The organism is Polynucleobacter meluiroseus (assembly GCF_900205755.1).
Lineage (GTDB): Bacteria > Pseudomonadota > Gammaproteobacteria > Burkholderiales > Burkholderiaceae > Polynucleobacter > Polynucleobacter meluiroseus.
Genome location: NZ_OANS01000003.1, coordinates 167252 through 224922 on the forward strand (window position 1 = coordinate 167252; position 57671 = coordinate 224922).

General features: G+C 47.0%; 58 protein-coding genes and 1 tRNA gene (2 of these 59 running past the window's edge). 35 read left to right on the plus strand and 24 right to left on the minus strand.

Annotation, left to right across the window (positions count from 1 at the left end; translation table 11 throughout):
* On the plus strand, positions 1-619 hold the 3' portion of the coding sequence (locus CP950_RS06265) for an O-linked N-acetylglucosamine transferase, SPINDLY family protein (protein WP_096673423.1). It extends 1370 nt beyond the left edge of the window; the window shows 619 of its 1989 coding nt (coding positions 1371-1989); the start codon falls outside the window, past its left edge; its stop codon occupies positions 617-619.
* A 4-nt stretch (positions 620-623) separates the two neighbouring features.
* Here CP950_RS06265 and CP950_RS06270 read toward each other — a convergent pair whose 3' ends face one another.
* Together CP950_RS06270 and mscL are read right to left on the minus strand one after the other, a co-directional pair.
* Positions 624-1796 carry a Do family serine endopeptidase gene (locus tag CP950_RS06270; RefSeq protein ID WP_096673424.1) on the minus strand — a complete coding sequence of 391 codons (1173 nt, stop codon included), beginning with the start codon at positions 1794-1796 and terminating at the stop codon, positions 624-626.
* Between the two features lie 33 nt (positions 1797-1829).
* Positions 1830-2252, minus strand: coding sequence for a large conductance mechanosensitive channel protein MscL (gene mscL, locus CP950_RS06275; protein WP_096673425.1), 423 nt, complete (start codon positions 2250-2252; stop codon positions 1830-1832).
* Between the two features lie 135 nt (positions 2253-2387).
* On the opposite strand from mscL, the gene petA reads away from it, so the two are divergent.
* The 8 genes from petA (at position 2388) to CP950_RS06315 (ending at position 7904) form a co-directional block, all read left to right on the plus strand.
* Positions 2388-2990, plus strand: coding sequence for a ubiquinol-cytochrome c reductase iron-sulfur subunit (gene petA, locus CP950_RS06280; protein WP_096673427.1), 603 nt, complete (start codon positions 2388-2390; stop codon positions 2988-2990).
* 10 nt (positions 2991-3000) lie between these two features.
* Positions 3001-4401 carry a cytochrome b gene (locus tag CP950_RS06285; RefSeq protein ID WP_096673429.1) on the plus strand — a complete coding sequence of 467 codons (1401 nt, stop codon included), beginning with the start codon at positions 3001-3003 and terminating at the stop codon, positions 4399-4401.
* A gap of 65 nt (positions 4402-4466) precedes the next feature.
* Positions 4467-5216 carry a cytochrome c1 gene (locus tag CP950_RS06290; RefSeq protein WP_207760235.1) on the plus strand — a complete coding sequence of 250 codons (750 nt, stop codon included), beginning with the start codon at positions 4467-4469 and terminating at the stop codon, positions 5214-5216.
* A 60-nt stretch (positions 5217-5276) separates the two neighbouring features.
* Positions 5277-5888: a glutathione S-transferase N-terminal domain-containing protein gene (locus CP950_RS06295; RefSeq protein ID WP_096673434.1), complete on the plus strand. Its 612-nt coding sequence runs from the start codon at positions 5277-5279 to the stop codon at positions 5886-5888.
* Between the two features lie 30 nt (positions 5889-5918).
* Positions 5919-6332, plus strand: coding sequence for a ClpXP protease specificity-enhancing factor (locus tag CP950_RS06300; protein ID WP_096673436.1), 414 nt, complete (start codon positions 5919-5921; stop codon positions 6330-6332).
* 18 nt (positions 6333-6350) lie between these two features.
* A tRNA-Thr gene (locus CP950_RS06305) sits at positions 6351-6426 on the plus strand.
* Positions 6427-6435: 9 nt separating this feature from the next.
* The gene (locus CP950_RS06310) at positions 6436-7107 is read left to right on the plus strand and encodes a DUF5672 family protein (protein WP_096673438.1); all 672 of its coding nucleotides are present in this window, start codon (positions 6436-6438) and stop codon (positions 7105-7107) included.
* 44 nt (positions 7108-7151) lie between these two features.
* Entirely contained in the window at positions 7152-7904 is a 753-nt protein-coding gene (locus CP950_RS06315; RefSeq protein ID WP_096673440.1) for a class I SAM-dependent methyltransferase, read from the plus strand.
* Here the strand turns inward: CP950_RS06315 and CP950_RS06320 are convergent.
* Positions 7894-9267, minus strand: a complete 1374-nt coding sequence (locus CP950_RS06320; protein WP_096673442.1) for an MFS transporter — start codon at positions 9265-9267, stop codon at positions 7894-7896. The two genes, CP950_RS06315 and CP950_RS06320, sit on opposite strands and share 11 nt — an antisense overlap.
* A 162-nt stretch (positions 9268-9429) precedes the next feature.
* On the opposite strand from CP950_RS06320, the gene CP950_RS06325 reads away from it, so the two are divergent.
* Positions 9430-10014: a phasin family protein gene (locus CP950_RS06325; protein ID WP_165766420.1), complete on the plus strand. Its 585-nt coding sequence runs from the start codon at positions 9430-9432 to the stop codon at positions 10012-10014.
* 95 nt (positions 10015-10109) lie between these two features.
* On the opposite strand, the gene CP950_RS06330 is transcribed toward CP950_RS06325, so the two are convergent.
* The 5 genes from CP950_RS06330 to hemA are packed head-to-tail and all read right to left on the minus strand — an operon-like array spanning position 10110 to position 15039.
* Positions 10110-11402, minus strand: coding sequence for a DNA recombination protein RmuC (locus CP950_RS06330; RefSeq protein WP_096673447.1), 1293 nt, complete (start codon positions 11400-11402; stop codon positions 10110-10112).
* Between the two features lie 21 nt (positions 11403-11423).
* Positions 11424-11735: a Grx4 family monothiol glutaredoxin gene (grxD, locus tag CP950_RS06335; RefSeq protein WP_096673449.1), complete on the minus strand. Its 312-nt coding sequence runs from the start codon at positions 11733-11735 to the stop codon at positions 11424-11426.
* A gap of 48 nt (positions 11736-11783) precedes the next feature.
* Positions 11784-12632, minus strand: coding sequence for a peptide chain release factor N(5)-glutamine methyltransferase (prmC, locus tag CP950_RS06340; RefSeq protein WP_096673451.1), 849 nt, complete (start codon positions 12630-12632; stop codon positions 11784-11786).
* A 10-nt stretch (positions 12633-12642) separates the two neighbouring features.
* Entirely contained in the window at positions 12643-13722 is a 1080-nt protein-coding gene (gene prfA / locus CP950_RS06345; RefSeq protein WP_096673453.1) for a peptide chain release factor 1, read from the minus strand.
* Positions 13723-15039, minus strand: a complete 1317-nt coding sequence (gene hemA / locus CP950_RS06350; RefSeq protein ID WP_096673455.1) for a glutamyl-tRNA reductase — start codon at positions 15037-15039, stop codon at positions 13723-13725. It lies immediately after the preceding gene.
* Here hemA and CP950_RS06355 point away from each other — a divergent pair.
* Positions 15038-15340 carry a hypothetical protein gene (locus CP950_RS06355; protein ID WP_243391934.1) on the plus strand — a complete coding sequence of 101 codons (303 nt, stop codon included), beginning with the start codon at positions 15038-15040 and terminating at the stop codon, positions 15338-15340. The two genes, hemA and CP950_RS06355, sit on opposite strands and share 2 nt — an antisense overlap.
* Positions 15341-15356: 16 nt before the next feature.
* Here the strand turns inward: CP950_RS06355 and CP950_RS06360 are convergent, their stop codons facing one another.
* From CP950_RS06360 to CP950_RS06375, 4 genes are read right to left on the minus strand one after another with little or no spacing between them, the layout of a single operon-like run.
* Positions 15357-16091 carry a uracil-DNA glycosylase gene (locus tag CP950_RS06360; protein WP_096673457.1) on the minus strand — a complete coding sequence of 245 codons (735 nt, stop codon included), beginning with the start codon at positions 16089-16091 and terminating at the stop codon, positions 15357-15359.
* Positions 16091-17878, minus strand: a complete 1788-nt coding sequence (locus CP950_RS06365) for a M61 family metallopeptidase (protein ID WP_096673459.1) — start codon at positions 17876-17878, stop codon at positions 16091-16093. Before CP950_RS06365 ends, CP950_RS06360 begins: the two co-directional genes overlap by 1 nt.
* Before the next feature lie 14 nt (positions 17879-17892).
* Positions 17893-18603 (minus strand): DsbC family protein, encoded by a 711-nt coding sequence (locus CP950_RS06370; RefSeq protein WP_096673870.1) that lies wholly within the window; start codon positions 18601-18603, stop codon positions 17893-17895.
* A complete protein-coding gene (locus CP950_RS06375) occupies positions 18596-19870 on the minus strand; it encodes an FAD-dependent monooxygenase (RefSeq protein ID WP_096673461.1) in 1275 nt (424 codons plus the stop codon). Before CP950_RS06375 ends, CP950_RS06370 begins: the two co-directional genes overlap by 8 nt.
* 40 nt (positions 19871-19910) lie before the next feature.
* Here CP950_RS06375 and ychF point away from each other — a divergent pair, with 40 nt between their 5' ends.
* Entirely contained in the window at positions 19911-21005 is a 1095-nt protein-coding gene (gene ychF, locus CP950_RS06380) for a redox-regulated ATPase YchF (protein WP_096673463.1), read from the plus strand.
* Positions 21006-21096: 91 nt separating this feature from the next.
* Here the strand turns inward: ychF and CP950_RS06385 are convergent, their stop codons facing one another.
* The 6 genes from CP950_RS06385 to rpe form a co-directional block, all read right to left on the minus strand.
* A complete protein-coding gene (locus CP950_RS06385; RefSeq protein ID WP_096673465.1) occupies positions 21097-21447 on the minus strand; it encodes a hypothetical protein in 351 nt (116 codons plus the stop codon).
* A 119-nt stretch (positions 21448-21566) separates the two neighbouring features.
* On the minus strand, positions 21567-22370 hold the full coding sequence (gene trpC / locus CP950_RS06390) for an indole-3-glycerol phosphate synthase TrpC (RefSeq protein ID WP_096673467.1): 804 nt from the start codon (positions 22368-22370) through the stop codon (positions 21567-21569).
* A complete protein-coding gene (trpD, locus tag CP950_RS06395) occupies positions 22367-23404 on the minus strand; it encodes an anthranilate phosphoribosyltransferase (protein ID WP_096673469.1) in 1038 nt (345 codons plus the stop codon). The genes trpC and trpD overlap by 4 nt, the downstream gene beginning before the upstream one ends.
* Before the next feature lie 11 nt (positions 23405-23415).
* Positions 23416-23982, minus strand: coding sequence for an aminodeoxychorismate/anthranilate synthase component II (locus CP950_RS06400; RefSeq protein ID WP_096673471.1), 567 nt, complete (start codon positions 23980-23982; stop codon positions 23416-23418).
* Positions 23966-25471 carry an anthranilate synthase component I gene (gene trpE / locus CP950_RS06405; RefSeq protein ID WP_096673473.1) on the minus strand — a complete coding sequence of 502 codons (1506 nt, stop codon included), beginning with the start codon at positions 25469-25471 and terminating at the stop codon, positions 23966-23968. The genes CP950_RS06400 and trpE overlap by 17 nt, the downstream gene beginning before the upstream one ends.
* A complete protein-coding gene (gene rpe, locus CP950_RS06410; protein WP_096673475.1) occupies positions 25471-26187 on the minus strand; it encodes a ribulose-phosphate 3-epimerase in 717 nt (238 codons plus the stop codon). The genes trpE and rpe overlap by 1 nt, the downstream gene beginning before the upstream one ends.
* Positions 26188-26236: 49 nt before the next feature.
* On the opposite strand from rpe, the gene apaG reads away from it, so the two are divergent.
* Entirely contained in the window at positions 26237-26611 is a 375-nt protein-coding gene (gene apaG / locus CP950_RS06415; protein WP_096673477.1) for a Co2+/Mg2+ efflux protein ApaG, read from the plus strand.
* 27 nt (positions 26612-26638) lie between these two features.
* On the opposite strand, the gene CP950_RS10145 is transcribed toward apaG, so the two are convergent.
* Positions 26639-27076, minus strand: coding sequence for a hypothetical protein (locus CP950_RS10145; protein ID WP_419185584.1), 438 nt, complete (start codon positions 27074-27076; stop codon positions 26639-26641).
* Here CP950_RS10145 and mltA point away from each other — a divergent pair.
* Complete coding sequence (gene mltA / locus CP950_RS06420; RefSeq protein ID WP_419185582.1) at positions 26958-27878, plus strand: murein transglycosylase A; 921 nt, start codon at positions 26958-26960, stop codon at positions 27876-27878. The genes CP950_RS10145 and mltA overlap by 119 nt on opposite strands.
* Before the next feature lie 29 nt (positions 27879-27907).
* Here mltA and CP950_RS06425 read toward each other — a convergent pair whose 3' ends face one another.
* Genes CP950_RS06425 through bioA form a run of 4 tightly spaced genes read right to left on the minus strand, consistent with a single transcriptional unit; the run spans position 27908 to position 32424 of the window.
* A complete protein-coding gene (locus CP950_RS06425; protein WP_096673481.1) occupies positions 27908-29104 on the minus strand; it encodes a M20 aminoacylase family protein in 1197 nt (398 codons plus the stop codon).
* 19 nt (positions 29105-29123) lie between these two features.
* Entirely contained in the window at positions 29124-29834 is a 711-nt protein-coding gene (gene bioD, locus CP950_RS06430; RefSeq protein WP_096673483.1) for a dethiobiotin synthase, read from the minus strand.
* An 8-nt stretch (positions 29835-29842) separates the two neighbouring features.
* A complete protein-coding gene (locus CP950_RS06435) occupies positions 29843-31081 on the minus strand; it encodes an aminotransferase class I/II-fold pyridoxal phosphate-dependent enzyme (protein WP_096673485.1) in 1239 nt (412 codons plus the stop codon).
* Complete coding sequence (bioA, locus tag CP950_RS06440; protein ID WP_096673487.1) at positions 31078-32424, minus strand: adenosylmethionine--8-amino-7-oxononanoate transaminase; 1347 nt, start codon at positions 32422-32424, stop codon at positions 31078-31080. The genes CP950_RS06435 and bioA overlap by 4 nt, the downstream gene beginning before the upstream one ends.
* 89 nt (positions 32425-32513) lie before the next feature.
* Here bioA and bioB point away from each other — a divergent pair, with 89 nt between their 5' ends.
* The 19 genes from bioB to lpxC all read left to right on the plus strand — a co-directional run bounded on the left by bioB (position 32514) and on the right by lpxC (position 53470).
* Complete coding sequence (gene bioB, locus CP950_RS06445) at positions 32514-33551, plus strand: biotin synthase BioB (protein ID WP_096673489.1); 1038 nt, start codon at positions 32514-32516, stop codon at positions 33549-33551.
* A gap of 2 nt (positions 33552-33553) precedes the next feature.
* On the plus strand, positions 33554-34195 hold the full coding sequence (coq7, locus tag CP950_RS06450) for a 2-polyprenyl-3-methyl-6-methoxy-1,4-benzoquinone monooxygenase (RefSeq protein WP_096673491.1): 642 nt from the start codon (positions 33554-33556) through the stop codon (positions 34193-34195).
* Between the two features lie 256 nt (positions 34196-34451).
* Complete coding sequence (mraZ, locus tag CP950_RS06455) at positions 34452-34880, plus strand: division/cell wall cluster transcriptional repressor MraZ (RefSeq protein WP_096673873.1); 429 nt, start codon at positions 34452-34454, stop codon at positions 34878-34880.
* A gap of 12 nt (positions 34881-34892) precedes the next feature.
* Positions 34893-35837: a 16S rRNA (cytosine(1402)-N(4))-methyltransferase RsmH gene (rsmH, locus tag CP950_RS06460; RefSeq protein WP_096673493.1), complete on the plus strand. Its 945-nt coding sequence runs from the start codon at positions 34893-34895 to the stop codon at positions 35835-35837.
* Positions 35838-35839: 2 nt separating this feature from the next.
* Positions 35840-36106 (plus strand): cell division protein FtsL, encoded by a 267-nt coding sequence (ftsL, locus tag CP950_RS06465; protein ID WP_096673495.1) that lies wholly within the window; start codon positions 35840-35842, stop codon positions 36104-36106.
* The gene (locus tag CP950_RS06470; protein WP_096673497.1) at positions 36103-37869 is read left to right on the plus strand and encodes a peptidoglycan D,D-transpeptidase FtsI family protein; all 1767 of its coding nucleotides are present in this window, start codon (positions 36103-36105) and stop codon (positions 37867-37869) included. The genes ftsL and CP950_RS06470 overlap by 4 nt, the downstream gene beginning before the upstream one ends.
* Before the next feature lie 8 nt (positions 37870-37877).
* Positions 37878-39416 (plus strand): UDP-N-acetylmuramoyl-L-alanyl-D-glutamate--2,6-diaminopimelate ligase, encoded by a 1539-nt coding sequence (locus CP950_RS06475; RefSeq protein WP_243391935.1) that lies wholly within the window; start codon positions 37878-37880, stop codon positions 39414-39416.
* Positions 39413-40858 (plus strand): UDP-N-acetylmuramoyl-tripeptide--D-alanyl-D-alanine ligase, encoded by a 1446-nt coding sequence (locus tag CP950_RS06480; protein ID WP_096673501.1) that lies wholly within the window; start codon positions 39413-39415, stop codon positions 40856-40858. The genes CP950_RS06475 and CP950_RS06480 overlap by 4 nt, the downstream gene beginning before the upstream one ends.
* Positions 40849-42018 carry a phospho-N-acetylmuramoyl-pentapeptide-transferase gene (gene mraY, locus CP950_RS06485; protein WP_096673503.1) on the plus strand — a complete coding sequence of 390 codons (1170 nt, stop codon included), beginning with the start codon at positions 40849-40851 and terminating at the stop codon, positions 42016-42018. Before CP950_RS06480 ends, mraY begins: the two co-directional genes overlap by 10 nt.
* A 120-nt stretch (positions 42019-42138) precedes the next feature.
* Positions 42139-43653 carry a UDP-N-acetylmuramoyl-L-alanine--D-glutamate ligase gene (gene murD / locus CP950_RS06490; protein ID WP_419185583.1) on the plus strand — a complete coding sequence of 505 codons (1515 nt, stop codon included), beginning with the start codon at positions 42139-42141 and terminating at the stop codon, positions 43651-43653.
* Complete coding sequence (ftsW, locus tag CP950_RS06495; RefSeq protein WP_096673507.1) at positions 43650-44921, plus strand: putative lipid II flippase FtsW; 1272 nt, start codon at positions 43650-43652, stop codon at positions 44919-44921. Before murD ends, ftsW begins: the two co-directional genes overlap by 4 nt.
* Positions 44922-44941: 20 nt before the next feature.
* The gene (gene murG / locus CP950_RS06500; RefSeq protein WP_096673509.1) at positions 44942-45991 is read left to right on the plus strand and encodes an undecaprenyldiphospho-muramoylpentapeptide beta-N-acetylglucosaminyltransferase; all 1050 of its coding nucleotides are present in this window, start codon (positions 44942-44944) and stop codon (positions 45989-45991) included.
* Positions 45988-47424 (plus strand): UDP-N-acetylmuramate--L-alanine ligase, encoded by a 1437-nt coding sequence (gene murC, locus CP950_RS06505; RefSeq protein ID WP_096673511.1) that lies wholly within the window; start codon positions 45988-45990, stop codon positions 47422-47424. Before murG ends, murC begins: the two co-directional genes overlap by 4 nt.
* Positions 47417-48427, plus strand: a complete 1011-nt coding sequence (locus CP950_RS06510; RefSeq protein ID WP_096673514.1) for a D-alanine--D-alanine ligase — start codon at positions 47417-47419, stop codon at positions 48425-48427. The genes murC and CP950_RS06510 overlap by 8 nt, the downstream gene beginning before the upstream one ends.
* A complete protein-coding gene (locus tag CP950_RS06515) occupies positions 48424-49299 on the plus strand; it encodes a cell division protein FtsQ/DivIB (RefSeq protein WP_243391936.1) in 876 nt (291 codons plus the stop codon). Before CP950_RS06510 ends, CP950_RS06515 begins: the two co-directional genes overlap by 4 nt.
* A 2-nt stretch (positions 49300-49301) precedes the next feature.
* Positions 49302-50531 (plus strand): cell division protein FtsA, encoded by a 1230-nt coding sequence (gene ftsA, locus CP950_RS06520; RefSeq protein ID WP_096673878.1) that lies wholly within the window; start codon positions 49302-49304, stop codon positions 50529-50531.
* 48 nt (positions 50532-50579) lie between these two features.
* Positions 50580-51920 (plus strand): cell division protein FtsZ, encoded by a 1341-nt coding sequence (gene ftsZ, locus CP950_RS06525; RefSeq protein ID WP_096673516.1) that lies wholly within the window; start codon positions 50580-50582, stop codon positions 51918-51920.
* A 111-nt stretch (positions 51921-52031) separates the two neighbouring features.
* The gene (locus tag CP950_RS06530) at positions 52032-52532 is read left to right on the plus strand and encodes a peroxiredoxin (protein WP_096673518.1); all 501 of its coding nucleotides are present in this window, start codon (positions 52032-52034) and stop codon (positions 52530-52532) included.
* A gap of 26 nt (positions 52533-52558) precedes the next feature.
* A complete protein-coding gene (gene lpxC / locus CP950_RS06535) occupies positions 52559-53470 on the plus strand; it encodes a UDP-3-O-acyl-N-acetylglucosamine deacetylase (RefSeq protein WP_096673520.1) in 912 nt (303 codons plus the stop codon).
* A gap of 18 nt (positions 53471-53488) precedes the next feature.
* Here the strand turns inward: lpxC and CP950_RS06540 are convergent, their stop codons facing one another.
* On the minus strand, positions 53489-53992 hold the full coding sequence (locus CP950_RS06540) for a hypothetical protein (protein ID WP_096673522.1): 504 nt from the start codon (positions 53990-53992) through the stop codon (positions 53489-53491).
* Positions 53993-54045: 53 nt separating this feature from the next.
* Here CP950_RS06540 and secA point away from each other — a divergent pair, with 53 nt between their 5' ends.
* Positions 54046-56811: a preprotein translocase subunit SecA gene (secA, locus tag CP950_RS06545; RefSeq protein ID WP_096673524.1), complete on the plus strand. Its 2766-nt coding sequence runs from the start codon at positions 54046-54048 to the stop codon at positions 56809-56811.
* Between the two features lie 80 nt (positions 56812-56891).
* Positions 56892-57671 carry the 5' portion of a bifunctional glutamate N-acetyltransferase/amino-acid acetyltransferase ArgJ gene (gene argJ / locus CP950_RS06550; RefSeq protein WP_096673526.1) on the plus strand. It continues 456 nt past the right edge of the window, so the window shows 780 of its 1236 coding nt (coding positions 1-780); the start codon lies at positions 56892-56894; its stop codon lies off the right edge, out of view.

A 57671-nucleotide genomic window follows, 5' to 3' on the forward strand; every position in this document is an offset into this window, starting at 1 on the left:
CCCCGAGAAAGGTTTTGTATTCTGTTGCTTCAACAATACCTACAAAATAACCCCGAAGGTTTTCTTGAGTTGGTGTCGCATTCTAAAAAAAGTAGAGGGCAGTGTTTTATGGCTTTATGAATCCAATCTGCAAATTTCTGGCAATCTCAGGAGGGCAGTTACTGCTCAAGGCATTGACCCTAATAGATTGGTATTTGGCGGGGCCTTGCCTGCTGCTGAGTATTTAGCTAGATATAAATTGGCAGATTTATTTTTGGATACATCCCCTTATAACGCGGGTACTACTGCTAGTGATGCGCTTTGGTCCGGGTTGCCCGTGATTACTCGCATGGGCGAATCTTTTCAAAGCCGAATGGCGGGGAGTATCTTAAAGGCAATTGATATGCCAGACCTCATAGCGCAAACCGTCTCAGAGTACGAGGATTTGGCTGTGAGGTTGGCTACATATCCAGAGGATTTGCAGGCCATAAGGAAGCGAGTAACAGCCAATAAGTTGATAACTCCACTTTTTGATAGTCCACAAACTACCAAGCATATTGAGAGGGCGTATCAAGTGATGCATGCAAACCATCTCGCCGGAAAGGAACCAGAGAATATTGATGTGGGGGAATTGTATTAGAGGGCTAGTTCTCTGGCTTTGGTTTAGGCCGTTTACCAATTTGAATATTTAAACTCAGTTCTTTGCCTTTGCGAAGTACCATGGCATTGACATCGTCTCCGGGACCAAGTTGAGCCACTTGATTAAGTAAGCCACGCACATCCTGAATTTTTTGACGGTTAATAGTTGTAAGAACATCACCAGGCTTAGCGCCTGCACGATCAGCCGGGCCGCCTTCAAGCACTCCTGACAATAGAACGCCTTCGGTTTTGGCTGGTAGCCCCAATGATTGATTTAGTTCTGCCGAGAGGTTTTGGGGTTCTACACCGATCCAGCCACGCGTCATGCTGCCGTTACTTAGAATGGATTCCATGACTTGTTTGGCAAGGTTTACAGGTATTGCAAATCCAATGCCCATAGAGCCACCGTTATTTGAGTAGATGGCGGTATTAATACCGATGAGATGGCCGCGAGTATCAATGAGTGCCCCACCAGAATTTCCGGGATTAATGGCCGCATCAGTCTGAATAAAATTCTCAAAGGTATTGATGCCTAAGTGATCTCTACCTAAAGCTGACACGATTCCTGAGGTGACGGTTTGACCAACACCAAACGGGTTACCTATTGCCAAAACAACATCACCGACATGAACAGAATCAATTTTTCCAAGAGTAATCGGTGTGGGTAGTTGTTTTGCATCGATCCGCAATACGGCGATATCCGTTTCTGGATCAGAGCCAATCATTTTGGCTTTAAATTTCCTGCCATCCGCTAGAGCGACCTCTATTTCACCTGCATCACCAATCACGTGATAGTTGGTCAAAATAATACCCTCAGGACTGACTAAGACGCCCGAGCCTAAACTAGAGCTGGGATTCTCTACAGGCGCTTGCTCACCAAAGAAAAATTGGTAAAAAGGATCGGCCGACTTAGGGCTGCCTGCCTTGGACTTAGTTTTGCTTGGCACTTTGCTAGTAAAGATATTCACAACCGCCGGCATGGCCCGTTTGACAGCATCATGATAGGAGCCAGGGCTTAGCTGGCCCGTATCCGCCGCTTCATTTAAAGAAACCCCTTGTATCAAAGAGCGCGTGGATAGATCGCCTATCCATCCGGGCTGGAGAGTCTGCACGATGAACCATGCGGCCAACAAAATAGTGACAGCTTGCGCAAACAAGAGCCAAAGGCGATTTAACACGTTTTATGCCGGAGTTTTAGTGGAAGTAGATGATTACTTTTTTAAACTATCTCTGATTTCCCTAAGCAAGACCACATCTTCAGGGGTGGGGGGTGGGGGCGGTGCATCGGAGGCGCGCACTTTATTGACCACCTTCACCATTTGGAAAATGACAAAAGCTAGCAAGATGAAGTTAATCGATATGGTGATGAAGTTACCGTAGGCAAAAATGGGTACGCCAGCCTTTTTTAAGGCTTCATAGGTATTTGGAACGTTGGCTGGGGCATTTCCGAGGAGAATAAAGAGGTTAGTAAAGTCGATATGCCCACCTAAAAGAGTCGAAATAACCGGCATGATGATGTCGTTTACGAGAGAATCGACGATTTTTCCAAAGGCGCCACCAATAATGACACCCACTGCCAAATCAATCACACTTCCTTTTACGGCAAAATCCCGAAATTCTTTTAAAACGCTCATAACTGCTTCCTTTCTTGTTTAATAGAGATTAACCCGACATAACCCCACAACTTTCTCGCTTACCCCACTTTTTACTTTAAAATCCTAACTTTGTGTAATTTCCACCATTAAAAGCGTTTCTGAGGAATTTCGTAGATGAGTGACAAGCCCAACATGGATCAAGATCGCCGCAAATGGTTGATCGCTACAACAGCTGTCGGCGGTGTTGGAGCAGCTGCAGCCCTGTACCCCTTTGTAGATAGTTTGGAGCCTTCTGAGCGCGCTAAAGCCGCTGGAGCTGCTGTTGAGATAGATATCGCGGGCATGCAGCCTGATGAAATGAAAATGGTGGAGTGGCGCGGTAAGCCAGTATGGGTTGTACGCCGCACTCCCGAGCAAGTTGCTGAACTTTCCAAGATCGATGCTGAATTAGCCGATCCTGACTCCTTACGAAATCAAGCTGAGTTAACGCCACCTTATGCACTCAATCAGTGGCGCTCGATTAAGCCAGAATATCTCGTAGTAGTCGGCATCTGTACGCATCTAGGATGTTCGCCATCTGCCAAATTTGAGGCAGGCGCACAACCCTCCTTGCCCAATACCTGGCCTGGTGGTTTCTTATGCCCATGCCATGGCTCTACCTTTGATATGGCAGGTCGAGTATTTAAAAATAAGCCCGCGCCAGATAATCTTGAGGTTCCGCCGCATATGTACTTAAGCGACACCAAGATTCTGATTGGCGATGATAAGAAGGCCTAAGGAGAAATAAATGGCATTTCACGAAAAAGAAGTTCCGGCAAACGCTCCTGCAGCGCAAAAATTATTAGCTTGGGTGGATTCACGCTTTCCGCTGACATCCACTTTTAAGACTCACATGAGCGAGTATTACGCTCCCAAAAATTTAAACTTTTTCTATATTTTTGGTGCCCTAGCAATTGTGGTTTTAGCTATTCAGATCATCACTGGCATTTTCTTGGTGATGAACTACAAACCTGATGCCGCAAAAGCGTTTGAGTCTGTTGAATACATCATGCGCGAAGTGCCTTGGGGCTGGCTCATACGCTATATGCACTCCACGGGCGCTTCATTGTTCTTTGTCGTGGTGTATATGCATATGTTCCGTGGTCTCATCTACGGTTCCTATCGCAAGCCCCGTGAATTAATTTGGATTTTCGGTTGTGCCATTTTCTTGTGCTTAATGGGTGAGGCCTTCTTTGGTTACTTGCTCCCCTGGGGTCAAATGTCTTACTGGGGTGCGCAGGTTATCGTGAATCTTTTCTCCGCCATTCCTTTGATCGGACCAGACCTTTCCCTTTGGTTACGTGGTGACTACGTCGTTGGCGACGCCACTTTGAATCGTTTCTTTGCATTCCACGTGGTCGCTATTCCTTTAGTATTGATTGGCTTGGTTGCCTCGCACATCATTGCGCTACATGAAGTGGGCTCCAACAATCCAGATGGGGTAGAAATTAAAGATACTCTCGATGCAGAAGGTCGTCCTGTAGACGGCATTCCTTTCCATCCTTTCTACAGCGTTCATGACGTGATGTATTTAGGCGGATTCTTGATGATCTTTGCCTTGATTGTGTTCTTTGCCCCAGAAATGGGCGGCTACTTCTTGGAGGCAAACAACTTTATTCCTGCCAATCCATTGCAGACGCCATTACACATTGCCCCAGTCTGGTATTTCACACCGTTCTACTCTATGTTGCGTGCCACTACTTCAAGCTTTTTATTGCCGTTGTGGATTTTCTTGGCAGTCATTTTGTTGATGTTCGCCAGAATGGCGACGACCTGGAAAGTGCGGGGTATTTGCTTGGTAATTTTGGCGGTTTTAGCCGGCGGTTTTCATTTCTTAGATGCTAAGTTCTGGGGTGTGGTGATCATGGGTGGCTCAGTTGTGATCCTCTTCTTCCTTCCTTGGTTGGATCGCTCACCAGTGAAATCGATTCGCTATCGTCCACAGTTTCATAAATATATTTACGGCATTTTCGTCGTAGCCTTTGTGATTTTGGGATATCTAGGAATTCAGCCACCATCACCAATATTTGAAAAGATTTCTCAAGTTTGTACGATCTATTACTTGGGCTTCTTTTTGGCGATGCCCTTTTGGAGCAAGCTAGGCACATTTAAGCCGGTTCCAAAACGCATTACTTTTGAGTCTCATTAATTTACGCCTGAATCATTGGCAAAGAGAAATCAGGAATTAGTATGAAACAAACCTTGCACGCTTTTATGGGCTTATGCCGACTAACGGCGCTGGTAGTCTTAGTTGGCATTAGCCAGGCACCCCAAGCAAATGAGGGCGGCTTTCCTCTAGATAAGGCGCCGGATCGGGTAGCAAAAAATGCATCCTTGCAAAACGGCGCCAAGATATTTGTTAACTATTGCTTAAACTGCCATGCAGCGGTAAGCATGCGCTACAACCGTTTGCGTGATATTGGCCTGACAGATCAGCAGATTAAAGACAATTTGATCTTTACTGATGCGAAGGTGGGTGATCTGATGACGGTTGCGATGAACCCAAAGGACGCAAAGATTTGGTTTGGCAAGGTTCCGCCAGATTTATCAGTTGAGGCTCGGGCGCGTGGGGCAGACTGGCTGTATACCTACTTCCGCACCTTCTATAAAGACGATGATCGCCCAACTGGGTGGAATAACTTGGTTTACCCCAACGTTGGCATGCCCCATGTTTTATGGCAATTGCAGGGCGAACGGGCTGCGAAGTTTGAGGAACACAAGGATCCCCATGATGAAGCTAGGGTTGAAAAGGTCTTTGTCGGGTTTGAGCAGTTAACCCCAGGAACGATGAAGCCACAGGAATACGATGATAATATCGCTGACTTGGTTGCTTTTCTGTCTTGGATGGCTGAACCAGCCCAACTTGAACGTAAAAGACTAGGCGTTGTAGTACTGTTGTTCTTGGCGATCTTTACCTTAGTGGCTTGGCGTTTGAATAAGGCCTATTGGAAAGATGTCCATTAAGCAATTTGTATCTTGGTAGTAATTTGTTGTGTTGAAGTAGAAATTTAAGGAAATAAATTTATGATGGTGTTGTACTCGGGCACAAACTGCCCATTCTCGCAACGCTGCCGTTTAGTGCTTTTCGAAAAAGGCATGGACTTTGAAATTCGTGATGTGGACTTGTTTAACAAGCCAGAAGACATCTCGGTCATGAATCCCTACGGCCAAGTTCCAATCCTAGTTGAACGCGATCTCATTTTGTATGAGTCAAATATCATCAATGAATACATTGATGAGCGCTTTCCTCATCCCCAATTGATGCCGCCTGATCCTGTAGCTCGCGCACGCGCACGCTTATTCTTATTCAACTTCGAAAAAGAGTTGTTTGTACACGTGGCTGCTTTAGAGAACGAAAAAGGTAAAGCCGCTGAAAAGACCCATGAAAAAGCCCGCTTGGCTATTCGTGACCGCTTGACTCAACTCGCCCCTATTTTTGTGAAGAACAAATATATGTTGGGTGAAGAGTTTTCGATGTTGGACGTTGCGATTGCTCCACTGTTGTGGCGTCTTGAGCACTACGGTATCGATCTTTCAAGAAATGCTGCACCTCTCCTGAAATACGCTGAGCGTATTTTCAGTAGACCTGCGTATATCGAAGCGTTGACACCATCTGAAAAGGTCATGCGCCGCTAAGCGGTTCATTACCCAGACAAAAGAGTGTTTATGTCTGACGTTCCAAGCAATAAACCCTACCTAATCCGTGCGCTACATCAGTGGTGTACGGATTTTGGTTTTACGCCCTTTATGGCCGTCTTTGTAGACTCCCGCGTTGAAGTGCCCATGGAGTTTGTGAAGAATGGCGAGATCGTTTTAAATCTCTCATTAGAAGCTTGTCATCAGCTAGCCCTAGAAAATGATTGGATCAGCTTTCAGGCTAGGTTTGGCGGAATTCCAAGAAAGATCATGGTGCCAGTAAGCCATGTATTGGCTATCTATGCCCGAGAAAATGGCCAAGGGATGTCCTTCCCATTTGATCCTGCTCAAGCCCAAGAGAGTGATTTACATCTGGCTAGCAGTGAAGATGAGGCAACTGAAAAGCCGAAGACCAATAGGCCTTCCTTAACGATTGTGAAATAGGCTAAAATAACACCTGATGCCCCTTTAGCTCATCTGGTAGAGCAACTGATTTGTAATCAGTAGGTGGTCTGTTCGAGTCGGACAAGGGGCACCATCAATTTCCATGCTATCTCTTCCAGACGTCACTCTCATTGCAGTAAGCTCTGTGGAATTAGATGCCACTCTGATGGCACTCACCATCTCTTCGCATGAGATCGAGTTTGCTGAGGTCAAGTTTCTAACCTCAGAGCCAATAGCGCCTGTTAATTCCAAGATTAAAGCTGAGCTAATCCCACCATTGGATTTCAGGGGATATAGCAAATTCATCCTGCAAGAATTGCACAAATATGTATCAACCCCGCATTGCTTGGTCATTCAAGCTGATGGCTTCGTTCTCAATGCAGATCGTTGGCAAAACCGGTTCTTGGATTACGACTACGTTGGTGCTCCTTGGCCTATGGAGCTGAGCTTGCAGCCAGGCAATCACTTATTAAATATGTCGAGCAATCAAGTGGGCAATGGCGGCTTTTCATTGAGAAGTAAAAGGCTATTGCTGGAGACGGCAAAAATTGACTTTGACTCGTTAGATTTTCCTTGCCATTCGGAAGATCTTCTTATTTGTCATTATTTTTTAGACCAGATGCTGGCTGCCGGCATCAAGTTTCCCCAGCCACAATTAGCTGCTCAATTTTCAGTGGAATCCCCAAATGCAGCATTTGGACAAAGCCCAGAAACTTCTTTTGGATTTCATGGAAAAGCATTGCGTGATGAGATTTTTTCTAAAGTTTTGTCTTAATCTAGCTTAAAAAACTAAGTTCTTAATTATGTGATGATAAAAAAATGAGAACAATTAAACAGCTCCATTTGGAGAAAACGGGAAAGCTAAGCGACAAATGGGAGTCCTATTTAAGCTATTACGATGATCTGTTTCTTTGTCTATGTGATGCCCCAATCACTTTGCTTGAAATTGGCATTCAAAATGGTGGGTCGTTAGATACATGGGCTAAGTTTTTCCCAAATGCGCAAGCCATTGTTGGGTGCGATATTGATGAAAAATGCAACTCGCTCGTTTATGATGATCCTAAAATTCATGTGGTGGTTGGAGATGCTAATTCTGAGGCGGCTAATACTAAGATCAGAAAAATTAGCAGTGAATTCGATATCATCATTGACGATGGCTCACATATTTCAAGTGACATCTTGAACTCATTCTTAATTTATTTCCCCTTGGTTCGTCCTGGCGGAATTTACGTGGTTGAAGATGCTCATACCTTGTACGACAACTCTTTTGGCGGGGGAATTCTAAATGAGTTCAGTGCCCTGACTTTTTTCAAAAAATTAGTAGATATGGTTAGCTATCAGTTTTGGGCAAGGGAGCTTACGCCAAGTACCTTGTTATTTACTTATTTTGAGGGACATTCCATACCCCCATTTATTTCAGAAGGTTGGATTGATTCCATTGAATTTCGAAATTCAATCATCACTATTAAGAAGGCAAAACAACCGGGCCATGAAAAACTTGGTAAACGGATTATTACTGGCACAGAACTAACCGTTAAAGATGAGGCATGGTTAAAGATGGTCAAGGGCTAGCATCATCATTTTCCTTGCTCAGTAGAGCTACTTTGTAAGTTTCCGGTAAACGCCACATGGCAACTAATGCAGCTAAAGCTAAAAACAAAGTCGGATACCACAGCCCCGCAACATCACTCAGCCATTTCTGGTTTAACCAAGTCACAATCAGTGGCAATAACCCACCAATCCAACCAGCCGCTAAATTATGCGGAAGAGTAGCGGCACTATTTCTTGATTTAGCTGGGAAGAGTTCTGCCAAGACCGCTGTTTGGGGGCCGACTACTAGCGCAAGAATTGCAGACAATCCAATTAATATGGCGACGATGAATATTGTTGGGTGGCCGTTATGATTTGATTCTAAAATCTGCCCACCTAAAGTTCTCATCATATTGAATGCCGGCAATATCAATACTGCTCCTAAAAATAAGCCACTCACAATGACCGGTTTTCGCCCAACTTTGTCTGATAGCCATCCAGCAAAGACGGTGAGCGGTAACAGGGTGATGGTGGCGATGACACTAAGTTGGTCGACCAGTTCAGGCGGTAACTTCACTGCAGTCTTGAGAAAGATCGCTGTATAAACTTGCATGCAGAAAAAGAGGATTGCCCCACCTGAAGAAATACAAAAGAACAGTAGGAACATTCGTTTTCTGGTTTGGGGATCTTTTAAATTATCCCGTAGTGGTTGCTTTGAAGGTGCGGTAGTTTTACTTAATTCTAAAAAGATGGGCGTTTCCTCTAAGGCCATCCTCGCTCTAAACGCTAAGAGCAGCAAAAGGAGGGAAATCCAAAATGGTACCCGCCATCCCCAGCTTTGGAATTCCTCTACAGTTAAGTAGTGTTGCAGTAGGGTAATTTGTAGGGTGGATGCTAATACGCCTAATGGCCCCATTAATTGCAGAAAACTGGTTTTAAATCCCCGATTTTTATCCCCCGCATGTTCGGTCAAATAGATTGCGCCGCCACCGATTTCACCGCCTGCCGATAGTCCTTGAAGGAGTCTGAGGCTAACCAGTAGGATGGGGGCCCAAATGCCAATTTGGCTGTATGTGGGCAAGAAGCCTACGCACACCGTAGCAACACCCATGAGGGAGATTGTGATGATGAACACGGGTCTACGTCCGATGCGATCACCAACGCTACCAAATATTGCCGCCCCAATTGGCCGAACGACCATACCCACTCCGAAGGTAGCTAGACTCGCTAATAGGCCGGTAGCAGGATCCTGAGATGGGAAAAATAAGGGGCCAAATACCACGGCCAAGGTGGCAAAGGTAAGAAAGTCATACCATTCTAAAAAAGTGCCAAAACAGGCTGCAATGGCTACTTTCTTATAGGAATCAGAATCTTTTTTATTTTTCAACTCGTTGATTTTATTCAATTTATATCTTTTAGATGATTTATTTGTTGCAGAGCAGCATAAATTGCTTGATTTGTCATATTGCTTCAGTTAGAGTTTGTGTTGCAGTGCAATATTTAGATTTTATCTAGTGTTTTTAATGCGCTACCCAAATTTTTTACCACCTTATTAATGGAGAATTACATGAACCAAGAACACATTACCGCTACATTGTCCCAAATCAACGGCAAAGGCCTAGAAGCAACTTTTACATTAGGTGAAGTTGCATTAGAAAACGCTCAGAAATTAGCCGAGTTGCATTACGAGGCATCTAAGGACGCATTAGTAAATACTCAAGAAAGCATGAAGCAGGTATTAGCAGCAAAAGATCCAAAGCAAGTAACTGAAATGCTTGGCACTGACGCATTGCAAGCAGCAGGTAATCAAGTTGCGGCATATCAAAAGAAAGTTACCCAAGTGATCCGTAACGGTAACAAGCAGTTGTCACAAACTGTCGAAGCTAATATTGATCATATGCAAGCAGGCCTTCAGGATTGGGTTGATACCCTGACTGCTAACGCCCCAACTGGTTCAGACGCATTTGTTTCTTCGTTCAAAACTGTTTACGGTAGCGTAATGCAGGGTTACGAGCAGTTCCGCGCTGTAAGCAAAGAAGCCTTTGTAAATGCTGAGAAAAGTGCTGACCAAGCAATTAATGCCGTTCAAGGTCAGATCGCGCAAGTAAAGAAAGCGGCAACACCTGCAACACGTACTCGTAAAGCGGCTTAATTCTTTTTAAGATGTAAGCAGTCACGACAGTAGTAAATAAAAATCCCGCTGAGCTTGTGCTGAGTGGGGTTTTCTTTGTTCAATTACTTTGTTCTCTAGCCCTGATTGATCTCATTCTCAGGATCTAAGGCGGAGTCAATTAAGGGTGCCGATAAGTTCTTCGCTGGCTTGACTCCCAACTCGCGAACCCGCTCAGCAGAGCGGATCAAATTCCCCTTGCCGGATTTGAGTTTATTAAAAGCATCGTGATAACTGGTCTGCGCTTGATCCAGTCGCTGGCCCAACTTTTCCAAGTCATCTACAAACCCCACGAATTTATCGTAAAGATTGCCACACTGCTTAGCGATCTCTAGAGCATTGCGATTCTGATGTTCTTGTCTCCATACATGAGCCACCGTACGCAAGGTCGCCATGAGGGTACTTGGGCAAACCAACACAATATTCTTTGCTAAGGCTTCTTGATATAAATTGGGCGCAGTCTTCAAGGCTAATAAAAAGGCGGGCTCAATTGGCACAAACATCAACACAAAATCTACTGAGCCAAGACCATACAAGGAGCTGTAGTTTTTTCCTGATAGTCCTTGAATATGTTGCTTTAAGGACTGAATATGCGCAGCAAGTTCCTGCTCTGCTATAGCAGGGTCACTAGTTTCTGCATGCCTTGCATACGCTGTAATTGATACCTTACTGTCGACTACTAGGCTTCTGCCTTCCGGAAGCTTGACCACGATATCGGGCTGCAAGCGAGAGCCGTCAATTTGCGTATGACTATCTTGCACAAGGTATTCCTCGCCCTTGCGTAAGCCGGATGATTCTAAGATCGATTCCAGAACAAGCTCACCCCAGTTACCCTGTACCTTAGAGTCACCCTTTAAGGCTTGAGTAAGAGAGCGGGTTTCATCGGACATGCGTAGATTTAAATTGGCTAAGCGCTCGATTTCACTCTTGAGGGCAAAGCGTTCACGTGCTTCATTGCCGTACGAGGTGCTTACTTGCTCTTTGAACTCGGTCAGTTTCGTTTGTAAGGGCTTTAAAAGCGCATCCAGACTCACTGCATTTTGTTCGGTAAAGCGCTTCGATTTATCTTCCAGAATCTCATTAGCAAGATTCTTAAATTGACTAGTCAATGCTTCTTTGGCTTCATTCAGAGACTCAATACGGCCTAAGCCTTGCTTGCGTTCAGAATCTAACTCAGCCTCAAAGCGAATCGCATTTTGCAAGGCAAGGTCACGCTCATTACGAAGACTCAGGGCTGACTCAGTGGCGGTTTGGGCTTCTTGTTCTATGCGCTGTAATGACGAACGTAGCGTCAAGACGTAAACAAAAAGGCCTACACAAACCGCCAATGGTAGGCCAAATAGCGCAAGGGAACTCAGGTCAAAAGTCACTAAACAGATCCCGACTAAAGATTAACCTTTAATAAGTGCTGGCAGTTCGCCGTTTTGGAACATTTCAGTCATGATGTCTGAGCCGCCGATAAATTCGCCGTTGACATAAAGTTGTGGAATGGTTGGCCAGTTTGAAAATTCCTTAATGCCCTGGCGAATGCCTTCATCTTCCAATACGTTCACTGTATGCAGATTCTCAACCCCGCTTGCGCGGAGAATGTTAATCGCATTTCCGGAGAAGCCGCATTGTGGAAACTGGGCGTTACCTTTCATGAACAGTACGACTGGGTGACTGGTAACAATGTCTTTAATTTTTGCTTGAGTGTCCATCATTTCTTCCTTAATAACTGGGTGGGTAAGCAACTGATCTTGTGCTCTATTTTATGACTTTTTTCTACCTGAGACCGCTCGGCAATGCCCGGCTAAATCAAAATGGACTTGAATAGCTTGGAAGCCCGAGCTTTGCATCAGACCCACTACCGCTTCAGATTGGTCAAAGCCATGCTCTACGGCAAGAAGGCCCTCAGGCTTCAGGTATTGGGCCGCTCCACTAATGATGGCTTCTAGGCAGCTTAGACCGCTTCCTGCATCGGTTAAAGCGGTGAGAGGCTCAAAGCGTAAGTCACCCTGACTTAAGTGGGGGTCCTGCGCAACGATATACGGGGGATTGCTCACAATGATGTCAAAAGGGGCGTCTAATTCCAATGGCTCATACCAGCTGCCATGCAGAAAGTGCACCCGACCTTGTAAACCAAGTGAGTCGGCATTGTCTCGCGCAATTGCTAAGGCATCCACGCTCAGGTCCGTTGCCGTCAGTGCAGCCTGTGGCGCCCCATGTGCAATTGCCAAGGCAATGGCGCCGGAACCCGTACCCAGATCTAAAACTGACACAGGTCGCTTGAGGGACTCGATTTCTGCAAGCGCAAGATCAACCAGGAGCTCCGTTTCCGGGCGGGGGATTAATACTCCAGGAGCAACCATTAACTCAATCGCATGAAACCCTTTTTTTCCGATAAGGTAGGCAATTGGTTCGCCACTAGCGCGCCGGAATGTCAAGGACTGCCATTCTGCAAGGGCATCTAAATTAAGCGTCATATCATCACGAGACAGCAGCGCGGAACGGGGCAGTTGACAGTGTTTTTCTAAAATAAAGCCCAGCAAAATGCGTGCTTCATTAGCAGGTAGGACTGTAGAGCTCAGCAGTGCCCGTAACGAGTGATCCGAACTCATGAGGAGTTACTTAGTTATCGCCAAGTGCTGCCAAGAGTTCTGCTTGATGCTCAGAAGCCAATGCATTGAGTAAATCATCTAAGTCGCCATCCATCATGGAGTCAATCTTATACAGCGTTAGATTAATGCGATGGTCAGTAATTCGGCCTTGAGGGAAGTTGTAAGTTCGGATCCGATCACTGCGATCGCCTGATCCCACCAAAGACTTTCTGGTCTGCGCTTCTAGTTGGTGTTTTTCTTTTTCACGTGCATCCATGATGCGCGACACCAAAACTTTCATAGCCTGTTCGCGATTACGGTGCTGGCTGCGGTCATCCTGACACTCTACGACTGTGCCAGTGGGGAGGTGAGTGATACGCACCGCAGAATCGGTTTTATTAATGTGCTGACCGCCTGCGCCAGACGCGCGAAAGGTGTCGATGCGCAATTCTGCGGGATTAATTTTGACCGCTTCGAGTTCGTCCGCTTCAGGCATTACTGCAACCGTACACGCAGAAGTATGAATGCGTCCTTGGGTCTCCGTCTGCGGCACACGCTGTACCCGGTGACCACCAGATTCAAATTTGAGGCGTGAATACACTGATTGACCCACCAAGCGGAGAACCACTTCTTTATACCCACCTAAATCGGATTCAGCGGAATTGGCGACTTCTACTTTCCAGCCTTGACGCTCAGCAAAGCGGGTATACATACGCAGTAAGTCACTCGCAAACAGAGCGCTTTCATCACCACCCGTACCAGCACGAATTTCTAAAAATACGTTGCGATCGTCATTCAGGTCTTTGGGGAGCAGGAGTTTTTGGAGGGTGTCTGCCAAGGTTTCCATGGTTGCTTGAGCTTGCTTATGCTCTAAGTCGGCAAAGTCCTTCATCTCAGGATCCTTGCGCATCTCTTCTGCAGCCTGCGCATCCGCCTCAGCTTGTTTATATAAACCGAATTGCTCAACCACAGTGGCAATATCAGAATGCTCACGAGTGAGCTTGCGATAGTTATCCATGTCCTGAGTGGACTCTTGGGTGGTTAATAAGGAATTGAGTTCGGCTAAGCGTGTATCTAGGTGGTCTAGCTTAGCCCGCATGCTAGGCTTCATTTATTGGTCTTCTGGCTTGGAATGGGAGGTAAATAATTTGGGGAGTAGCTTGATCAGGGCGTCGCGCTCGGCACCATTCGAATGTTGAAGCGCATGGAGTGAGCCGTGCAAGAATTTATTGGTTAAGCCTTGGGCTAAGGTGTTGAGCACTTCCATCGGGTCATCACCCCGCATCAAGTGCTTCATCGCCCGCTCTAATTCAAGCTGTCGCAAGCGCTCCCCTTGTTGCTGAATATCCAAAATCAATGGCACGGTTTTGCGCCCTTGCATCCAATGCATAAAGTTGCCAACCCGATCTTCAATGATGGCCTCCGCCTGGCTCACTGCTGCTTGACGTAAAGAGGTGCCCGTTTGGATCATCACTCCTAAGTCATCAATGGTGTAGAGGTAGATATCGTTTAAGCGCGCTATTTCGGGTTCAAAGTCACGTGGTACGGCCAGATCAATCATGACCATGGGTTTATGGCGGCGTTGCTTCAGCGCACTCTCGACCATGCCTAAACCGATAATGGGCAGAGTGGATGCGGTGCTAGAAACAATCACATCAAACTCGTGAAGACGACTGGGTAGCTCGGATAACTTAAAGGACTCTGACTCTACATTTTGATCTGAAACGGCATCAGCTAGTTCTTGGCCGCGCTCAATGGTGCGATTGGCAATTGCAACGCTCTTGGGTTTTTTTGCTACAAAGTGCGTTGCACATAAATTGATCATGTCGCCAGCGCCGATAAAAAGGACGCGTTGATCGGCGATGGTTTCAAAGATGCGTTCAGTTAGGCGTACTGAGGCGGCGGCCATGGAGATGGAGTGGGCGCCAATCTCCGTTGAGCCCCGAACCTCCTTAGCGACCGCAAACGATTTCTGAAATAGTTGGTTTAAATAAGTACCCAGCACCCCCGCATCGTTGGCAGTGCGGACAGCGTCTTTCATTTGCCCCAAAATCTGAGTTTCCCCAATGACCATCGAATCTAAACCGCAAGCCACTCTAAAGGCATGGCGAACTGCATCTGATTGAGGTAAGGAATAAATATGGGGGAGCAAGCTGCTAGGAGCTAATTTTTGGGATTTAGCCAACCAATCGAGTGTGGCTTCATGTAAAAAACTGGCCGCAACCTCATCGTTTGCTGCGCAATAGAGTTCGGTACGATTGCAGGTAGATAAAATAGTTGTTTCTGGCAGCTCGACCTGATTCACGCCAATAAGATATTGGCGAAGGTCGTGCAACGCTTCTTGGAGAAATTCAGGGGCAAAAGCAACTTTTTCCCGAATGGCAACCGGCGCTGTGTGATGATTAATGCCCAGTGTCAACAGCTTCATGGGCTTGATTATAGAATTGAAGCAGCTTTTAATGGGGGCAGCGATGGGGTTTTTGGCTTTTCTGGTGATCGGTGGCTTAACAGGGGCCTTGGCGCTCTTCTTTTATCCGGGCCCAAGGGCTGTCAAACCTAGCTTGTTACGCTACCTAGTCGCAATCTTCATAGGCTTCGCTGCGGCTTACGCTTGCTCACTTATGGGCCAAACCACAGGATTTTTCCAAGCCGGGCAAATGTTGGAGTGGCTATCTGCCGTTCTTGCGGCATGCATTGCCGGCATTCTCTACGCAATATTGTCTAAATAGACCTCAGGCTTAGTTACTAACGCTTTTCCACCCAATCAATCGGCGTCATGCCATGCTCAGAGAGCCATTGATTGGTCTTGGTAAAGTGATTGCAACTCGCTTTGTCGCCCACCTCTAAAAAAGGCTGATGTGTTTTGTAGACGCCCAAACCTGAGGGATGAGATGCTTGCAAAATCAATTGATTGATACCCGAACTAATTAAGGGGAGTTTCGCTTGAGCATGCGCACCCCACAGCATCCATACCAAGTTGGGTTTGTGCTCTGCTAAGGCGCCAATTAATCGTTCGATCAAGGATTTCCATCCTAACGAAGTATGACTGCCTGCCTCGCCTAACTTGACGCTTAAGGCGGTATTCAGCAGTAATACACCCTGCTTAGCCCAAATATGGAGATCACCGTGTGGCAACACACCAAATCCCTCTAAAGCGAGCGCCTTGCTAATGTTGCGTAAGGAGCTTGGAAATTGCCTTGAATTTTTAGGAATCTGCTGCGGTATGGAAAAAGCAAGGCCTTGAGCAATGCCGGGGGAGTGATAAGGATCTTGTCCCAAGATCACCGCTTTCACTTCTGCAACAGGGGTGAGTGTGAGTGCCTTGAAAAAATTCTCTGGATCAGGCCGTACTAGATTGCCGCCCAAATTGACTTCCGCTTGAAGCCGGCTTTGCAGGCTAAGCCATTGCGCGGTGTCAAAATAATTCCCTAGTAGCGCACGCCAATCTGGCGGTATGGCATCAGCAGTAAATGCGTACATTACTCGGCGGGCAGCAGTTCATACTGAATTGGTAGCTGGTGAGGCGCTAATACAGCCATGCACTCTTGTTCCAGATCATCTCGGTAAAAACACATCACAAAGGGCTTACCCTCTGTCAGGGTGCCCACGATTCTATCTAAGCTCATCGCCGTAACTCGTTGACCGTTGATACTGGCAAGTAAGTCGCCAGGAGCCAGCCCCGCGACTTGCAATGCGCCGCCATCGAGGACGTGGGTTAACTTAAGCCAACCCTGCGCTTCCGAGTAGCGTAGCCCTAATTGCAGCTTATTTCTTTCTAGTCTTGAGGGCAGTTTTGTTTTTACTAAAACAATGCGAGGATCAAACCATTTTTGCAGGGGAATATCTTCCACTCCAAAAATATAGAGCGATTTAAAGCGATTCCAAGTTTGCGTAAAGCCGTTTCCTAGTAGCTCCAGAATTAGCATATCTAAGCCATCTTCAGCGATGCCCATGTGTGTGCGACCATGGCGATCCCAAATCAAGCGCATGAGATCATCAAGGGATTGCCGATTGTGCGTAAACTCGCGAATCTTCAGGTCCAGGCCTAATGCAAGTAAGGCGCCTTTCCCGTAATAGCTAACAACCGCATTGGGAGTGTTTTCATTGACTTGGTAGTACTTGGTCCAGGCATCAAATGAACTATCAGCCACACTCTGTTTATGTCTTCCAGGCCCGCGCAAAACCGTATTCCAATTATTGGCGACTAATTTCAAATAGGATTTGAGATCAATGCGCTGGCTGCGGAACAGTTGGAGCTCATCGTAGTAGCTCGTAAAGCCCTCAAATAACCAAAGTAACCGGGTATGGTTGCGGCGCTCCAATTGATAGGGCTGGAAGGCCGTTGGCTGGATGCGCTTCACCAGCCAGGCATGAAAATACTCATGACTACACAGCCCAAGAAATTCTCGATAACTCGCTTCGTCTAGCGGTACGTTGAGTTGCGGTATTTGATCGCGCTTGCATAGTAAAGCGGTGCTATTGCGATGCTCAAGACCGCCGTATCCAGAAAGAACCGCATTGACTAAAAAGAGATAACTCTGAAAGGGCGCCTGCTGAGTTTGCGGTTCAAATAAAGCAATAGTGCAAGCGCAAATTGCCTGAAGATCTTTGGCAATGCGTTGCAGGTTAATCGGATGGAGGCAGCCCTGAACGGCCATAGTGTGGGGCACGCCATTCACCTGCCATTGTGCTAGCTGAAAATCTCCGAAGGCCACCGGATGATCTAGGAGATCATCATAATTTTTGGCTAAGTAAAAGCCGTAGCCCTGTGAATCTAATTTGACAGAGCGCAAGCCGGTCTGTACTGACCACCCTGAAGCATAAGAATCATTTGGCGGAATCAGAATCAGCGCGCATGGCAAATCCTCTTGACCTTGAGCGGACAAACAAAGACTGCTGGCATTAAAAAAAGCACGTTCATTATTTAAGAAAGCCGCACGCACCGAAGAATCAAATGCATATACCGTAGTAAGTACTTCTACTGGACCACTTACCTTAGGCAAAAGCCATTGGTCGTTATCAATCCGCTCTAATGGCAAGCTATCTGTTGGGCTGCTCACTTCATAGGCTTTAATCGATTCGATATGCTTACTAAAATCACGAATGAGATAACTTCCCGGAATCCATGCAGGCATTTGTAATTGCTGTCCGTCTGGATTGGGATTCTCAATGCGCAATTTCACATGAAAGCGGTGGCCATGAAGGTCGGCCAACCAAACAGTGTATTGAATGGCGGGCATATCTAAGTGATGAATAGCTTGCTGCATATTTTTAGGTTTGTTTATTTAGGGGATCCGAGCTTTTTTTCAATATCAGAAATTTGAGCCGCACCCGGAATGCGACTACCATCCAAGAAGAAGAGGGTAGGCGTTCCCGTGATGCCATAAGTTTTCGCTAAGGCCAAATTTTTATCAAGTGGGGTTGAGCAATCACCTTTACCTGATGGAGCTACGCCGCTAATCATCCAGTCGTTATACATTTTTTGCGGATCAGCCGCGCACCAAATTTGCTTTGATTTCTGCAGAGAATCTGCCGAAAGAATGGGAATGAGATAGGTGTAGATAGTCACATTGTCCAATTGCTGCATTGATTTCTCAAGACGCTTGCAGTAGCCGCAATTGGGATCGGAAAACACAGCCATCTGACGACTGCCATTGCCACGCACGGACTTAATGGCATTTGCCTGAGGTAAGTCACTCCATTTAATCCGGTTCAGATCAGCTTGTCTTTGCTCGGTAATATTTTTTCCGGTGGCGATCTCAATCATTTCACCTTGGATTAAGTACTTACTGTTAGCGTCCGTATAAAACACTTCATTACCAACGAGTACCTCGTACACCTCTGAAATGGGAGAGGCGGTGACGGCTCTAATTTTGGCGCTCGTCCCCATTTTTTTCTGGAGATCCACCTTAATTTGATTCTCGGATTGCGCATTGACAACTCCAGAGCAGAGAAGTGCAATGAAGCTTAGCCCCAAAATAACTTTATTCAAAATCAACCTTTCCTAAAGCGCGTTCAATCAGGCGCTGTTTAATAAAGTGGCTACGATTTACCATATGGAGACCCCAGTTCCGCAATTGCCTTTCGGTATCACTGCTCGCTGAAAATAGTTTTTTAAGCTTATCCGTTACCCATAATATGGCACTTGTATCACCCTGACGTTCGCGTTCATAACGTCGCAATAACACGCGGTCATTTGGCAATCTAAATGCTTCACGCTTGCCTAGAATATGAACTAAGGCAGCAACATCGCGTAAGCCCAAGTTAAGCCCTTGGCCGGCAAGTGGGTGGATTACATGAGCCGCATCTCCGATCAGGGCAATTTTGGGATTACCTTCTGGGCCGATAAAACGTTGAGCTTGAATTTTCCTTAGAGGAAAAGTGGCTGGAATAGAGTTCAATGTGAGGGTGCCAAGTTGCCGAAGAATTTCCCCATTAGCAAGTGAGGCAAACTTCTGAGACCAGGCTGCTTGGTCCAGCGCAAGCAGTTCCTCTGCATTGCTTGGGGAGGTGGACCACACCATCGATACTTGTTTGTGAGGCAGTGGCAGCATTGCAATGATGTCTCCCCCTGGCAAGAACCATTGATAGGCCGTCTCTAAGTGGGGGTATTCACACCGCCAGTTAATCACCACAGCGTTTTGCGAATAACTCTCTTCATTAGTAGATATTTGTAATTCCGAGCGAATGGGTGAATTTGCCCCATCGGCGGCAACAACTAAGAGCGCACGCAGCAAGCCGCCATTTTTGAGATGAAGTGTTGTGCCGGTACTGTCAATTTCTAGCTTTTCAACGACATCCGTTACTCGCTCCAGTTTATTTTGAAAGCGCGAGGCCTGATCTAGCATATGCTCTATCAGGTTAGACTCGCCGATCCAAGCAAGTTGAGGAACCCCTGCCTCAAATGCGGAAAGATGGAGTTGATCGTGTTTTTCTCCGCGATCGCCGAAAATACGCATATCTCTGACAGGCTGCATCCGGCCATGATCCAAGGCATCCCAAATTTGTAAATGGGCTAATAATTGCTGGGTTCCTGGGGAAAAGGCATAAATACGCTGGCCCCACTGATCACCCCCTGGCGCAGGGATTGGCTCATTGAAATCGGGTGCGACTTGAATCGTTTGCAGACCTAATTGGGCTAAACCTAGCGCGCAAGCCTTACCCACAATGCCTCCGCCAACCACCACTACATCCACAGTGCGGATTTGGCTGGAATTAGACGGGGAGTTTGGCGGGTTGTGGGACTGAATATTCGACATATCTTGATGATATAGAAACCAGCCCCTTTACAATGTGTGCATGTCTTTAAAATGTGGCATCGTCGGCCTGCCTAACGTCGGCAAATCTACCCTCTTTAACGCGCTTACCAAGGCCGGAATTGCGGCAGAAAACTATCCTTTCTGCACAATCGAGCCTAACGTAGGAATCGTTGAGGTCCCTGATCCTCGTCTCGCCGCTTTGGCCCAGATCGTCAAGCCCGAGCGCATCGTGCCTGCTGCCGTCGAATTCGTCGACATTGCTGGCCTAGTTGCCGGCGCCTCTAAGGGTGAGGGACTTGGCAATCAATTCTTGGCGAATATTCGGGAAACCGACGCCATCACCCATGTGGTGCGGTGCTTTGACGATGCAAACGTGATTCACGTTGCCGGAAAAATTGACCCTATTTCAGATATCGGCGTGATTGATACTGAGCTGGCTTTATCGGATCTGACTACGGTTGAAAAAACACTGAACCGTTCTAGTAAGGCTGCCAAGTCGGGTAACGATAAAGACGCTGCCGCTTTGGTGGCTGTGCTCACTAAAGTTCAAGCGCATTTAGATCAAGCTCAGCCCGTGCGAAGTATGAGTTTGAGCGAAGACGAGCTACTTCTGCTTAAGCCACTCTGTTTAATTACCGCTAAGCCGGCTATGTATATTGCCAACGTCAAAGAAGACGGATTTACTAATAATCCCCATTTAGAAGCCGTCTTGCAACATGCTGCGAAAGAAGGCGCCCCAGTAGTGGCTGTCTGCGCGGCAATCGAAGCAGAAATCGCTGATTTAGAAGATGCCGATAAAGTGGAATTCTTGGCTGACCTGGGCATGGAAGAATCCGGCTTAGATCGGGTGATTCGAGCGGGCTACAAATTGCTAGGTTTGCAAACCTACTTCACCGCAGGCGTGAAAGAAGTACGCGCTTGGACCATTCACCAAGGTGATACCGCGCCGCAAGCAGCGGGAGTAATTCATACAGACTTCGAGCGTGGATTTATTCGTGCGCAAACGATTGCTTTTCAAGATTTCGTGCAATTTAAAGGCGAAGCAGCCGCTAAAGATGCTGGCAAGATGCGGGCTGAGGGTAAGGAATACATCGTCAAAGACGGCGATGTACTGAATTTCCTGTTTAACGTGTAAACCAGCTGCGTATCTAAGAAGTAAAAAAGCCCTGAGTCTAAAACTGAGGGCTTTTTTATTTAGTCACCTTAATAGGTGATTTCAGAAGAAATTAGGCGGTTCTTACTGCCTTCTCTAAACATTTCGAAATAGCGTCATAGCGTTTGAGAGCGGCTTTAGTCGGGACAACCTCTTTTTTGCGCCCATCTTCGTTGCTTACCATCTGAATGAAGCCCATCACACTCAGATTTTTCAAGCGACCGTGAAGCGTGGCTTGGGAGCCAAGTTTAGCCAATGAGATCAAATCGCCGACCAAAACGGATTCCTTGGCATTAGCCGAGAGGACAATTTTGTCGAGCAAGCTTTCCTCAATGGAGTCAAGTTTGTTATCTGGATTCACGCGGTCTAAGGCAGCCAGAAGGTTCAGGAAGCGAATATAGGAGGAGTTTTTAGTAATTGTCATATTTTTAACTTATTTATCAGGTATATCTAAAGTTATAGTTTTTTACAGTATAAACCCTAAGTTAAAAACCTGTCGGTACGCGAGCACTCTAACGGGGCAAAGAGGCCGATTTGGCCTTCTTAAGAAAAAAGCGTTTTCAGTGCTAAACCCGGATCATTGGCCCGCATAAATGCCTCCCCGACCAAAAAGGCGTTGATTTGATGGTCCCGCATCAGTTGCACATCTGCTTGAGTCATAATTCCCGACTCCGTAACTAAGCGCTTATTGTCTGGAACCATCAACAGCAATGAAAGCGTTGTTTGCAGTGTGACCTCAAATGTTTTGAGATTGCGATTATTAATTCCAAGAAGCGGCGTATTTAAGTGCAAGGCTTTTTCTAGCTCAGGTGCGTTATGCACTTCAACCAGTACATCAAGACCGAGTTCGTGGGCACATGCTTCTAACTCTTTCATTTGATTGAGTTCTAAACAAGCCACAATCAGCAAAATAGCATCGGCACCAATCGCCCTGGCTTCATAAATTTGATAAGGATCGATCGTAAAGTCTTTTCTAAGTACGGGAATCTGACAAGCAGCCCGAGCAGCCTGCAAATAGGCATTGGCGCCTTGAAAATATTGCTGATCGGTTAGTACCGATAGACAGGCTGCACCATGATTCTCATAGCTTTGGGCAATTTCAGCGGGATGAAAGGGATCTCTTAAGATTCCTTTACTTGGACTGGCTTTTTTAATTTCAGCAATGACCCCCGCTTTACCAGTCGCAATGGTACTTTCAATAGATTGAATAAAGCCACGTGGTTTAAACAGAGGATTGCGATTATTTTCCTCGGCCCGTTGTCGTTGCTCGGCAAGAGAGATCTTTTTTGTATCAGCTACGACCTCAATTTTTTTGGTGTCGACGATTTTATCGAGAATGTCACTCATAAATGAATTGAATTATTTTGGGTTGATGCTACAAACTCGTTGAGTTTACGCAGGGCTGCACCTGAGTGGATTGCAGACTTTGCCATCTGAATACCACTGGCAATATCAGACGCAACGCCACCGACGTACAAAACGGCACCTGCATTAAGCGTAACAATGTCACTTGCAGGTCCCGCTTGATGATTAAGAACTCCAAGAATAATCTCCTTAGACTCTTCTGCATTGGAAACTTTAAAGAAACTGCTAGGAGCGGTGTTTAAACCAAAATCGTTTGGATGTAATTCATATTCAGTAATCAGGCCATTTTTAAGTTCACCAACTAAGGTGGAACCTTCAAGTGAAATTTCGTCTAGGCCATCGCGTCCATACACAACGAGTGCATGCTGCATGCCTAGCGCTTGCAATACCCGTATTTGAATTCCGACTAAATCAGCATGGAAGACGCCCATCACAATTCGCTTAGCATCTGCCGGATTAGTAAGGGGGCCCAAAATATTGAAAATAGTGCGCACACCCAAATCTTTGCGAACAGAAGCCACGTTCTTCATCGCAGGGTGGTGGTTGGGGGCATACATAAATCCCATACCAACATGATCAATGCATCGGGCAACCTGTTCGGGCGAAAGCGTTAATTGAACCCCGAGAGCCTCTAAGAGATCCGCGCTGCCGGACTTACTGCTGACACTTCGATTACCATGCTTGGCAACCTTGGCGCCTGCAGCTGCAGCAACAAACATCGCCGCTGTTGAAATGTTGAACGTGTGCGCCCCATCTCCGCCAGTGCCCACGACATCAACTAGATTAGCCCTGTCGGTCACATGAACAGGCGTGGCAAATTCACGCATGACTTGGGCTGCAGCAGTAATTTCACCAACGGTCTCTTTTTTAGTGCGAAGGGCAACCAGAATGCCTGCCATCAAAGTAGACGGGAGTTCGCCGCTCATGATGAGGCGCATAACTGCAGTCATTTCATCGTGCAGGAGTTCATGATTTTCAATACAACGTTGCAAAGCTGCTTGTGGGCTAATGGACATGTCGCTCAATATTATTTAGCTTGCAAGAAATTCTTGAGCAGGGCGTGGCCATGCTCAGAGAGAATCGACTCAGGATGAAATTGCACCCCTTCTAATGCAAACTCCCGATGGCGTACGCCCATAATTTCTCCATCAGATGAGGTAGCGGTAATTTCTAAAACGTCTGGCAGCGTTTGCTTTTCTATTGCTAGAGAGTGATAGCGCGTCACTGTAAAGGGACTTGGTAAATCTTTAAACACACCTACTCCCGTGTGAAACACCTGATCTGTTTTGCCATGCATTACTTTTTGGGCGCGAATCACCTTACCGCCAAATGCTTCGCCAATCGCTTGATGACCTAAGCAAACACCCAAAATCGGAATTTGACCCGCAAAGCGTTGGATAGCCTCAACAGAAATACCTGCTTCTGTAGGACTGCACGGCCCCGGAGAGATGCAAATACGTGCTGGGTTTAGGGTGGCGATGTCTTCCACGCCAATCTCATCATTGCGAAATACTTTGACCTCTTCCCCAAGCTCAGAAAAATACTGAACCAGGTTGTAAGTAAATGAATCGTAGTTATCAATCATGAGGAGCATCGAGACCTCCTTGTACTAAATCTGCGGCCATTAAGACGGCACGCGCTTTTGCTTCGGTTTCTTTCCATTCGGCAGTCGGATCGGAATCCGCAACCACCCCGGCACCAGCTTGGGAATGCAGCATGCCGTTGCGAATCACGCCCGTACGAATTGCAATAGCCACGTCCATATCACCTGAGAAGGAGAGGTAGCCTACTGCGCCGCCATAGATGCCGCGTTTAACAATTTCCATCTCGTCAATAATTTCCATCGCCCGAATTTTAGGAGTGCCCGATAAAGTTCCAGCAGGGAAGGTAGCACGGAGAACATCGATATTACTCAAGTTGTCGAGCAACTCACCTTCAACAGAGCTCACAATATGTTGCACGTGAGAATATTTTTCTATCGACATAGAGTCAGTTACCTTAACTGACCCAGTCTTCGCAATACGACCAACATCATTTCTAGCGAGATCAATGAGCATGACATGTTCAGCAATTTCTTTGGGATCAGCAAGCAGCTCTTTCGCAAGACGTTGATCCTCTTCAGGAGTGGCACCTCGTGGCCTTGTACCGGCTAATGGGCGTATCGTGACGATTTTTTGAGATTCACGCGTTTCTTGACGCACCAAGATTTCGGGAGAAGAGCCCACCACTTGCAGATCTCCAAAATCATAGAAGTACATGTAAGGCGAAGGATTCAAAGAACGTAATGCTCTGTATAGCGCCAGCGGAGAGTCGGTAAAAGGCTTGCTGATTCGCTGACCGATAACAACCTGCATACAATCACCAGCCAAAATATATTCTTTGGTTCTCAGGATGGCCGCTTCAAAATCTTCCGCTTTAAATTTCCGCACCAATTCTGTTTTATCACTAGGCAAAGATAAGGGCATATTGACTGGTTTTTTAAGACAGTCTAGTAATGTATTTAATCTGGCTTGGCCCTTCCCAAAACTATCAGTCACGCCAGGATCTGCGTAAACGATGAGATAAATCCGACCCGCTACGTTATCAATTACCGCTAATTCTTCAGTGAGCATTAACTGAATATCAGGCACTCCAAGTTCATCTGGAAGCGGATGTTGAGCTAAGCGAGATTCAATGTAGCGCACAGTGTCATAGCCGAAGTAGCCCGCTAGACCACCACAAAAACGGGGGAGTCCTGGCGGCAAAGCCACTTTGAAGCGTTTGAAATAGGCATCAACAAAATCAAGCGGGTTGTCTTGATTGGTTTCAACCACTTTACCTTCGGTAAGCACTTCGGTGAGCGGGGTACTTGGTGTACCCACAGTTCTTAAAATCGTTTTTGCTGGCAAACCAATAAAGGAAAAGCGACCAAAACGTTCGCCTCCTAAAACCGATTCAAGTAAGTAAGTGTTCTTTTGACCAAAGGCTTGTGTGAGTTTGACGTAAAGAGATAATGGGGTTTCTAAATCCGCCAATACCTCTCGCACCAATGGAACACGATTGAACCCCTCTTTGCCGAGGGCCTGAAATTCTTCGAGCAACATTAAACTTTTCCTAACTCCACCCGCATGGCATCAATTACCGTCGTGTAATTATCTTTACCGAATATAGCTAAGCCTGCCACAAAGGTATCTGCACCTGCCTTAGCAATCTGCGCAATATTGTCAACCTTAATGCCGCCATCAACCTCAAGCCGAATATGCCGCCCGGTTTCTGCTTGGTATTGGTCTAGTTTGGCGCGCACCTGCGCAATTTTCTCGATCGTGCTGGGAATGAAAGATTGGCCACCAAATCCAGGATTCACTGACATAAGTAAGACGAGATCTAAAAGCTCTAAAGTGTGGTCGAGATGATGAAGTGGTGTGGCGGGATTGAGAACAAGTCCCGCTTGACAGCCTTGATCACGAATCAAATTCAAGGTGCGATTGACGTGGGGACTGGCTTCAGGATGAAAGCTAATGAGGTTTGCCCCCGCCTTAGCAAAATCGGGAACCAAGCGATCCACGGGCTCTACCATGAGATGGACATCAATCATTGCTGGTTGACCATCTTTTATGGCATAGGGCCGTATTGCTTCACAGACTAAGGGGCCAATGGTGAGATTGGGGACGTAATGATTGTCCATCACATCGAAGTGAATCCAATCGGCTCCTGCCAATAGAACATCCTGCACTTCTTTGCCTAAGCACGCAAAGTCCGCCGACAGGATGGAAGGGGCAATAACAAATTGCTTATTGAGGGGTGATTGATGACTAGCCATCCCTAGATTCTAGCTTGCAGTCAGCCTTTAGATGGAGCAGAATTCAAACATGAATCCCCACGAAATCACCATTACCGTCAAAACCCAGTTTTTACCCGAGCAATCTGACCCCGATAATCGCCAATTTGCCTTTGCTTACACCGTCACTATCCGCAATTCTGGGACTAGTAGCATTCAATTGATCGCACGCCATTGGTTTATTACTGATGGGGATAATGAGGTGCAAGAGGTGCGTGGTCTTGGGGTAGTGGGGCAACAGCCATTATTGCGCGCTGGCGAACATTTTGAATACACCAGCTGGGCAACCCTACCTACTCCGGCAGGCACTATGCGCGGGGAATACGTGTGCGTGACCGAAGAAGCCCAATTTTTTCAGGCTCAAATCCCTGAATTTGCCCTAGTAATGCCCCGAACCTTGCATTGAGCTTCGGATACCTGGGGTGGGCAATGCTTACTTTTTACCCTTACCGGTCCAAAGGACGATGAATAGCAGTAGCCCTAAAGCAATTGCGGCTTCAGCGACAAATAAAATCATAGGGTACTGATCAAGTAAATTGGCAATCATGATTTCTAAATTTAAAAAATGGCAAGCTCTTCCTAGTGTATTGCTTATTACCTTAGCCAGTCTATTGGCCGCCTGTTCAACGCCCCCGACTCGGGGAACGGCATCTCGTTCTAGAGAGGGATCGGCTTCATTCAGTTCCTCGGTTGCCAGTTTTAGCGCCGTCTCATGGCAGGCATTGCCAGGATGGCGAGAAGATGATCTTTCTTTGGCCTGGCCAGCCTGGTTAAAAAGTTGTGAGGCCTTAAGAAAGCGCAGTAGTGAGATTAATTGGCAATCTGTTTGCGCTAAAGCGAGCGGCGTTGCTGCGACCGATTCCCAAGCCATTCGAAAATACTTCGAAACGAATTTTCAGGCATATACCATTCGTAATAACGCCGGAAGTGATGCTGGCCTTATCACGGGATATTACGAGCCCGTCATGAGCGGTTCACTACAAAGAACCAACACCTACCCCATTCCTTTGTATGCTTATCCCAGTGCGTGGAGAAACTCCAAACCTAATCCTGCGCCGGCTCGTGCGCAGCTATTAAGTAGCGGTATGCTGCAAGGATCAGAAATCGCTTGGGTGCAAGATCCTGTAGCCGCAGCTTTTATGCAAATTCAGGGATCCGGAAAGATTCGCTTAGAAGACGGGCGAACTCTGCGTCTGGGATATGCTGGCACGAATGATCAGCCTTTTAAATCCTTTGCGCAGTGGTTATTGGATCGTAAAGAAATCAACCGAAGTGAAGCTACCATGCAAGGTATCTCGCAATGGGCTAAGCGCAACCCCAGTCTCGTAAATGAGATGTTGAATGCCAACCCCCGCTTTGTCTTCTTTAAAACATTGCCTGAAAACGTCAGCGCAGATCTTGGCCCCAATGGCGCCTTGGGAGTGCCGCTCACAAGTGAACGGAGTATTGCGGTCGATCTACAGGCGCTTCCCTTGGGGGCCCCCGTTTTCATAGCAACCACCAAACCCTTGAGCAGTCAGCCGCTGCAGCGATTGGTGATGGCTCAAGATACGGGCAAGGCAATTGTTGGAGGTGTGCGGGCTGATTACTATTGGGGCTCAGGTACAGCAGCTGGAGAGATGGCAGGGCGGATGAAACAGACTGGCAACCTGTGGTTATTGCTGCCGCGCTAACAACATCAATCCGAATCTATTGCCACTACTTATGCCTTCTCTAAGAAGCGTTGGGCTAATTTGACCCAGTAGTTCACGCCCACAGGAATTAAGGCGTCGTTGAAATCGTAAGAAGGGTTATGCAGATGGCACGGCCCCATCCCATGTCCGACAGAGCGATGATCACCATCACCATTACCTAAAAAGACATAGCAACCGGGTTTTTCGAGCAACATAAATGCAAAGTCTTCAGCGCCCATAGTTGGATCAATTGCGGTATCTACGTTTTGTGCACCAACTAATTCAGTCATGACTTCGGTAGCAAATGCCACTTCAGCTTCGTGATTAATGAGAGGCGGGTAACTTCTTCTAAAGCTGACTTCAGCATGACAATCAAAGGCCGCAGCAACACTATGAGCAATTTCTTTTAAGCGTTCTTCGATCAGGTCTAAGACCTCTAAAGTAAAGGTACGCACCGTACCGCCGATGAAGGCGCTGTCAGGAATGACGTTGCTGGTTTCGCCCGCATGAAATTGGGTTACCGATAGCACTGCAGCATCTATCGGACGTTTGTTGCGCGTAATAATGCTTTGTAGCGCTTGGACTATCAGAGTACCCGTCAGTAATGGGTCGGCACTGTTATGTGGCAAAGCGGCATGACCACCTTTGCCGCTAACGGTAATTTCGAAGGAGTTACTCGAGGCCATCATTGGTCCTGAGGTAACGCCAAAGTTGCCCTCGGCTAAGCCGGGCCAGTTATGCAAACCAAAAACGGCATCGCAAGGAAACTGTTCAAAAAGACCATCCTTGATCATTTCTTTAGCGCCTGCACCACCCTCTTCAGCGGGCTGAAATATAAAAATGACAGTGCCCTTGAAATCGCGATGAGTCGATAAATATTGGGCGGCGCCAAGCAGCATGGCGGTATGGCCGTCGTGACCACAGGCATGCATCTTGCCATCGTTTTTAGAGGAATGCGCAAAGGTGTTGTGCTCCTGCAGAGGGAGGGCATCCATATCAGCGCGTAGACCAATCATCTTGCCAGGACCTAGATCACCTTCAATCTTCCCAACCACCCCGGTTTTACCAAGACCTCGGTAAACGGTAATGCCCCAACTAGAAAGTGCTTCAGCAACGAGATCAGAGGTGCGGTTCTCTTCAAACCGAAGTTCCGGATGAGCATGAATATTGCGCCGGATTGCTTGAATCTCTTCTGCGGAAGCGAGGATTTCTGGGAGTAATCGCATGCCCTAATCTTATCTGAATTTACTCAGGCAACCGCATGTGCTGTGCAGCAAATTGGAGGGCTTTAAGGCTGTAAGGTGTATTTGGCAGTTTGCGAAAATGAGCAGGTAAAGGGGGAATTAGGCCTAAAAAGGGGCTAGAAATTCGATTTTTTATGGTTTTAAGGCTTTCTTGCAAGTAGGGCATCTCATCGGAGAGCGTATTAGCAACCCATCCTGCAATAGGCAAATTACGTGCTCGAATCGCTTCGTAGGTCAGCAAGGCGTGATTAATACAGCCCAAACGCATTCCAACAACCAAAATCACTGGCAGCTGCATCATTTGCGCAATATGCCCTAAATCCTCTTGCTCATTTATGGGCACTAAAAATCCGCCGGCACCCTCAACTACCACCGCCTCTGATTGGGTATTCAAGGTTTGAAAGGCTTTCATGATCAGCGCCTTATCCAGCGGCTTCCCTTGGATTGCCGCCGCCACATGCGGCGCAATGGCCTGATCAAAAACATAAGGACACAGTAATGCAACATCGTGTTCGAAATGAGAGGCGAGACGCAAAGTCTCGATGTCCTCATTGCAGGTAATGCCGCTTTCATTGCGATATGTGCCAGCGGCTACGGGCTTAAAACCATTCGCCTTAAGATTGAGCTCTCTTAATTTCAGAATAAGGGCACCAGCGACTAAGGTTTTGCCAACCTCGGTATCCGTACCCGTCACAAAAAAATGCCTAGGCATGTTCAAACTCAGCCATCACTTTCTCTCTCTAATAGTTGCCCCTCAATCCGCTGTAGTGTTTGCATAAGGCCCCGCAAATCCTCAATGCTGTGATTGGCAGAGAAGGTGATTCGTAAACGGGCGCTACCCACTGGTACGGTGGGTGGGCGAATGGCGGGGATCCAAAAGCCAGCTTCATCTAATAATTGAGCAGCCAATAAAGCATGCTTATTACTACCTAAAATAATCGGCTGAATTGGGGTGGTAGAAAACACTTTGATCCACTGGGAAAATTGCATCTCTTGATTCCAAATAGAGATCAAATGATCGAGGTGCCGCCTTCGCTGTTTGCCTTCGTCTCCTGCAATCAAGGCCAGACTTTCTAGGACGGTGTGGGCAATGGCAGGTGGTGTGGCAGTGCTGTAAATATAGGGCCTCCCTTTTTGGATCAACCACTCAATAAAGGTTGAGGGTCCGCAAATAAATGCGCCACTGACACCGGCCGCTTTACCTAAAGTACCAATGTAAATGATGCGCTCGGACAGCACGTTAAAGTGCTCCAAAATTCCATGACCATGTTCACCCAGTACCCCAAAACCGTGAGCATCATCTAGTACCAAAAGGGCATCATATTCCTCAGCAATAGCTACTAATTCTTGAACGGGTGCGAGATCACCATCCATGCTGAAGACGCCATCGAGCATGATGAGTTTCAGTGGCCGAATATCTTTTTTTAAATGCGCTGTAAGCGAATCGAGGTTCTGATGATCAAAGAGGGTTAGAGTTGCTTTAGTTTGTGCGCATGCAAGGCGCACACCATCAATGATGGAAGCATGATTCAATTGAGCCGAATAAATACTCGCTTCTCCTGATTCTGCAAGCCTAGCTAAACCAGTGATCGCTGCCAAATTGGCAAGGTAGCCCGTACTAAAAAAGAGGGCGCGTGCATTAGGAATATGCGCACTCTGAAAAGAGGCCAATTTTTTCTCTAGAAGATCGTGGGCAAGACTGTGCCCGCTGATTAAATGCGAGGCGCCGCTCCCGACGCCGTATTGTTCAGCGCCAATGCCTAGCGCCTTGACTAAGCGCGGATGATTTGCAAGCCCCAAATAATCATTGCTGCAAAACGCTTTTAAGTTTCGTCGATCCACCATAACGCTTGTATTGCAGGGAGATTCAGTTAGGCGCAACTTGCGCTTCAATAGTTGCGCGTCCAGATCAGCGAGTTGCCGCTCAGCGAATTTAAAGGCATTGAAAACAGGCCTCATGCAAGCACCTTCTCAAGGGCGCGTTGCACAGCTGAGCCCATTTGCTCGGTCTCCTGCGCCGACAAAATATAGGGCGGCATGACATAGACGGTATTGCCAATTGGCCGAATCAAAATACCTTCCTGTAAGCTCGCTGCGAATAAATCGCGTGAAAATGAACGGATATTCTTTATTTGAGAGGGCTTCACGTCAAACGCTAGGATCATGCCTTGTTGACGCCAATACTCAATTCGGGAATCAGTTTTAGCCCAAGCAAAGGCCTTGGCAAGCTCGTCTGCACGCGCAATGTTATTTGCTAGCACTTGATCACTCTCAAAAATATCTAAGCACGCCAGTGCTGCAGTGCATGCGAGCGGATTGCCCGTATAAGAATGGGAGTGCAAGAATCCATGTTGAGTTTGATCACTATAAAAAGCTTGGTAAATAGTATCTGTTGTCATGGAAAGGGATAAGGGCAAATACCCACCACTAATCCCTTTTGACAGGGTTAAAAAGTCAGGCCAAATACCCGCATGCTCACAGGCAAAGAATTTTCCCGTACGTCCGCAACCGACGGCGATCTCATCAGCGATGAGGTGAATTTCATAGCGGTCACAAAGTGCTCGCACTAACTTCAAGTACTCAGGCGAATGCATGGCCATTTGACCAGCGCATTGCACTAAAGGTTCAATAATGAGGGCGGCAATATTTTGATGCTCACTTTCTAATAATTGCTCAAGTGCTTTGGCAGACTTTCTGGCTACGTCATCAGCATCTTCACCAGCCACGGCCTTACGTGCGTCGGGCGAGGCAATCGTAAAGACTTCTTGTAACAACGAACCATATGCATTGCGAAAAATGGCAACGTCCGTTACAGCCAACGCACCTAAAGTTTCTCCGTGATAGCCATTTTCTAAACAAACAAATTTTTTCTTTTGCGGCTTGCCATTAAGTTGCCAAAAGTGATAACTCATTTTCAAAGCAATTTCAACTGCAGAGGCACCATCAGATGCATAGAACACATGACCTAAGTGACCTTCGGTTAAGGCGGATAACCTTTCTGAAAGCTCAACTACTGGTGGGTGTGTAAAGCCAGCGAGCATCACATGTTCGATCTTCTCTAACTGGACATTGAGGGCTTGATTAATACGTGGATTGGAGTGGCCAAATAAATTCGTCCACCACGAACTAATGCAATCTAGGAGTGCATGGCCGTTTTCCTCATATAGCCAGGGCCCTTTACCGCGCGCTATCGCAATCAGCGGTAAAGACTCATGGTGTTTCATTTGCGTGCACGGGTGCCAAACTGCTGACACACTACGCTTGACTAGTGAATGCGGATCGGAATCTGAAATAACCTTCATATAAGGTATTTAAACACTAGTTTTTACAAAGTGAACCCGCTATCTGTTATGTTGGTGGATTGAATCATTCGATTGATTAAAATTTACCTATGCTTGAATCTCCCGTCACTGAAAAACCGCTCACTCAAATCAAATCCATCGCTGTTATACGGCAGGAATTGGATGCTGCAGGGGGATGGACCCTGAGTGAGGTGGAGGCCCTTTTTGCGTTACCTTTCAATGAGTTGATGTTTAGGGCGCAGGAAACCCATTTCAAGTATTTCCCTAATGGAGATGTGGAATTAGCAACCCTCCTATCCATTAAGACAGGCGGTTGCCCTGAAGATTGCGGCTATTGTCCGCAAGCGGCCCGCTATCACACCGACGTGAAGGCCAATAAGCTGATGGACTTGGAAGAAGTCTTGGAGGCAGCTAAAGCAGCAAAAGCAGCAGGTTCTAATCGTTTTTGCATGGGGGCTGCGTGGCGCGAACCCAAAGATCGTGATATTGAAAAAGTGGCAGCAATGATTAAAGGGGTCAAAGCCCTGGGCTTAGAAACCTGTGCGACCTTGGGCATGCTGGAGTCTCATCAAGCACAAGCTTTACAAGAAGCAGGCTTGGACTTCTATAACCATAACCTAGATACCAGCGAGGATTTTTATGGCTCAGTGATCTCCACCCGAGCCTATCAAGATCGTTTAGACACGATTTCTCATGTTCGCTCCGCAGGGATGTCCGTCTGCTGTGGGGGCATTGTTGGTATGGGTGAGTCACGTGAGCAACGTGCTGCATTTTTAGCCCGTCTGGCTAATTTGAATCCCTATCCAGAGTCAGTGCCTATTAATCATTTAGTGCCCGTGGCTGGCACGCCTTTGGCTGATCAAGCGCCCCTAGATCCCTTAGAGTTTGTTCGCACGATTGCCGTTGCACGGATTACGATGCCCCTAGCTAGGGTGCGTTTATCGGCGGGGCGCCAAGCCCTCGGGAAGGCTGTTCAAGCAATGTGCTTTCAGGCGGGGGCGAACTCTATCTTTTATGGTGAGCAACTGCTCACTACCGCTAATCCCGAGGCGGAGCAAGATCGAGCATTGTTAGCTGAGCTTGGTTTGAAGACTAAGCAAAGTTGTAAGGCCGAGGTTATAGTCTAGGTATGAAAGCAAAAAGGTCATTGCAAGACGGCCTCATTCTGGAATTTGATACAGCACTTCGCTCGATCTTTGGTGGCGCCAATGCGCACCGCTCAATTCCTGAAGTGGTCGGAAATTCTGGAGCAGTTTTAGATGCGCGCGAGAGAGAACACGCGGCTGGATTAATGCGTGTAAACCATGTGGGTGAGGTGTGTGCCCAAGCGCTTTATCAGGCGCAAAAATTGGTGGCGCGCAACGCGGAAATTCAGGACATGCTGGAGCACTCTGCGCGAGAGGAAATGGACCACTTGGCTTGGTGTGAAACGCGCTTGCAAGAATTAGGTTCGCACACCAGTTATCTCAATCCAATTTGGTATGCAGGATCCTTTGCAATCGGCTTAGCAGCTGGCCTTGCGGGCGATAAGTGGAGTCTTGGATTTGTTGCGGAAACGGAAAAGCAAGTTGAGTTGCATCTTTCAAGTCACCTCAACACGCTACCCGCCGAGGACCAACGCTCACGCGCTATCGTCGATCAAATGCGCATGGATGAAATCGAGCATGGACAAGAGGCCATTCAGGCGGGAGGCACGATCTTGCCAACAGTCCTAAAGCGGGTGATGGGTACCCTGTCTAAAGTGATGACCAGTACGGCTTATAAGATCTGATTAGACTGGGTTGCCTATACTGTTCATTGATACAGTATATTTTTTCTAAATACGCAATAAATAGCTAAGATCTCTTCTTAAGTATATTTTCCAAGCCATTGTTTCAAGTAGTATTTTTATAACCACCATTTTGTTAACACATGACGCTAAGTGTTTGTAATCACTAGAGAAATTCCTAAAATAATCCTTAAAAAGACTTGACCCCCTTATGACCTTCCTCTAAAGTGGGAGGAAGTGTGAAAAAGTGGGGTAAATGGTGTTTCAAGGTGCGTCAGCTCTCAATTTAGATGCAAAAGGCCGCATGTCTGTGCCGGCAAAGCATCGCGACGCCTTATTGGTTCAGGGTGAAGGTCGAGTCACGCTCACCAAACATCCCGATGGCTGCCTACTTTTATTCCCCCGCCCTGAATGGGAGTTGTTTCGTGCGCGAGTAGCGCAATTGCCCATGGATGCCCATTGGTGGCGACGAATTTTTCTGGGTAATGCTACCGAGCTCGATTTAGATAGTGCCGGCAGAATTTTAGTAAGCCCTGAATTGCGGACTGCAGCAGGCATTGAAAAAGAAGTGATCTTGTTAGGCATGGGTAGCCACCTTGAATTGTGGGACGCCACTGCCTATGCAGCAAAAGAGCAGGCTGCCATTGCGCAAGGTATGCCTGAAGCCCTGAAGCAATTTAATTTTTGATGACGGGCCGCAATGAACATGACACATCGCCCAGTATTACTGGCCGAGGCGGTGACAGCACTAATCAGTGGTCCGCTGCTCCTAAACCCAAATCCTGCCGCAGCGAGCGTAGTGATCGATGGTACGTTTGGGCGCGGAGGACATACTCAGGCGTTGCTAGCGCAACTGGGTTCGCAAGCACAACTGCTGTCATTCGACAAAGATTTGGATGCGATTGCAGTGGCCGAGACAATCAACGATTCCCGCTTAAAAATCATTCACGACAGTTTTGCGCAGATGGATCAATATGCGGAGCCCGAGTCAGTTGCTGGGATTTTGTTGGATCTAGGAATCAGCTCGCCACAAGTCGACGAAGCGCATCGAGGATTTTCGTTTCGGCGAGAAGGACCACTCGATATGCGTATGAATACCGAGCAAGGCTTAACAGCGGCCGAGTGGTTGGAGCAAGCCTCTGTGGAGGAAATCACCTACGTGATTAAGACTTACGGAGAGGAACGTTTCGCATTTCAGATCGCTAAAACTATAGTGGCAAAGCGTGCTGAGGGCCTGTCACCTCAAACAACAACCGCTTTAGCCAATTTAGTTGCGAGCGTGGTTCGTACTAGGGAGCCTGGTCAAGACCCCGCCACTAGAACTTTCCAGGCTTTACGTATTTTTATTAATCGTGAGCTGGAGGATCTTGAGTTAGGTCTTAAAGCCGCGCTGTCGTTATTAAAACCAGGTGGTCGCTTAGCAGTCATTAGCTTTCATTCTCTGGAAGACCGCATTGTGAAGCAGTTTCTGCAAGCTCAATCTAAGGTGGAGATTCCACGGGGATTGCCAGTAAGAGATAAAGATCTGCCCCAAAGCGCTTTAGAAATTATCGGCCGTGTCAAACCTAGTGATCAAGAGATTAGTGAAAATCCACGAGCACGCTCGGCCATTATGCGGATTGCAGAAAAACGCATCCAAGCCTAAGCATGAACCGCGCAACCTTCACCTTACTCTTTTTATTATTGCTTTGCGCGCTATCGCTAGTGGCAGCGCAGCAGCGTGCGCGTAGCTTATTTATCGCTCTAGAGCGCACCCAAATAGAAGAGCGTAAGTTAAATCAAGATTGGTTGCGTTTGGAATATGAGCAGCGTAACTTATCCAAATCCGCACGTATTCGGGATGTAGCGCGCAATCAGTTACGGATGTCCCCTATCTCTCCTGAGCATACTTTGTATCTAAAGGAGGCAAGATGAGGCCGGTCGGTTTTTCAACTACCCCGAATCTCGTATTGCGCCTGCCAATGTGGCGCTCGCGCTTGATGCTATTTTTATTGTTCTTTGTTTTCATGATGCTATTACTGCGCGCCTTTTGGATCCAAGGTCCAGGCAATGCGTTTTATGAAGCGAAGGGCGTTCGCGGTACGCAACGTGAACTTGAGTTACCCGCCTCTCGCGGAAAAATATTGGATCGCAATGGCCAAGTCATTGCCACAAGCCTTGAGGTGAAGTCGGTGATTGCCTATAACGACGTGATCCCCAATGACTTATCCGCTGAAAAAATACGTAAGCTGGCGGGATTACTGCAGATCAGTGAAGCAGAGCTTCGTAAAAAATTACGTGAAGAGCGCAAACAGGTTTTCTTAAAGCGCCAAGTGGATCCCCAAATAGCACAACAAATAAAGCAACTGGAAATCCCGGGGATTGGTCTCAATAATGAATATCGCCGGTATTACCCTGAAGGTGAAGCGATGGCTCATGTCGTGGGCTTCACCAGCGTTGAGGATCGTGGTCAAGAAGGCATGGAATTATCCAGAGAGAAAGCCTTAGCGGGTCATTCCGGGCAAAGGCGAGTGGTCATAGATCGTTTAGGGCGCGTGGTTGAGGAACTGGGAATTGATGTGCTGCCACAAAACGGTAAAGACTTACAACTATCTGTCGACAGCAAAATTCAATACATTGCCTACAACGCAGTAAAAGATGCGGTAGAAACCCATCATGCAAAAGCGGGTGGAGCGGTCGTGATTGATACGCAAACTGGGGAAATATTGGCACTTGCAAACTATCCCAGTTACAACCCGAATGATCGAAGATCTCTTACGGGCGAGCAACTCCGTAACCGCGTTCTCACCGATATGTTTGAGCCTGGCTCCACGATTAAACCTTTTACAGTTGCCACTGCTTTAGAAAAAGGGGTTATCGCCCCAAATACCAATATGGTGATCGGTGCTAGTTATTTGGTTGGCACAAAGCCCATTACAGACACCCATCCCAATGGCAGCTTGACTATTGCGCAAGTGATTCAGAAGTCGAGCAATATTGGAGCCGCAAAAATAGCGATGAACTACCTCTCTCCAGAGGATATGTGGAATTTGTACTCGGCAGCAGGTTTTGGTCAAGCCCCAAAAATTGGCTTCCCGGGAGCAGTAGCGGGAACCTTGCACCCCTATAAGAAATGGGTCCCTAGTGATCAGGCGCGCATTGCCTTTGGCTATGGCATTTCAGCATCCCTTTTTCAGGTTGCACGCGCTTATACGATCTTTGCGCGCGATGGCGAATTGGTGCCCATCACTATTGATCGTAGTCCAGAATTTAAACCTGGTACTAGGGTGATATCGGCTAAGACAGCCACTGAGATGCGTAGCATGTTGGAAACGGTAACTGAACCAGGGGGTACCGCTATAAAAGCCCAAGCAGATGGCTATCGTGTTGGCGGTAAAACAGGAACAGCGCATAAGCTAGTTGGCAAAGGTTATGGTAATAAGTACCTCGCCTACTTCGCGGGTATCGCCCCCATTAGTGCTCCACGTATTTCAGTTGCGGTCATGATTGATGAGCCTACTGGCGGAAGTCATTACGGCGGCGATGTTGCTGCCCCGGTATTCTCAACTATTGTTAGCGAAACATTACGTACCTTGAGCGTATTGCCGGACGCTAGTATTAAAAAAATGGTTCAAGATGATGGCATACCTGAGGGTATGCGTGGCGTTAAAGCACAACAAGTGGCTTTAAAAAGATGAGTACCGCCATGAAAATGAATACTCAGGAGTTACTTGCCCATTTGCGTGAATTGACCTCACCGACTGCAAAGATGAGCGCCGATAGTCGACAAATTCAAAAGGGTGATATTTTTCTTGCCTATCCCATCGGACACGGCAGCGCCTTACGTGATGGGCGGATCTATATTGAGTCTGCATTACAAAATGGGGCTGCAGCAATTGTTTTTGATCCCGCTGAGTTCAGCAATCCATTGCCTGAACACCCATTATGTTTTGCCTATGAGAACCTTGCTACCGATGCCGGCTCAATCTGTGCTGATTGGTATGGCTTCCCCAGTAAAAAGTTAAGCGTGATTGGTGTTACTGGTACCAATGGCAAGACAAGTGTTTCACAATGGTTGGCCCAAGCACTGGAAGAAACTCATCATCAAACTGCCGTGATCGGTACTTTGGGTGCAGGGTTTATTGGAGCCTTAAAACATAATGGCTACACCACGCCCGATGCTCCGAGTCTGCAAGCCTACCTAAAAGAATTTCTTGATGCGGGCGCAAAGTCGGTAGTGATGGAGGCGTCTTCTCACGCCTTGGATCAGTCACGCGTTCGGGGTATTTCAATGAACTGCGCGGTGTTCTTAAATCTGACCCAAGATCATTTGGATTATCACGGCAGTATGGCGGAGTACGCTAATGCTAAAGCAAAGCTATTTCAGATTGAGGGTTTAGAGCACGCCGTTTTGAATCTAGACGACCCATTTGGACGTGAGTTAGCTATGCAGTTATTACCCAAGAGCCAAATACAGGTCTGGGGATATGCATTAAGTAAAGACACCTTTGCCGGCTTTGAGAAATTTGGCAATCGTTTGCACCGTATTTACGCAGAAGAAATCAGTTCATCCACAGCAGGATATGACGCCAAGTTTTATTATGAGGGTGTAGGCTCAAACCCTATACAGCTTGCCGTGCTTGGCCAATTTAATCTCAGTAATTGCTTGGCAGTGTGGGCAGTTTTACTGACACAAGGATTGAGTCATGATCAGGCTACTGTGCGGCTATCTAAATTGCGTCAAGTACCTGGGCGCATGGAGCTCATTCAGTTACATAAAAATCAGCGCACTGAAGGCCCTATGGTCGTAGTGGATTACGCCCATACTCCAGATGCTTTAGAAAAAGTATTACTTGCCTTGCGCCCTCTTGCAAGTCAGCGCGATGGGAAAGTGTGGTGTGTATTTGGGTGTGGTGGAGACCGTGATACTAGCAAGCGTGCTGATATGGGGCGCATTTCCCAAGCCCTGTCTGATCACGTCATTTTGACTAGTGACAATCCTAGATCCGAGGACGCAGAGGTCATTATTGAGATGATCAAAGCAGGTATGCATCAGGATACCCAGCATGTTCAAACCATTGCTGATCGCGCAGCTGCCATTATGGCTGCAGTGAGACATGCAGATGTGAGGGATATTGTTCTAGTGGCTGGCAAGGGTCATGAGTCGACTCAAGAAATTAAGGGTAAGAAATTTGATTTTTCTGATCAAGAACATATTCAATTAGCGGCTAGGGGCGGGATATGAGTATGACTACGCTTGCTCAAGTCCACGCAATGTTGCCAGGAAGTCAGTTGCTCAATATTTCAAATGAGCTTGCACAGTCTCTTGCTATCTCTAGAGTTGGCAGTGATAGTCGCCACATTGAAGTAGGCGAATTATTTATTGCTCTTACAGGAGAGCGTTTTGATGCCCATCAGTTTTTGAGTGAAGTCTTGACAGCTGGAGTCATGGCTGCGCTCATTAGTGATCCAGAAAAATGTCCTGATGATTTACCTGCTATTTGTGTATCGGATACCAGAAAGAGCTTGGGAGAATTAGCAAAAGCTTGGCGCTCTACATTTTCATTACCCCTTACTTTGGTTACGGGAAGCAATGGTAAAACGACGGTAAAAGAAATGATCGCCGCCATCTTTAGGGCTGCCGTGGGTAATGAATGTGTATTAGTCACCCAAGGAAACCTTAATAATGAGATTGGACTGCCTTTAACCTTATTGCGCCTAAAGTCCACCGATCGTTTAGCAGTTGTGGAATTGGGTATGAATCATCCTGGAGAAACAGCACAGTTGGCTGCTCTGGCTCAAGCAAACATTGCTCTCATTAATAATGCCCAGCGTGAACATCAAGAGTTTATGAATACCGTCAGTGCGGTTGCTAAAGAGCATGCGGCAGCCATACACGCACTACCTTTGAATGGCATCGCGGTATTTCCTGCAGATTCTGAGTTCACTAGTGAGTGGACTGAGGCCGCAGGTAATAGACAAGTGATTGACTTCGCATTATCAAGCCAAGCTTCGCATACCAATGCGGCAGTCTCAGGACGGATGCTCGAAAACGGCCATGTACAAATTCAAACCGAGTTCGGTTCGATAGAGGTGCAATTAAATACATTAGGCAGCCATAACGTACGCAATGCATTAGCGGCAAGTGCGGTTGCATTAGCCGCAGGACTCACGCTCAAACAGATTAAAGCGGGTCTTGAATCATTTGTCCCAGTTAAAGGCCGCATGCAGTCAAAGAATCTGAATTCAAATTACACCTTGATTGATGATAGCTATAACGCAAATCCAGATTCAGTAAGGGCTGCAATTGATGCCCTAAAGCAATCCGGAAAATCAGCTTGGTTAGTTTTGGGAGACATGGGCGAAGTGGGTGACCAGGGGCTAGCCTTTCATAAAGAGGTTGGTGCTTATGCTGCTGAGCAAGGAATTGCAAAGCTGTTTGCATTAGGAGACCAAAGTACTTTTGCAGTGCAAAGTTTTGATGCATTTAAAAATGAGCACAAGCTGGCATCTCACGCAGAACATTTTTTTAGTTTAGAGAGTTTGCTCGCGAGCTTGATGAGTGAGCTCACGCTGCATTCGGCTAAGGAAAAAGAGCAGTTGAATATATTAGTTAAAGGCTCGCGCTATATGCGCATGGAGCGTGTGGTACAGGTACTGATGGAAGAGGCTAAAGCATGTTCTTAATATTGGCCCAATGGTTACAAGAAGACTTTGGGTTTTTCAGAGTCTTTAATTACATTACTTTTAGAGCGGTGATGGCTACCGTTACCGCGCTATTAATTGGCCTGGCTGCTGGCCCATGGGTGATCGCCAAATTGACTGCATTAAAAATGGGCCAAGCGGTTCGCGCTGATGGTCCTCAGACGCACCTAGTGAAGGCAGGCACCCCAACTATGGGTGGTGTATTAATTCTGATTGGTATTTTTATTTCTTGCATGCTTTGGGCTGACTTGCGCAATCGCTTTATTTGGATTGTGATGATTGTGACTTTTGGTTTCGGCATGATTGGCTGGGTAGATGACTACCGTAAGGTGGTCCACAAGGATCCCAAAGGGATGACATCTCGAGAGAAATTCTTTTGGCAAACCTTAATCGGTCTGTTTGCTGCCATTTACTTGGCATTCTCGGTTTCAGAAGTAAATAATCTGAAAGTATTGCAACTATTTATTGATTGGCTCAAAAGCGGATTTGCCTTAGACCTACCCGCAAAGTCAAACTTATTAATTCCTTTCATGAAGGAAGTAAGTTATCCCTTGGGTGTTTTGGGTTTCATCATATTGAGCTACTTAGTTATTGTCGGCAGCAGTAATGCAGTGAATTTAACGGATGGTCTAGATGGCTTAGTAATCATGCCTGTCATCCTTGTTGGCGCAGCATTAGGTGCCTTTGCTTATGTCATGGGTAACGCGATTTACGCCAAATATTTATTATTCCCCTTTATTCCAGGCGCCGGCGAGTTAATGATTTTCTGTGGAGCGATGGGCGGCGCTGGGCTTGCTTTCCTTTGGTTCAACACGCATCCGGCACAAGTATTCATGGGGGATGTTGGCGCACTTGCTTTAGGCGGAGCCCTTGGCACCATTGCAGTAATTGTTCGCCAAGAAATTGTGCTTTTTGTCATGGGTGGGATTTTTGTTGCAGAAACGGTTTCTGTGATGCTTCAGGTTGTTTGGTTCAAGTTCACAAAAAAACGGTATGGGGTAGGTCGCCGCATTTTCCGTATGGCGCCACTCCATCATCACTTTGAATTAGGTGGTTGGCGTGAAACGCAAGTGGTAGTGCGCTTTTGGATCATCACGATCTTGTTAGTCCTAATCGGCTTATCTAGTTTGAAATTACGGTGAGCTTAAATAACAATGCATAACTTAACGAATGCCTTTGCTAATCCGACCCTCTTAGGGAACAAGGGTTATCAAGCGCCACAGAATTTCCTCATCTTGGGTTTGGGTGAGACTGGTGTGGCGATGGCAAAGTGGTGCCTGCGCAATGATGCTCATATTCGCCTTGTCGATACACGCGAACGTCAAACGCTTTCCGAGCGACAAAAAGCATGGCTCGGTGAGCTAGAGTTCGCGGGGCTGAAAGAGATGCATTTCGGTCAACTAGAGGAAGCGACCTTAGACAATATAGATGTCATTGGCATTAGTCCCGGCCTATCGCCAATTCAAGAGCCTACACAAAATTTCCTAGCCAAAGCCCATGAGCGATCAATTGATATTTGGGGTGAATTAGAGTTTTTTGCTAGAGGTATGGCTGCCTTAGACCGTATGGCGCTTGAAACCGACACGCAATACAAGCCAGCCGTCTTAGCGATTACTGGCACCAATGGAAAAACTACGACAACTGCTTTGACAGGTCAATTATGTGAGCGCGCTGGAAAGAAGGTGGCAGTTGCGGGAAATATTAGTCCAGCAGTTTTAGATAAATTGATGTCATGCTTAGATGTTGCCGACCAAGTCGCAGATCTGCCAGATATTTGGGTAATTGAGCTTTCCAGCTTTCAATTATTCTATGCGGCGAACTTTCATGCCAGTGCTGCAACGGTTCTCAATATAACGCAAGATCATTTAGATTGGCATGGCGATATGCAATCTTATATTGACGCTAAAGCAAAGATCTTTGGCAAAGATACCCCGTGCATTCTCAATCGCGATGATTCCTTGGTGATGAATCTGCTTACCGAAGAGAAGAGAGCTCATCATTCGATGGTTAGCTTTGGTGCTAGTAGCCCAACTGAGCCTGGCTCGTTTGGTATAGAGCGTGATTTACGTGCGGGTGGAATTGATTGGCTAGTCTGGGCAGAAGTAGATGAAGATCTTGAGATGCAGCCAAAGCGACGTAGCAAAAATATTAAAGCGGTGCCTCAAGAGCCCATCAGATTGAGACGTTTAATTCCGGCGGATGCATTGCGCATTCGGGGTCGCCACAATGCCTTAAATGCATTAGCTGCGTTGGCGTTAGCACGCTCTGCCAATTTACCCATGAATATTCTGTTGCATGGTTTGCGGGACTATCACGGCGAACCACATCGCGTTCAAAGTATTGCGGTTGTCAACGATGTTGAATACGTGGATGACAGTAAAGGTACCAATGTAGGCGCAACGGTTGCAGCCTTAAATGGTCTAGGAACGAATGAGGCCGGTAAACGAATTTGGTTAATCGCTGGCGGAGAAGGAAAAGGCCAAGACTTCAGCCCATTACGTGAGCCCGTTCAACGGTTTGTTAAAGGGGTTTTTGTTATCGGTAAAGATGCTTCGCTAGTTGCTGATGCATTGGCTGGTACAAGTCCTTGCGTTCACAGTAAGACATTACAAAATGCGGTACTAGAGGCAGCATCGCAAGCCCAAACTGGGGATATTGTGCTTCTATCACCCGCGTGCGCGAGCTTAGATCAATTTAAGGATTATGTTGAGCGCGCCGAAGTCTTTATTGCGGAAGTAGGCGAGCTGGGAATGCGTTTTGAAGGAGCTCAAGTATGAGTTCGAAAGAAAAACGGTTTCCGGAAAATCGCCTAGGATTAAATCGCTTTTGGGATTTTTCTAGGGGTGGAATTGACCAATTCCGTAGCGGCTTAAGAGATGCGGTATCCGGGGTTGAGCAAACCCGCTCCCGCATGATGGATTACGATCAATTGTTAGTCTGGGCTGTGCTGTCCCTTACTTTGATCGGGTTAGTCATGGTTTATTCAGCCTCAATCACCTTAGCTGATGGCCCAAAGTACGCAAACTACAGTAGCAACTTCTTTTTAATTCGCCATCTGATTTCCCTAAGCATTGCACTGGGAGCGGCCCTTGTTATCTTCAGAGTACCTACGACAGTTTGGGAGCGCTACTCCCCAATTATTTTTGGCATTACGGTGTTGCTGCTGATTGCAGTTTTAGTTCCTGGCTTGGGTAAAGGCGTGAATGGCGCTAAACGGTGGATTCCCTTGGGCTTAATGAATTTTCAACCTTCAGAACTCATGAAGTTCGCAGCAGTAATCTTTGCGGCTAGCTATACCGTCCAACGCCAAGAGTATCTCCACTCCTTTGTAAAAGGCATGTTGCCTATGGGCATTGCCGTAGCCCTAGTGGGGGGTTTATTAATGGCTGAGCCAGATATGGGCGCATTCATCGTAGTTGCATTAATTGCGTTTGGAATATTGTTTTTGGGCGGCATTAATGCAAAGTTATTTGGCGGTCTGATCTTGGTAGGCTTAATGAGTGGCGCAACCATGATTGCCCTGTCCCCTTTTAGAAGAGGTCGAATGCTGGCCTTTATGGACCCGTGGCAAGTTGATAATGCAGCGAATAAAGGCTATCAATTAACCCACTCTTTAATGGCTTTCGGCCGAGGTGAGTGGTTTGGCACGGGATTAGGCGGCAGCGTTGAGAAATTGCACTACCTTCCAGAAGCTCACACAGACTTCATCATGGCGGTCATCGGTGAGGAGCTTGGCTTTGTTGGGGTGGTGGTAGTGATCTTCTTGTTTTATTGGATAGTACGTCGCGCCTTTCTGATTGGTCGTACTGCACTTCAATTGGATCGCAGTTTCGCAGGACTTGCTGCAAAAGGAGTGGCCATTTGGATAGGTTGGCAGGCCTTTATTAATATGGGTGTTAACTTGGGCCTGCTGCCCACTAAAGGATTAACTCTGCCATTAGTCAGTTACGGTGGATCAGGCATCTTAATGAACGCCATAGCGATTGCGCTCTTGCTGCGGGTTGATTATGAAAATCGAATTCTGATGCGTGGAGGCAAGTTGTGACCCAGCCTTCTATATTAGTCATGGCCGGTGGAACTGGCGGACATATCTTTCCTGGTTTGGCAGTGGCGGATTATTTGCGCGCTCGCGGCTGGAAAGTATCGTGGATGGGCAATAAAAACGGCATGGAATATCACCTTGTGAAAGCACGTGACATTCCTTTTGAGTCGGTTGATTTCAGTGGTTTGCGCGGCAAGGGGCTTAAAGCAAAGCTTCTGCTACCTTATAAATTATTACGTGCCGGCGTGCAAAGTTGGCAAATCATTCACCGCTTAAAGCCAAGTGTAGTTTTAGGTATGGGCGGCTACATTACCTTTCCAGGCGGTGTGGTGAGTAGATTACTCAAGCGCCCATTGGTATTGCATGAATCCAATTCAGTAGCGGGGAGCGCTAATCGGGCGCTTGCGAAAATAGCGATGCGTACGCTTACTGGATTCCCAAATACTCTTAAGCATGCAGAGTGGGTCGGAAATCCAATTCGTAAAGAGTTTGATCTTTTGCTTGCTCCAGCACAGCGTTACCAAGAGCGTCATGGAAATTTATCTATTTTGGTTGTGGGTGGTAGTTTGGGCGCAGCGGTCCTTAATGAAATCGTGCCAGCCGCCTTGGCATTGATTGAGAAAAAGATACGACCCACAGTCATTCATCAGGCTGGTGAAAAGCATTTAGTGCAATTACAAGAAACTTACGCTGCTTTGGCGGTAGAGGCAGACGTACGGCCGTTTATTGAGGATATGCCAAAAGCCTATGGCAAAGCAGATCTCGTAATTTGTCGCGCAGGAGCAATGACGGTTTCTGAGTTGGCTGCTAGTGGAGTCGCCTCCTGCTTAGTTCCTTTCCCATTTGCGATTGATGATCATCAAACTGCAAATGCCCGTTTCTTGGCCAATAAAAAGGCGGCAGTTTTACTGCCACAAAACGATTTAAATGCATCTGATTTAGCTGCCATGATTACGCATCTTGATCGCAAGGATTTGCAGTTGATGGCCGAGCGTGCTCATGCTTTAGCAAAACCACAGGCAACTCAGAAGGTAGCCGAGATTTGCGCAGTTTGCGCTGGGGTGAATTTATGAAACACATCGTGCAACAAATCCATTTTGTTGGTATTGGTGGGGCGGGTATGAGCGGTATAGCCGAAGTCCTGCTCAATTTAGGCTATCAAGTTTCTGGTTCGGATTTGGCTGAGAGTATCACCACCAAACGTTTAAAAGAACTGGGTGCGGTGATTTATATTGGACATGACTCTAAAAATATTGGTACTGCTGAAGCGGTTGTTATTTCTACAGCAGTCACTGGAAATAACCCCGAGGTATTAGCGGCTCGCGCAGCAAAAGTGCCCATCATCCAGCGGGCTGTCATGCTCGGTGAGCTCATGCGTTTGAAGCAAGGTATTGCGATTGCAGGTACGCACGGCAAAACAACTACTACTAGTTTGGTCGCTTCGGTTTTGGCTGAGGGCGGCCTAGACCCTACTTTTGTTATCGGCGGAAAGTTAAACTCCGCTGGAGCAAATGCGCGACTTGGGCAAGGTGATTTTATAGTGGTTGAAGCCGATGAATCCGATGCTTCATTCCTGCAGCTTTTTCCAGTAATGGAAGTAGTGACTAATATTGATGCTGATCATATGGATACCTATCAGCACGACATGGCGAGACTCAAGCAAGCCTTCGTGCAATTTATTCAGCGGATGCCGTTTTACGGCGTAGCGGTTTTGTGCATCGATGATCTCAACGTCAAAGATATTATTCCCTTTGTATCTCAACCGATTTTGAGTTACGGTTTTTCAGCTGAGGCTGATATTCGCGCGACTGATGTTCATGCGGTTGGTACGCGGATGCACTTTACAGTTGATCGCCGCACTGTACGCAGACACGGTAATAAGCCAGGTCAATTGAAAGTGCAATTGAATTTACCTGGTTTACACAACGTCCAAAATGCATTAGCAGCCATTGGTATTGCAACTGAATTAGGGGTGAGTGACGAAGCGATATTGAAAGCGTTGTCTGATTTTGGTGGAGTGGGTCGACGCTTCCAGCGCTATGGAGAAATTTCACTAGCTAATGGCGGTAGCTTTACCTTAATTGACGATTATGGACATCATCCCGTTGAAATGGCTGCAACCTTAGATGCTGCAAGAGGCGCTTATCCTCAGCGCCGTTTAGTGTTGGCATTTCAGCCCCATCGTTTTACAAGAACGCGAGATTGCTTCGGTGAGTTTGTAGATGTTTTGAAGAACTTCGATGCTTTAGTGTTAACTGAGGTTTATCCGGCTGGTGAGGCGAAGATACTTGGGGCAGATAGTAAGAGTCTGATTCAGGCCGCGCTTTCCGATCATCCAAAATCACAGGGAACCTTGGATCATTCAGCTGTTGCATTTGCGGCTACAGTCGCAGAGATGCCGGCCAAATTGGCTTCAATCTTACGTGATGGTGATGTGGTGATTACGATGGGCGCAGGCTCGATCTCTGCTTTAGCCCAGCAGTTAGCCGAGGTAAGACATGACTAAGCAAAATCTTAATAAGCCAGTTTGGGGTGAGCGTGTCCATAGTGAGCTTGCTAAGTTGGACATCAAATCACTTGGAAGGGTCGGCGTTTTGTTGGGCGGTCGTTCCGGAGAGCGTGAAATTTCTTTGATGTCAGGACGTGGCGTTTTAGAGGCTTTATTGTCCAAAGGGGTTGATGCTCACGCCTTTGATCCAGGTTTGCGAAGCCCGGTAGAGCTGGCACAAGAACAATTTGATCGTATCTTTATCGCCTTGCATGGTCGGTACGGTGAAGATGGAACCATACAAGGTTTATTGGAACTATTGGATTTACCTTACACCGGTAGCGGCGTTCTCGCTTCAGCTTTATCGATCGACAAAATTGCAACTAAACAAATTTGGTTGAGTAATGATTTAGCCACCCCTCTTTTTGAGGTGCTCACAGAAGACAGTGATTGGGATTCAGTTGCCAAATACTTAGGCTTACCTTTAATTGTGAAGCCAGCGCATGAGGGATCCTCTTTAGGTTTAAGCAAAGTGAAATCAGTGGATGAATTGCCTGCTGCATATTACTTAGCTGCAGGACGTGATAAAAAAGTTATCGCTGAAACTTGCATTATTGGGGACGAGTTGACCTGTCCTATTGTTGGGCAAGGTGCAAGTGCTGAAGCGTTGCCAGTGATTAAAATTATCCCACCTGATGCCAATTACGATTTTCACAATAAATACTTCTCTGATGAAACGCAGTATTTATGCCCAACGGGACTTACGGACGAGCTGAATCTCGCTATCCAAGAATTGGCTTTAGATGCTTACCGTACGCTTGGCTGCAAAACATGGGGTCGAGCAGATGTCATGCTTGATCAAAAAACTGGCAAACCTTTTCTTTTGGAGATGAATACGTCTCCTGGAATGACATCACATTCATTGGTGCCGATGGCTGCAAAAGCTGCGGGGGTAGAGTATCCGGATCTAGTTTTATGGGTACTAAGCCAAACCCTCTCAAAAACAGAGGTCGATAAATGATGAATATCATGAGCGGCTTCTTCAATTGGTGCGGTGAATTCACTGCATTTGTGATGGCGCCCCTTTGGAATCATCCTGAGCGTATGCGGAAGGTAAGTCGTTTTTTAATGCGCTGTTTCGCTGTGATGATTTGTATTGGAATTTTGGTTTGGTTAAGCCAACGGCCAGTATTTGCTTTGCGTCAAGTAGTCGTCGAGCCTGTTATTGGTCAAAATCTCCAGCACATCAATAGGCAACTGGTAAAGCATCAAGTTTTAGAAAGTATTCAAGGGAATTTTTTCAGCGTCAAATTAGAAGACGTGAAGCGCGGCTTCGAATCTCTTCCATGGGTACGTCATGCCAATGTCAGGCGCGTTTGGCCAAACAGCTTAATTGTTAGCATTGAAGAACATCAGCCTCTGGGTACTTGGGGCGGTAAAGACAGTCGGACGTTGATGAACACCAGCGGAGAATTATTTTCAGGGCGTGCGTCTGAAGTGGGTAGCAGCATTCAGCTGATTGATTTTTACGGTCCAGAAGATGGCAGTCAAGAAGTCATGCGACTCTATTTAAGAGCAAATCATTGGTTCAAGCCTTGGAATTCAGAGGTCAACAGTTTGACGCTATCCGAGCGCTACGCATGGCACGTCAAACTTTCCAATGGGATGAAGGTGGAGTTTGGTCGGGATGAGGAAAGCTCAGACAAAACCTTAACGGAAGACCGGGTTGCGCGTTTATTTAAGTACTGGCCTCAGGTTCAAGAAAAGTGGCTCAATCGGGTGGATGCAATTGATCTCCGTTATGACAACGGCTTTGCAGTCCACCTCGCTTCTGTAAGTATGAAAAAAAATGAGGCTGACGGTAAAAAAATGACTAGAAGTAATGAGGAATGAAGATGAGTAAAGACAATCGCGATCTTTTAGTAGGTCTAGATATTGGGACTTCCAAGGTGGTCGCCTTGGTTGCGGAGCTAGCTCCCGATGGCCAATTCAATGTAGTGGGTGTGGGTCAAACTGCTTCAAAGGGTCTTAAAAAAGGAGTGGTTGTCAACATTGAGGCAACAGTCCAGTCTATCCAAAAAGCACTAGAAGAAGCGGAAGTAATGGCGGATCGCCAAATCGTACAAGTATTTACGGGCATTGCTGGAAATCATATTGTGAGCTTTAATTCGAGCGGCATGGTGGCCATTCGGGATAAAGAAGTGAGCGCAGGGGATGTTGAGCGCGTTCTAGAGACTGCTAAAGCAATCAATATTCCTACGGATCAACAAATTCTGCACATTCTGGTTCAGGAGTTCATGATTGACGGCCAAGAGGATGTGCGCGAACCAATCGGCATGAGCGGCTTGCGCCTTGAGGTGAAAGTGCACATTGTTACTGGAGCGGTCAGTGCAGCTCAGAACATCGTGAAGTGTGTGCGGCGTTGCGGTCTTGAAGTGAATGATTTGATTCTTCAACCTTTGGCCTCAAGCTTAGCGGTCCTTACCGAAGATGAAAAAGAATTGGGTGTTGTCCTTGTAGATATTGGTGGTGGTACCACGGATATCGCAATCTATTGTCAGGGATCGATTCGCCACACCGCAGTCATTCCTATTGCCGGTGATCAAATTACCAACGATATTGCAATGGCCTTGCGTACCCCAACCATTGAAGCTGAAGATCTCAAGATCCAATATGGGATTGCACGTCAAGATTTGGCGGATCCTACTGCGATGATTGATGTTCCAGGGGTAGGTGATCGAGAGCCAAGACCAATGTCCAAGCAAGCTTTGGCAGCAGTCATTGAGCCACGCATAGAGGAGTTGTTTACTTTGGTCCGCGGGGTTGTAAGAGATTCAGGATATGCAGACATGGTTTCCTCCGGCATTGTGCTCACCGGAGGCACAGCCCTCATGCCTGGCATGGTCGAATTAGCTGAACAAGTATTTTTACGTCCCGCACGCATCGGCACTCCCGAGTATCGCGGGCACTTGCATGAAGTATTGCGCAGCCCTCGCTTTTCTACCAGCATTGGATTGCTCATGGAAGGTCAGGCGCAATTGTTACGGGGTCGTCGTGTTTCCCAATCTGGCATTTTGCAGAGTGTGACATCACGCATGAAGGAATGGTTTGCAGGGAATTTTTAAGTTTTTTCGTCGTCGTTAAAGTAGTTTATTTATTACCTAGGAGGGTATATGGAATTTGAAATATTAGATCAACAAACAGCCGGAAAAACCATTATTAAAGTGGTTGGAGTCGGTGGCGCTGGCGGTAATGCTGTCCAGCATATGATCAAGCGCGGAGTCAACGGCGTAGAGTTTATTTGCATGAACACCGATGCTGGCGCTTTACAGCGTTCCGAGGCATCTGTGAATTTGCAACTAGGCTCTAGCGGTCTCGGTGCAGGGGCCAAGCCAGAAATCGGTGCAGCCTCAGCGGAAGAAGCGCGCACACAAATTGCGGATGCATTGCAAGGTGCGCACATGGTATTCATTACTGCAGGCATGGGTGGTGGTACTGGTACAGGAGCAGCCCCAATCGTGGCGCAGGTAGCTAAAGAGATGGGTATTCTGACGGTGGGTGTGATTAGTAAGCCATTTGACTTTGAAGGTGTAAAACGTCTAAAAGTTGCAGAAAATGGTGCTACTGAACTCGAGTCCTATGTTGATTCATTAATCGTTGTGCTCAATGAAAAGCTCTTTGAAGTCATGGGCGAAGATGCCGAGTTCGACAAGGCATTTGCTTGTGCAGATGATGTATTACACAACGCTGTTTCTGGAATTGCAGAAATTATTAATGTCCAGGGCTTGATCAACGTCGACTTTGAAGACGTGAAGACGGTCATGGGTGAGCAAGGTAAAGCCATGATGGGTACGGCAACGGTATCAGGCATGGATCGCGCTCGTTTAGCTGCAGAAGCTGCAGTCGCATCACCGTTGCTTGAGGGAGTTGATCTCTCCGGTGCACGGGGTGTGTTGGTAAACATTACAGCAAGTCGTACCTTGAAGCTTTCTGAAACTCGCGAAGTGATGGCGGCGATTCGTGGCTATGCCGCTGATGATGCTACAGTGATTTTTGGAACAGTCTATGACGAAAACTTAGGAGATGCGCTCCGCGTTACCGTGGTGGCAACTGGACTGAATAATCCACAAACACGTCAAAACCACCAGCCTGAAGTTGTTTGGAGACAAGCAACAGGAACGCACGATGCGATGCCAACGATGGCGGATCTAAATAGTTTTGCGCCTGCTAGCGCCTCTGCTTTAATGAGCAAAGCAGGTTTTGACTCATCCTTAAGTAGCAAAGCAGCAATGCCAATGGCAGGCTCAGGGAGTATGCCCTCCTTGGCGGTTCAACCGGCTAGCTCTGCTGTCGATTACAGCCAATATGATTTGCCACGGGTATTCCGTAATTCGCGCGAAGCTACTCCAGCTCCTACATTAGGCGCTGATAGCTCACCACAGGCAAAAACGATGTTGGACAAAGGGGCTGATTATTATGAAATCCCGGCCTTTTTACGTAAGCAAGCAGACTAAATGACTGACTTATACAATCATTAGTATCGAAATGCCAGCGCAGCGCCCCTCCGGACGACGAATCCTGCGCTCGCGTTGGCATGTTCACTTAACTATTGAATTGGAGATTGCATGATTGCAGTAGGACAAAAATTACCCAACGCTACTTTGTATGAGTACATGGATGAGGCAAGTGCCGGTTGCTCGATTGGGCCAAACCCACTTGAAGTTGAAAACGCAACAGCAGGTAAGAAGATTATTGTTTTTGCTGTACCAGGAGCATTCACCCCTACTTGTTCTGAAAAGCATGTCCCGGGATACATCGAGCACTTTGATGCAATCAAAGCCAAAGGGGTGGACGAGATTTGGTGTATTTCCGTAAATGATCCATTTGTGATGGGTGCATGGGGCCGTGACTTACAAGTTGGGAAAAAAGTACGAATGCTGGGTGACGGCAGTGCGGACTTCACCAAGAAATTAGGCATGGAGTTTGATTTGACAACTCGTAGATTGGGTATTCGTTCGCAGAGGTATGCCATGATTGTGGAAGATGGCATTGTGAAAGCCTTAGATCTCGATGCGCCTGGTAAATTTGAAGTAAGCGACGCCGCGTCTATCTTGAAACAGCTTTAACAATGCCTCTATAAATTGAAACAGATATGAAGCAACGCACAATCGCAACACCAACCACCACAGTGGGAATTGGCCTGCACTCGGGACGTAAGGTCACTCTATCCATTAAGCCTGCGCCAGTGAATACTGGCATTGTGTTTGTTCGGGTAGACACCCAAGAGCGGGCTCATGTACCAGCGACTGCATTGGCTGTTTGCGACACACGCCTTGCCTCGGTTATTCAAAAAGAGGGTGTTCGCATCTCCACCGTTGAGCACTTGCTTTCGGCTTGTGCTGGCTTGGGGCTCGATAATTTGTTGATTGAGCTCGACGGCGAAGAAGTGCCCATCATGGATGGTAGTGCGGCTTCATTTCTGTTTTTAGTTGAGTCTGCTGGCATTGTCGAGCAAGAAGCACTCCGGCAATTTCTGGTGATTAAAAAACCGATTGAGGTTCGCGAAGGGGATAAGTTGGCGCGCCTCGAGCCCTTCTTCGGCTTTAAGTTGGATTTCACGATTGACTTTAAGCATCCTGCCGTAGATAAAACAGGACAGCGTTTTATTGTGGATTTTGCAGAGCATGCCTATCGCAGTGAAATTGGTCGTGCGCGAACTTTTGGTTTTGCACATGAGGTGGAGGCGCTGCGAGAGATGGGCCTCGCGCGGGGCGGTAGTTTAGACAACGCCATCGTCTTGGATGAGCATCGTATTTTGAATAATGAAGAATTGCGTTATGAAGATGAATTCGTACGCCACAAAATATTGGATGCCATTGGGGATCTCTACTTAGTAGGGCATCCTATTGTTGGGGCATATATCGCTGAAAAATCAGGCCATGCTTTGAATAACGCCCTATTGCGCACGCTTTTAAGCGATCCCAGCTCATATGAAATTAGTACCTTTACCGAGAGTAAAGCACCGGCAGCCTATTCCCAGGAGAGTCAGCCCCTCTTTTTCTAAGGCAATTAAGAAATATTTTTATTTCACTTTGTTTTGCAAAAGACGCTCTACCGCTTTACGTAAGTCGGATTCGGGGGGCAATTTTTCTACCAAGCTTTCCCAAGAGGCCCTAGCGGCAGAATTAAAGCCACGCGGCCTATCAGACCTTACTTGGGCTTTATTAGGCTGAACTTCCCAAGGAGCAGAAGCGGGTTTAATGCGCACCTTAATGGCCTCGCAAACAACCCCTCTTTTTCCTAACTCACTGATTAAGCTAGGTAAAATCTGCTGCAAACGACTAGCAATGCTTGCGTTGCTAACTAATAAAAAAAGCTCGTTTTGACTCCCCGAGCGCCATCCAGCCACTATTTTCGAGGATAAATGTTCAAGATCGAGCTCCGCCAAAGCCCCGTTCAGGTGGGTTTTAAGTTTGGCAAGATGCTCCGTTTTAGCCAAGACCCCCCCAAGACCTTCAGAATCTCTGAGGTAATCAAGCCACTCATGGGCTGCTTTATTGCGAGAGGGTTTAGGGGCAAAGTTCATAAAAAGGAGGGTGCGAGTGATAAACTCAAGGTCTTAATTTACTTCAATATCCCATGGTAATCGGTCTTCTAAAAACCCTGGTCGGCAGTCGAAACGACCGCCTCTTAAAACAGTATCGCAAAGTCGTTGCTAAGGTTGGCGCATTTGAGTCTAGCCTGCAAGGATTGGATGATGCCGCACTAAGAGCCAAAACGACAGAGTTCAAAACCCGTTTAGCGGCGGGTGAGTCACTCGATGGAATAGCGCCTGAGGCCTTTGCAGTTGTTCGTGAGGCAAGCACCCGCATTATGAAGATGCGCCACTTTGATGCCCAAATTATGGGTGGTCTTGCATTGCATCAGGGCAAAATTGCAGAAATGGGTACGGGAGAAGGTAAAACTTTAACGGCAACGCTCCCAGTCTACTTAAATGCCCTTGCTGGTAAGGGTGTGCACGTCGTTACCGTGAACGATTACTTAGCTCAGCGTGATGCTGAGTGGATGTCCACTCTATATAACTACTTAGGCATGACGGTAGGCGTGAATCTTTCACAAATGGATCACACCACCAAGCAAGAGGCCTATGCTGCTGACATCACCTACGGCACAAATAACGAATTTGGTTTCGATTACCTGCGTGACAACATGGTCCAAGATTTGGGTCAGCGGGTTCAACGGGGTTTAGCTTACGCAATCGTTGATGAGGTCGACTCTATTTTGATTGATGAGGCACGTACGCCGTTAATTATTTCAGGGCAGGCCGAAGACCATACTGATCTATACGTCAAAATCAATGCTTTGCCCTCGTATTTAGAGCTTCAAATCGGTGAAGAAAAGTCTGATGGAACCGGCGTTGAAAAGCCTGGTGACTATTGGGTCGATGAAAAGGCTCAACAAGTCTATCTAACCGAGCAAGGTCACGATAAGGCTGAAACGGTTTTAGTACAGCTCGGAGCCTTAACCGACGACGCCTCTTTGTATGCGCCACAAAATATTACGTTGATGCATCACGTGTTTGCGGCTTTGCGCGCACACACTCTCTATCATCGTGACCAGCAATACGTTGTGCAAAATAATGAAGTCATCATTGTCGATGAGTTTACTGGCCGCTTAATGCAGGGTCGCCGTTGGTCTGATGGTCTCCACCAAGCCGTTGAGGCCAAAGAGGGCGTACAGATACAAAATGAAAATCAGACCTTAGCGACAATCACTTTCCAAAACTACTTCCGTATGTACGGTAAGTTGGCTGGTATGACTGGTACAGCGGATACAGAGGCTTACGAATTTAAGGAAATTTACAACTTAGAGACAGTCGTCATTCCGCCTAACCGGATTAGCCAAAGAAAAGATCGTCAAGATCAAATCTACAAATCATCCCGTGAACGCTATGATGCCGTCATTAAAGATATTGAGGATTGTTATAAGCTCGGCCAGCCAGTGCTGGTAGGCACTACCTCCATTGAAAATTCTGAGTTGATTGCCGGTTTGTTAGATCAGCGGTCTTTGCCGCATCAGGTCCTCAATGCGAAACAGCATGCACGGGAAGCGGAGATCATTGCTCAGGCCGGTAGACCAAAAATGATTACGATTGCCACCAACATGGCCGGTCGTGGAACGGATATTGTGTTGGGCGGTAACGTTGGCAAACAGGCTTCGCTTATTGAGGCTGATGCAGATATTCCAGGGGCTGAAAAAGCGGCAAAAATTAAGGCTCTAGAAGAAGAGTGGCAAAGCCTGCATGATCAGGTCCTTGCGGCTGGTGGCCTCCATATTATTGGTACCGAGCGACATGAAAGTCGCCGTATTGACAATCAACTGCGTGGACGTTCTGGTCGCCAAGGCGATCCTGGGTCATCGCGCTTCTATCTGTCATTGGATGACTCCCTGCTACGCATCTTCGCTGGTGATCGTCTAAGGGCTGTGATGGAGCGTCTAAAGATGCCGGATGGCGAACCAATTGAAGCGGGTATGGTGTCCCGTTCCATTGAGTCAGCACAACGCAAGGTCGAAGGTCGTAACTTTGATATTCGCAAGCAATTACTTGAATACGATGACGTTGCGAACGATCAACGCAAAGAAACCTATCGCTTACGTAATGAAGTTCTTGAAAGTAGTGACATAGCAGATCTTATTGCCAACTTGCGTGAGGATGTCCTGCGCTCAGTTTGCGCAAATGATGTCCCACCCGAGTCAATGGAAGAGCAATGGGATTTAGTTGGTCTTGAGCGTCTACTGTCTGACGATTGGGGCCTTAATGTTGATTTGAAGGCTTGGGTTGAGGCCGCCGACTCCATGGATGCTGACCAGATTGTTGAGCGCGTCTTAGAGGCTGCAAAGGAATCTTATGATGCAAAAGTGGAGCTTTCTGGTAGACCATCGTTTGCTAGTTTTGAGCGCTCTGTTTTGCTGTACAGCTTAGATAGTCATTGGCGTGAGCATTTGGCAGCCTTGGATCATTTACGTCAAGGCATTCATTTGCGGGGCTATGCGCAAAAAGATCCTAAGCAAGAATATCGACGTGAAGCATTCGAACTGTATGGTGAATTGTTGAATGTCATTAAGAATGACGTCGTCAAAAATATCATGACTGTACAAATTCAGAATGCTAGTGAATTGGATCAGGCTGCAGAAGTGCTCAATGAAGATATTGCCAAGCTGTCGGATGTTCAGTATCAACATGCCGACCCCGATTTAGAGGTCGCCGGTTCAACTGGTGATCGGGGTGCAGCAATAGAGATAGCGGCAGCGCCGACCCGCTCGGGCCCAAAAATTGGACGTAACGATCCTTGTAACTGTGGAAGTGGCAAGAAGTACAAGAACTGTCACGGTGCTTTAGCTTAGTTTTGTTGCCCTGTTAACTCAGCAAGCGTGTTTTAAATTGACATGTTTGCTGATTAAGTCTCATCTACAATTGTCAAATCATGACAGTTAACCTCCCACTCCCTCAAAAAGACCAGCTCAAGCCCATTAAGGGCTTTCAGATGGGTATTGCACAAGCCGGCATTAAAAAAGCCAACCGAAAAGATCTATTGGTAATGACCTTGACTCCCGGGTCGCAGGTAGCGGGTGTCTTCACCTTGAATCGCTTCTGCGCAGCGCCAGTTCAAGTGTGCCGTGAGCATTTAGCTTTAGACGGGGCTCAAGGTGAAATTCGGGCATTGGTAGTCAATACTGGAAATGCAAACGCAGGTACTGGTGAGCAAGGGATGCAGCATGCCTTAGAGACCTGTGTTGCACTGGCGCGGGATCTCAATCTCAACCCAGAGCAAATTCTGCCGTTTTCTACTGGCGTTATCTTAGAGCCATTGCCGATTGAAAAAATCATTGCTGCATTGCCTGCAGCTGTTGCGGATCTCGGTGAGGATCATTGGCTTGATGCAGCTGAAGCTATCATGACTACCGATACTCAAGCTAAGGCCGCATCGATGACGGTGCAAACCCCTTTAGGTGCAGTGACACTCACGGGTATTTGTAAAGGTGCCGGCATGATTCATCCAAATATGGCAACCATGTTGGGATTCATTGCTACGGACGCAGGCTTTGCACCTGGACTATTAAGTGGATTAACGCAAACAGTAGCTGATCAATCATTTAATGCAATCACCATTGATGGCGATACCTCCACCAATGATTCATTCATCATTATGGCTACAGGGCAGTCCCCCGTGCGGATTCAATCGATGGACGATCCAAGCTATCAG

Bases quoted from the DNA above. Each gene is read 5' to 3' on its own strand.
- CP950_RS06355 (WP_243391934.1), top strand. From the start codon at position 15,038: ATGGGCTTGATTATAGAATTGAAGCAGCTTTTAATGGGGGCAGCGATG.
- CP950_RS06480 (WP_096673501.1), top strand. From the start codon at position 39,413: ATGAGTATGACTACGCTTGCTCAAGTCCACGCAATGTTGCCAGGAAGT.
- ychF (WP_096673463.1), top strand. From the start codon at position 19,911: ATGTCTTTAAAATGTGGCATCGTCGGCCTGCCTAACGTCGGCAAATCT.
- grxD (WP_096673449.1), bottom strand. From the start codon at position 11,735: ATGATGGACACTCAAGCAAAAATTAAAGACATTGTTACCAGTCACCCA.
- secA (WP_096673524.1), top strand. From the start codon at position 54,046: ATGGTAATCGGTCTTCTAAAAACCCTGGTCGGCAGTCGAAACGACCGC.
- CP950_RS06375 (WP_096673461.1), bottom strand. From the start codon at position 19,870: ATGTCGAATATTCAGTCCCACAACCCGCCAAACTCCCCGTCTAATTCC.
- prfA (WP_096673453.1), bottom strand. From the start codon at position 13,722: ATGAAGCCTAGCATGCGGGCTAAGCTAGACCACCTAGATACACGCTTA.
- bioA (WP_096673487.1), bottom strand. From the start codon at position 32,424: ATGAAGGTTATTTCAGATTCCGATCCGCATTCACTAGTCAAGCGTAGT.
- hemA (WP_096673455.1), bottom strand. From the start codon at position 15,039: ATGAAGCTGTTGACACTGGGCATTAATCATCACACAGCGCCGGTTGCC.
- trpC (WP_096673467.1), bottom strand. From the start codon at position 22,370: ATGAGTGACATTCTCGATAAAATCGTCGACACCAAAAAAATTGAGGTC.
- CP950_RS06540 (WP_096673522.1), bottom strand. From the start codon at position 53,992: ATGAACTTTGCCCCTAAACCCTCTCGCAATAAAGCAGCCCATGAGTGG.
- CP950_RS10145 (WP_419185584.1), bottom strand. From the start codon at position 27,076: ATGGCTTGGGAATCGGTCGCAGCAACGCCGCTCGCTTTAGCGCAAACA.
- trpE (WP_096673473.1), bottom strand. From the start codon at position 25,471: ATGTTGCTCGAAGAATTTCAGGCCCTCGGCAAAGAGGGGTTCAATCGT.
- mraY (WP_096673503.1), top strand. From the start codon at position 40,849: ATGTTCTTAATATTGGCCCAATGGTTACAAGAAGACTTTGGGTTTTTC.
- rpe (WP_096673475.1), bottom strand. From the start codon at position 26,187: ATGGCTAGTCATCAATCACCCCTCAATAAGCAATTTGTTATTGCCCCT.
- lpxC (WP_096673520.1), top strand. From the start codon at position 52,559: ATGAAGCAACGCACAATCGCAACACCAACCACCACAGTGGGAATTGGC.
- trpD (WP_096673469.1), bottom strand. From the start codon at position 23,404: ATGTCCATTAGCCCACAAGCAGCTTTGCAACGTTGTATTGAAAATCAT.
- prmC (WP_096673451.1), bottom strand. From the start codon at position 12,632: ATGAGTTCGGATCACTCGTTACGGGCACTGCTGAGCTCTACAGTCCTA.
- CP950_RS06310 (WP_096673438.1), top strand. From the start codon at position 6,436: ATGCTATCTCTTCCAGACGTCACTCTCATTGCAGTAAGCTCTGTGGAA.
- CP950_RS06325 (WP_165766420.1), top strand. From the start codon at position 9,430: ATGAACCAAGAACACATTACCGCTACATTGTCCCAAATCAACGGCAAA.
- apaG (WP_096673477.1), top strand. From the start codon at position 26,237: ATGAATCCCCACGAAATCACCATTACCGTCAAAACCCAGTTTTTACCC.
- CP950_RS06360 (WP_096673457.1), bottom strand. From the start codon at position 16,091: ATGTACGCATTTACTGCTGATGCCATACCGCCAGATTGGCGTGCGCTA.
- ftsZ (WP_096673516.1), top strand. From the start codon at position 50,580: ATGGAATTTGAAATATTAGATCAACAAACAGCCGGAAAAACCATTATT.
- bioD (WP_096673483.1), bottom strand. From the start codon at position 29,834: ATGCCTAGGCATTTTTTTGTGACGGGTACGGATACCGAGGTTGGCAAA.
- CP950_RS06435 (WP_096673485.1), bottom strand. From the start codon at position 31,081: ATGAGGCCTGTTTTCAATGCCTTTAAATTCGCTGAGCGGCAACTCGCT.
- CP950_RS06530 (WP_096673518.1), top strand. From the start codon at position 52,032: ATGATTGCAGTAGGACAAAAATTACCCAACGCTACTTTGTATGAGTAC.
- murC (WP_096673511.1), top strand. From the start codon at position 45,988: ATGAAACACATCGTGCAACAAATCCATTTTGTTGGTATTGGTGGGGCG.
- ftsA (WP_096673878.1), top strand. From the start codon at position 49,302: ATGAGTAAAGACAATCGCGATCTTTTAGTAGGTCTAGATATTGGGACT.
- CP950_RS06510 (WP_096673514.1), top strand. From the start codon at position 47,417: ATGACTAAGCAAAATCTTAATAAGCCAGTTTGGGGTGAGCGTGTCCAT.
- rsmH (WP_096673493.1), top strand. From the start codon at position 34,893: ATGAACATGACACATCGCCCAGTATTACTGGCCGAGGCGGTGACAGCA.
- CP950_RS06470 (WP_096673497.1), top strand. From the start codon at position 36,103: ATGAGGCCGGTCGGTTTTTCAACTACCCCGAATCTCGTATTGCGCCTG.
- CP950_RS06285 (WP_096673429.1), top strand. From the start codon at position 3,001: ATGGCATTTCACGAAAAAGAAGTTCCGGCAAACGCTCCTGCAGCGCAA.
- CP950_RS06425 (WP_096673481.1), bottom strand. From the start codon at position 29,104: ATGCGATTACTCCCAGAAATCCTCGCTTCCGCAGAAGAGATTCAAGCA.
- CP950_RS06400 (WP_096673471.1), bottom strand. From the start codon at position 23,982: ATGCTCCTCATGATTGATAACTACGATTCATTTACTTACAACCTGGTT.
- CP950_RS06365 (WP_096673459.1), bottom strand. From the start codon at position 17,878: ATGCAGCAAGCTATTCATCACTTAGATATGCCCGCCATTCAATACACT.
- petA (WP_096673427.1), top strand. From the start codon at position 2,388: ATGAGTGACAAGCCCAACATGGATCAAGATCGCCGCAAATGGTTGATC.
- CP950_RS06315 (WP_096673440.1), top strand. From the start codon at position 7,152: ATGAGAACAATTAAACAGCTCCATTTGGAGAAAACGGGAAAGCTAAGC.
- CP950_RS06475 (WP_243391935.1), top strand. From the start codon at position 37,878: ATGAAAATGAATACTCAGGAGTTACTTGCCCATTTGCGTGAATTGACC.
- CP950_RS06300 (WP_096673436.1), top strand. From the start codon at position 5,919: ATGTCTGACGTTCCAAGCAATAAACCCTACCTAATCCGTGCGCTACAT.
- murD (WP_419185583.1), top strand. From the start codon at position 42,139: ATGGCAAAGTGGTGCCTGCGCAATGATGCTCATATTCGCCTTGTCGAT.
- CP950_RS06385 (WP_096673465.1), bottom strand. From the start codon at position 21,447: ATGACAATTACTAAAAACTCCTCCTATATTCGCTTCCTGAACCTTCTG.
- ftsL (WP_096673495.1), top strand. From the start codon at position 35,840: ATGAACCGCGCAACCTTCACCTTACTCTTTTTATTATTGCTTTGCGCG.
- ftsW (WP_096673507.1), top strand. From the start codon at position 43,650: ATGAGTTCGAAAGAAAAACGGTTTCCGGAAAATCGCCTAGGATTAAAT.
- mscL (WP_096673425.1), bottom strand. From the start codon at position 2,252: ATGAGCGTTTTAAAAGAATTTCGGGATTTTGCCGTAAAAGGAAGTGTG.
- coq7 (WP_096673491.1), top strand. From the start codon at position 33,554: ATGAAAGCAAAAAGGTCATTGCAAGACGGCCTCATTCTGGAATTTGAT.
- CP950_RS06295 (WP_096673434.1), top strand. From the start codon at position 5,277: ATGATGGTGTTGTACTCGGGCACAAACTGCCCATTCTCGCAACGCTGC.
- CP950_RS06515 (WP_243391936.1), top strand. From the start codon at position 48,424: ATGATGAATATCATGAGCGGCTTCTTCAATTGGTGCGGTGAATTCACT.
- bioB (WP_096673489.1), top strand. From the start codon at position 32,514: ATGCTTGAATCTCCCGTCACTGAAAAACCGCTCACTCAAATCAAATCC.
- CP950_RS06290 (WP_207760235.1), top strand. From the start codon at position 4,467: ATGGGCTTATGCCGACTAACGGCGCTGGTAGTCTTAGTTGGCATTAGC.
- murG (WP_096673509.1), top strand. From the start codon at position 44,942: ATGGCCGGTGGAACTGGCGGACATATCTTTCCTGGTTTGGCAGTGGCG.